Here is a 41946-nt window from a genome sequence, read left to right on the forward strand (position 1 = left end):
ACCCCGACCCCCCCCTCACCCTCACCCACGGCGCCGTGTATGACGTCGGGGCAGGAGCGCGGGCCGGTACGGAATAGTATCGGTGAGACATCTATCAGGAAGGACAACCGTTCATGACCGAATATCCCGCGTATGCAGAACCCCTCGAAATCCGCTGGTCAGACCAGGACCTCATGGGTCACGTCAACAATGCCCGCGTGCTGACCCTGGTTGAGGAGGCGCGCATCATGTGGTTGCAGTCCATCGACAACTGGAGCCGCGAGGTCAACCCGACCGTCGTCGTCCGAACGGAGATCAACTACCGCTCTCCAGTGCACTACGGGCCAGAGCTTGTGGTTGAGCTCGGCGTGGGCCACGTCGGAAGTACGTCCTACACGATCACGTTCCGTGGCATCCAGGACGACGCCGTTGTCTTCGACGGGCTGAACGTTCTGGTGGGCGTCGATCCCGAAAATCTCCGCCCGCGCAAGCTCCACGACCAGGAACGTGACCTCCTGGGCCGCTATGGAACCTTTGACCCTGAACGCCCGACCGACCTGTCCGCCGAACCCGTGACCCACTGACTTGCGACGTGGTGGACATGTCGGGGTACCCGACAAAATTGTGTCCTGAATCACTAGGGCGTAGGGTTTTTCTACAAAATCCAGCGGCAATACCGCCCACCCGATCATGACGAGGACCCCATGCTCGAAGGACTCCGTGCCACCACCGGTGACGACTACCCCCTGAACATGACTTCGCTCTTGCGGCACGCCGCAACGACCTTTCCCGACAACGAGATCGTGTACCGCGATCTCAACGGTTCGTGGAACCGGACGAACTATCGCGAAGAATTCGCCCGGGTCAGCAAGATGGCGGGCGCGCTCTCGCGCCTGGGAGTGGGCGCCGGAGACATGGTCGGGGTTCTCGACTGGAACTCCCGACGCCATCTGGAGCTCTACTTCGCCGTTCCCGGGCTCGCGGCCACGATGTTGCAGCTCAATCTGAGGTTGGCCTCGGAGGATCTCGGGTACGTCATCGAGCATTCGCAGGCGTCGTGGGTCTGCGTCGACGAGTCGTTGCTTCCCGTGGCCGAAGCCCACCGTGATGCCCCGGGGGTCAAGGGGTGGATCGTCCTTTCCGACAAGCCGTCGGATCAAATCGAGACGACTCTGCCGAACGTCGTCTTCCTCGAGGAGCTCATGAAGGACGAGCCGGAGGAGTACCCGTTCGAATGGGTCGAGGAGAAGACCGCGGCCTACGCCGGGTACACCACCGGAACCACGGGCCGACCCAAGGGAATTCTCTATTCCCACCGGGCCATGTACCTGCATTCAATGACGGTCATCTCTTCGGAGAAGCTGAATTACAACGAGACCGTCATGCTCGTGACCCCGATGTTCCACGTGATGTGCTGGGGCTTCCCCCAGGCCGCGGTCGGCGCGGCGGCCAGAATCATCCTTCCCGGGCGCTGGCAGGCGCAGGACATCGGTGTGCTCGCCGAGGCCCTTGCTGAGGAGCACGTGACCCTCGCCAATGGCGCACCGTCGATTCTCACTCCGATGCTCGAGTACTACCGGTCGTTGCCGACCCCGCCGGATCTCACGGGCCTCCGCATCGTCTGTGGGGCCAGCGAGCCTCCGCTGTCGCTCATGCAGGGTTTCAAGGAGCTCACGGGAGGCGAGATCATCCACGCGTACGGCGCCTCGGAGACGTCGCCAATGGCCACGACCAATGGCGACTTCCCGCACACTCTCCCCGAGATGTCGGAGGAGGAAGCCTGGGATCTGAAGAGGTACCAGGGCCTCCCGATGCTCGGCGTCGACATCAAAGTCGCCGACTTGGACGGGAACCCCCAACCCCACGACGGCGAGTCGGCCGGCGAGCTGCTCATTCGCGGCCCGTGGGTGGCGACGTCGTACTACAACAGGCCCGACTCCGCCGACAGTTTCGAGGACGGGTGGTGGCGCTCTGGCGATGCCGGGGTCATCTGCGAAAACGGCTATCTCAAGTTGACGGACCGTCTCAAGGACGTCATCAAGTCGGGTGGCGAGTGGATCTCGTCGATCGACATGGAGAACGCGATCCTCGACAACCCCAGAGTCGCGGAGGCCGCCGTCATCGGCGTTCCCGATCCGAAGTGGGAGGAACGACCGGTCGCCTACGTGGTGCCGAAGGAGGGGCAGGAGGTGACCGAGGACAGCGTGTTGGACTTGCTGGCCCAAAGGTTCGCCAAATGGCAATTGCCGGAGAAGATCATCGTCTCGGCCGAGCTTCCCCGCACCTCCGTGGGCAAGTTGAACAAGCGCCAGATGCGCGAGGATTACACCTCCGAGCAGTCGAACTGAGAGTTTTCCCTCCGGTTTCTGAGGTTCTTGGAGACCTCTGCACAGACGAATCTCAGCCTCGATCCCTAGAGTCGTAACTACCTCATAGGTGCGAGTGATTGACGGAAAGCGGCCCCCGGATTCTTCCGGGGGCCGCTTTTCATGCTCAGGCGCGCTTCGTGTCAGCCGTTCGGGATGGCCCCGGTACGGTTCTCGGCGTCGGCCACCGACTCCCCGCCCAGGGGAACGCCCTTCCGGGCGCCGCCCGCCAGGTCGATCACGAGTCCGACGACGGCCGCCACGAGAGTCGGCAGGAACCAGCCGAGGTCCTGCGCATGGCCAGGCGACCACCCGATCAGCGGAGAAATGACACCTGTGGCCACGTTGAGGGATTCCAGGGTCATCAGAGCGGCCCAGATGCTGGCCACGATCAGCGCACACACGAATGTCCACTGCAGCCGACGCCGGACCAGCGGTTCCAGCAGGGTCAGCAGGATCAGGGTGATGGCCGGCGGGTACAGGAACCCGACGATCGGGGCGGCGATGGCCAGCACCGTTTCGAGTCCCGTCGTGGAGACGGCGAAGGAGATCAGGCAGAAAATCACCAACCACGCCCGGTAGGAAACCCGGGGCACCAACTTGTTGAAGAACTCGGAGGTCGCGCCCAAGAGGCCCACCGCCGTGGACAGGCAGGCAAGCACGACGATCAGGCCGAAAACGATGCCTCCGGGGATGCCCATGGTCTGCTGAGCGGCCGCGGCCAGCAGTGCGGCGCCGTCGGAGTATTCCGAGCCCTTGGGGATGATGTTTCCGACGTAACCGAGACCCAGGTAGATCACTGCCAGGCAGATGCCGGCGACGACGGCCGACAGACCGACGCCGCGCACGAGCTTGGGTCCGGCGGGCAGACCCTTGTACTTCAGGGCAGAGACCACCAGGATGCCGAAGGCCAGGGCCGCAATCGAGTCCATGGTCAGGTAACCATTGACGAAACCTGTCGAGGCGGGATGACCGGCGTAGTCGTCCACGGCCTGCCCCGGGCGATGGTCGATCGTGAAGATGCCGAGGAGGATCAGGAGCACCAGCAGGACCAAAAGGACCGGGGTGAGGTACTTCCCCAGTTTGTCGGCCAGTCCGTTGGGGTTGAGCGACATGAGGAAGGCGACGATGAAGAAGCCTGCCGAGAAGGCGGCTGCCGCCCAGGTGGAATGCCATCCGAGCAATGGAGTGGCGGCCGAGGAGAAGCTCACGGTGGCGGTTCGGGGCAACGCGTAGAAGGCGCCGATGGACAAATAGGCCAGGATCGGGAAGACGAGCCCGAAGATCCGCCCACCTCGCCGGGCGAGATCCTGGACGTCGTTACCGGTAACGGCCACGGCGATGACGGCCAGCACGGGAAGCAGAACGCCCGTGCTGATGAACCCGAGGATCGCGGGCCAGAAGTTTTCGCCCGATTCAACACCCGTGATCGGCGGGATGATCAGATTTCCCGCCCCGAAAAACATGGAGAACAACATCATCGCCGCGATGGCGATGGAGATCCCGTGCCGGGACGTGTGCGGGGCCTTCTGTGCCATAAACGGCCACATTCCTTTGCGCGATTGATGTTTTCAAGGGGGAGTCCACGAACAGCAGCGTCTCTTCAGATGCCAGAGTACTCTAGCGTGGACCCGGGTCCACGAGAATACCCCTGTCGGAGGCCGGATCGTGACCGTGTACCGCCTTTCGAGACAGCCATGCGACGCCTCGTGCCGTCAGGTCTGCCCCGGACTAGGGTGGCTGGTGAGTCGAAACGTCAGGGGAGGTTGCAGTCATGACGCGTCTGGCAGTGGCAGGGGCGACCGGTGCCATGGGAGAGCTCATCGTGCAGGCGGCCGAGGAGGACGGTTTCACCGTGGTTCCTCTCAGCCGGTCCCAGGGCGTTGACCTGTTGTCGGCCGAGGGCCTGGACGCCAAGCTCGAGGGAGTCTCGGCGGTGCTCGACGCGTCCCAAGTCGTCAGCCCCGTCGCGGAGGATCCGGTGACCCCGATTCTGAAGGGGGCGGAAAACCTGGTCGCGGCGAGCCGTTCCGCCGGTGTGAGTCGCCTGGTCATGCTTTCGATCAACGGTGTCCAGGACGAAGGCCTCAGACAGTTCCCGTTCTACGATGCTCGTCGTCGACAGGAAGAGATCGTGGCCGATTCCCGGCTCGCGCACACTATTGTTCGCAGTTCCCAGTGGTTCGAATTCGCCCTCAATCCGGCTGCGGTCGTCGAGGAGGACGACGTCGTGCGGGCGCAGAACTGGCAGATCCAGCCGGCTGCCGCGCTGAGCGTGGCTCGGTACGTGGTGCGGGCGGCGGCGGGCGACCATGGCGACGGCGTCGTCACGGTCTGTGGGCCGGAGCGAATGCGGCTTCCCGAACTGACCGAGGCGGTTTTGCGTCACCGGGGCGATGAACGACCCGTGACCATCGAGGCAGCACCTTTGCCCGGCATGGACAATGGGAGCCTCCTTGCCCCGGCCGACGCAGACCTTGTGGGACCAGGCCTCGAGGAATGGCTCCGCGACCAAGGCCAAAGGGCCCGATAGCTCCCGTTGTGAGGGGTTTGTGAGACGATTGCCGACCTTTGGGAAGGCTCTCTGAAGCCCACGTTCAGGTCTGCTCCCTATATTGGTGAGTACCTCATAGGTGCGAGTGATTGACGAGAAACGGCCCCCGGTTCGACGACCGGGGGCCGTTTTTCATGAGCGGGCCCCTGGTTGGGGCCAGAACGGATGCCCGGAGGTCAGCCGAAGAACCCTCCTCCGCGGCGCCTGCCGCCCCGGCGCGAGGTGCCGAACAAGCCTCGGACCAGTTCCCTGCCGACCTGCGATGCGACATTCGTCCCGACGCGCATCATGGCGTCATTGCGCTTGCGCCGGTCCTTGTCCTCGTTCTTGTCTTTCCCGGCCTCTGCCTTGGCCTTGCCCTCTGATTCTCTGTCTTTCGTGTCCTGGGGCTTCGCTGATTCCTCCGAAGCCTGCTTCTCCTTCTGTTCTTCCTGCTCGTTGAGCTTTTCGAAGGCCGAATAGGAATCGACGGTCTCGGCATACTTCGGAGCGAGTTCGCTGTTGTCCGTGATGCTCTGGACCGTTTCCGGGGCCGCGGGCGCCATGCGCGACTGCGGCGCGTACATCCGGGTCCAGGCGACCGGCGATGGAGCTCCCGTGTCGGTCATGACCGTGACCACGGCCTCCCCGATTCCCGCGGAGGTCAGCAACGACTCGAGATCGTAGTCCGACTTGGGAAAGGTCGAGACCGTGGCCTTGAGGGCCTTGGCGTCTTCCGGGGTGAAAGCACGCAGAGCATGCTGGACCCTGTTGGCGAGCTGGCCGAGAACATCTCCCGGGACGTCCTTGGGAGTCTGGGTGATGAAGAAGATTCCCACACCCTTGGAGCGGATCAGGCGAACGGTCTGAGTAATGGACTCGAGGAACGCTTTGGAGGCACCGTTGAACAGCAGGTGTGCCTCGTCGAGGAAGAACACGAGCTTTGGCTTGTCGACGTCGCCGACTTCCGGAAGCTCTTCGAAGAGGTCCGCCAGGAGCCACATGAGGAACGTTGAAAAAAGCTGGGGCTTGGACTGCAACTCGGAGAGTTCCAGCGCAGAAATGACGCCGCGCCCGTCCTCGGCCGTGCGCAGCAGTTCCTCCGTCTCGAACTGCGGTTCGCCGAAGAACTTGTCCATCCCATCGGCTTCCAGACCGACGATCTTCCGGAGGATGACCCCGGCCGTGGCCTTCGAAAGACCACCCAGGTCCGCGAGAGCTTCTTTGCCCTCGTCAGACGTGAGGAATTGGATCACGGCCCGGAGGTCGGCGAGGTTGTACAGCTCGAGCTCGTGCTGGTCGGCGTAGTGGAAGACGAGTTGCAGGCTCGATTCCTGGGTCTCATTGAGATCCATCACCCGGGACAGCAGGATCGGGCCGAAGGAGTGGATGGTCGCCCGAATCGGGACGCCCGTCCCCTCGCCCCCGAGGGAGTAGAACTCGGTCGGGAAAGACGTTGCTTCCCATTTCTGTCCGATGGCCGCATTCCGGGCCTCCAGCTTCTCGCCGCTCTCGCCCTTCTCGGCCAGGCCGGACAGATCGCCCTTGACGTCCGCCAGGAAAACCGGGACGCCGTTCGAGGAGAGTTGCTCGGCCATGGATTGGAGGGTCTTGGTCTTGCCCGTACCAGTGGCACCGGCGACGAGACCGTGCCGATTCATCATCGACAGGGGAAGACTGACCGGGACGTCAGGCTGGGGCTCACCCTCGCTCATGGCGACGCCGAGGTCCACCGTTTCCCCCGAGAATTTGTATCCGTCCGCAATTTTCTTGAGCTGTTCGTCAGTAGCCATGTCCTATACGTTACCCATCACAGGCCCTCCAGGAGGGGCATCGAAAGAAATTGTGGATATCGGATCGAGCTGCACCGGCTCCCTCCCACCCCGCCGTGACCAGTGGCGACGTCACGACCCGAGCCAGTTAGGCTGTGGGGACGGGCGCTCGTCGCCCCGCACCGACCGCCCGACCGGCAACCGACCGAGTTCAGGAGACAGCCGTGAAAAACATGTCCGACGTATTCCTGGTCTGCCTGTGCGTGCTGGGCATCGCATTCGTCGCGGAGCTCGTCATGATGACCGTGGGCGGCCTCAACCCGTGGATTCTCGTCATCATCGTGGTCCTTGCCGTACCGGCATCGATCCTGCTGGTCCGGTGGAAGAACCGCAGGGAATGACCCATTCCGCACGCCGTCCGATGCAGATTCCAGGGATCTCGCGCGAATGACGACGCCCTCACACCCCAGCGACACGCGAGGTGATTCCGCGTGATCCCGTGTTCCTCCATGTCGAAGCGCTAGTCGCCGAGAAAGCAGGTGCACGCCGGGAGCAAGGCGGAACGGCGCCAACCCATGTGCGACGCCGTTCCACCTCAGCCTCGGGCCCACGAGTGTCCGTCTCTTCTCTGAGCCGGACGGTGGAATGAGGAGGGACCGTGACCCGAGGCCTCTCCGGCTCGTGGCCGAAGACCCCTGGGCAACCAGCAATAGGTGTTGTCGACCGGTCGCCGTCGCCCGTTGATTTCATCAATGTGCTCACAGGGTATCCGATCCCGCCCACAGCAGACCGCCCCTGAATCACCGCGTCACGCCGCCCTCGGACCCCGCGGAATCGCCCAGCACGGACGGATCATCGAGGCCGTCGCGGTCGCGGAGGACCGTCGAAGGGATCGTATTCGCCAGTCCACCTGCGCAAACCCTCGGGCCCTCAACATGGCACAACGCGAAGGGGACGAGTAACCGGCCCCGACGACGTCGCGCTGTCGAAAGCCCGGCTCCCACCGCCCGAGCGACCCAAGTGTGCAAGATCACTTAAAAAGTGTGCATCCACCCGCTCCCGCGAGTCCTCTTAAGGTACTTTTGACAAGAACTATTCCCCCTAGTCCCTACCGAAGGTCCGCCATGAGCACCACCGAGTCAGCCACCTTGACCCGCACCGAGCGACTCGACCGCCTGCAGGTCTCCTCGAAGCACGTGCGCCTCCTGGGCGGATCGGGGGTCGGATGGGCTCTCGATGCCATGGACGTGGGCCTGATCTCCTTCGTGATGGCCGCCCTCGTGGCCCACTGGGACCTGAGCGCCACGGAATCCTCCTGGCTCGGGTCGATCGGCTTCGCGGGCATGGCCCTCGGAGCGTCACTGGGCGGCCTTCTGGCGGACAAATTCGGGCGTCGCAAGGTCTTCGCACTGACCCTCCTGGTGTACGGCTTGGCCACCGGAGCCTCGGCCCTGTCCGCCGGCTTGGGGATGCTGCTGGCGCTGCGCTTCGTCGTCGGTCTCGGTCTCGGAGCGGAACTGCCCGTCGCCTCGACCCTCATCTCGGAGTTCTCCCCACGATCGATCCGCGGTCGAATGGTTGTTCTCCTCGAAGCGTTCTGGGCCATCGGATGGATCGCGGCCGCCGTGATCGGAACCTTCGTGGTCACGGCGTCGCCGGAGGGTTGGCGGTGGGCGCTCGCTCTCGGTTGCATCCCTGCCGCCTACGCCCTCATCGTGCGCTTCGCATTTCCCGAATCCGTCCGGTATCTGGAGTCCACGGGCCGTCACGGCGAGGCCGAACGTATCGTGACGTCGTTCGAGAAAGCCGCGCCCCTCCGCCCCGTTCATTCGGGCCCAACCACCCCTCTGGGTCAAGGACACCAGGCGGCCGAAGCGGGCGGTACTTCCGAATCGATCTGGTCGGCTCGTTTGCGGCGACGGACCATTGCCCTGTGGACGATATGGTTCTGCATCAATCTGTCCTATTACGGGGCTTTCATCTGGATCCCGTCCCTGCTGCATGCTCAGGGCTTCACCTTGGTGCAGTCCTTCGGATTCACCCTCGTCATGACCATCGCCCAGATCCCGGGATATGCGCTGGCCGCCTACCTGATCGAAGTCTGGGGCCGCCGCGCAACGCTCTCCGCCTTCTTGGCCGGATCGGCCATCGCCGCCGTCTGCTACGGAGCGTCGAGCGCCGAATGGTCGATTGTGGTGTCAGGGTGCTTCCTGTCCCTGTGCAATCTCGGGGCTTGGGGCGCGCTGTACGCCATCGGCCCCGAGCTGTACCCGACGCCGATTCGCGGTACAGGCACGGGTGCGGCCGCGGGATTCGGGCGGATCGCGTCGATCCTTGCCCCTCTCATTGTTCCGCCGCTGATAGCCCTCGGCGGCACGGGAATCCTGTTCGCAGTCTTCGCGGGGGCTTTTGCGATCGCCGGCGTCGCCGCGCTGTGCTTGCCCGAAGCGAAGGGGCGGGCGCTGGCGTAGCGATTCGTTGGCTACGAATGGATGGGCCGGATGCCGGTCGCCCGACGACGCCGGACACCCAACGAAGCGACACGAAGAAGACCGCGTTAACGAGCTGAGCCGGAGCACCGTATCAACGATGCTCCGGCTCAGATCTCACGTGGCGGAGGATGGGGGATTTGAACCCCCGAGGGCGTGAACCCAACACGCGTTCCAGGCGTGCGCCATAGGCCGCTAGGCGAATCCTCCAGGCGTTGCTCCATCCCGTGGTTAACGGGACCTCACGAAAGCGAACGGATTCGAGCTTACACAAGCTTGATCCACGGTGACAACTCACGGGCCCCGAAGGTGGTGCACAACACGGCGCCGCCGTGTGACAGCCTCACATTGGCTGGGCTAAGCTAGTACGAGCCCCTCGCGTGGCGTCATCCTGAAAAACTCCCCCAGGGCCGGAAGGCAGCAAGGGTATTTGGGCTCTGGCGGGTGCGCGAGGGGTCTTTTCGTATCGAAGAACGCCTCCTGGGTTCCTCTCGCTCCGCTGGCTTCCGGTCTTTCCCGAGCACGGCCGTCACCGCGGGTTCGCGCTCACCGAGACCGAGACTCCAGGTTTCTTCCTTCGCCCGCGACGCCGACGACCGATTGCCCAGTCCGGACCTTTTGTCCACAGGAGCGGCCTCACTTCTTAAAGTGTCAGTCGGAACAAGTAGGGTTTCCTATGTGAGCACAGCCCTGTACCGCCGTTATCGACCCGAGACGTTCGAAGACGTCATCGGGCAAGAACACGTGACCAATCCCCTCATGACAGCGTTGCAGAAGAACCGCGTGAATCACGCCTATCTCTTCTCGGGTCCCCGAGGATGCGGCAAGACCACGTCGGCCCGAATTCTGGCGCGCTGCCTCAATTGCGAACAGGGTCCCACGGCGCATCCGTGCGGGACCTGCGAATCCTGCATCGATCTGTCGAGGGACGGGGCAGGATCCCTCGATGTCATCGAGATGGATGCGGCCTCGCACGGCGGCGTCGACCACGCGCGCGATCTGCGCGAACGGGCCACTTTTGCTCCCGTCCGAGATCGCTACAAGATCTTCATCATCGACGAAGCCCACATGGTCACGCGAGAAGGCTTCAATGCGTTGCTCAAGATCGTCGAAGAGCCGCCGGAACACATCAAGTTCATTTTCGCGACCACCGAGCCCAACAAGGTCCTCGGAACCATTCGCTCCCGAACCCACCACTATCCTTTCCGCCTGGTGGCACCGGAGGTTCTCCGCGGATACCTGAATCATCTGTGCGACGAAGAAGGCATCCGTGTGGACCAGGGCGTCCTCCCCCTGGTTGTTCGCGCAGGTGGCGGATCCGTCCGTGATTCGCTGTCCGTTCTCGACCAGTTGATGGCCGGGGCCTCGGCCGAAGGCATTTCCTACGACCTCGCCGTGGCGCTCCTCGGATTCACCCACGCGGAGCTGCTGGACGGCGTCGTGGACGCTTTCGCGGCTGGGGACTCACCCGCCGTCTTCCACGCGGTGGACCGGGTCGTTCAGACGGGGCAGGACCCGCGCCGGTTCGTCGAGGACCTCCTCGAGAGGTTCCGGGATCTGATCATCGTCAAGGCCGTCCCGGACTCCGCGGCCCAGATCTTGCACGGTATGCCGGAGGACCAGATCGATCGCATGCGCGGTCAGGCCAACCAGCTCGGCGCATCGGAGCTGTCCCGGTCCGCGGACATCGCCAATACGGCACTGACCGAGATGACGGGGGCCACGAGCCCCCAGCTTCACCTCGAGCTCCTGTGCGCCAGAATTCTGCTCCCGACCGCGGACGACTCGTCACGCGGGGTCAACGCTCGGGTCGACCGCCTCGAACGCCGCATCAACATGGGATCGGTCGGCGCGGTCCAAGCACCTCTGCAGTCGGACCCGGCTGCGGTCACGACGCCGGAGACCCCAGCCGAACACGTCGCCGCCCAAACGGACGAAAGCAATGCACCCGGCGATGCCTCGCAGGGCGCCCCAGGGCAGTCCGCTCGCGAAGCAGCGCTCTCCCTTGCCCGGAAGAATCGAGACTCCGCACGAAATCCGCAGGCCGCCTCGGATGGTCCCACCCAGCCGGAGGCTGCCCACCCCGAGACATCGGACCATGCCAGGACAGCAGAGGCCCCGGAGCCTGACGGAGACTCCGAGCCGCCGAACGTTGCGCCCGACACCACAACGGCGGACGCCCTCGGAGCCCAGCCGACGGCGACGTCGGAAGGACCCCACGCCGATGCCGAGATGCCTCCGGAACCAGAAGAGACGGAGCCGTCCCCACGTGGCCAAAAGCCGGAGGCCGCGTCCGGTGACGCCGCGGCGTCGCAGCCCTCCCCCGATGCGGGTCAGGTCAATCTCATCGAACGATCATGGGCCGACATCGTCGCTGCGGTCGGGAACTACTCCAAGGTCGGCAAAGCGACCTTCCGCGAATGCCGCCCGACCCGTTTCGACGGCGGAGTCCTGTACGTCGCCTCTTCGGGACCCGGCATCGAGAGCCGGGTGGAGCGATTCGCCTCCGCGCTGAGCAACGCGGTCCGGGACACGCTCGGTCTGGAGTGCACCGTCGCCCTCGACGACGGCTCGCCCGGCCCTGGTGGGAGCGGACCTGGTGGAAACGGCCCTCGCCGGGACGGCTCCGGAAACCAGAATCCTTCAGGCGCCGGCCAGCCCAGCACCTCGTCCGACCCGGGCGGTGCCCCGGACGATTGGCCTGGTGAGGAGGCATGGACCGATGCTGCCCGTCGCGCGCAGTCCTCGCCGTCACCGGTCGATGCCCCGACCACGAATTCAGCCCGACCTGCCGACACTGGCACGGCAGAGGACACCGCAATTCCCGAGGGAGATCGCGGTGGGGAAGAGGCCTGGCAGAAGCACGGCATGCCTCGCTCATTCCAGGATGAGGACCGCGAACCCGACTGGTCGGAGGATTCGTCCGGCGAAACCTTCGATGGGTGGAAAGTCGCCAGAATTCCGGACGACGAGGACGCACCCGAGACGGAGACCCAGGAAGAGCCCGGCGCCGATTTCGGGGATCTTCCGGGGAATACGGCTTCCCACCTGCGCGTTGTGCCAGAGGATGCGGGAGCCGAGCCGGACGGTTCGGATCACGGGGACTCTGGTTCCTCCACGCCGGAACCCGAAGGGGAAACAAAAGATGCCCCCTCGGCGTCACCCGGCGGATCGACGCCGAGCGCCCAGGATGCGGATGACGCGGCACCGATCTCCCCTGCGCAAGCCCCTGCCTCGACCCTGGAAGAGTCCCAGTCTTCCGGTCAGGGACGGGAGCGGCTGTCCTCCCACGACTGGTCCGTCGCGGCCAGACAAGCCGGGGCTCCCGGCGCCCCCTTGGACGGGAAGGACTGCGGCTGGGGCTATTCCGGTCCGAAGGGCGCCGCCAATGCCAGCGAACATCCCTCCATGTGGGGGCAGAGGGCCCCGCACCTCACGGAGGTCACGGGAGGGGCTGCGCAAGCTGCGGATCAGGACGCCGACGCGGTGGAGCCCCAGCAGGCAGGATCGAGCCACGAGAGGTCCCGTCACCTCCACGCCGTGCGCGATGACGAACAGGCCGACGACCAGCAGAACAACGCCCCGGTCGCCCCGGGCGCACCCGAGCCTCCGGATGACGAGTGGGAGAACTTCGTCCCCTCCCCGCACGACGAGGACATCGAGGATTCCTCGGTCTTCGGACAGGCGGCCATCGAAACGATATTGGGCGGTCGTGTTCTCGAAGAACGGCCGCACCACCAGGGGTAGCACTACCGTTTGAAACCACGCGGGCACCGATGCGGCGATGCCCAGGAGGAGCACAGACTCTTGTATCAAGGAGCAGTCCAGGACTTGATCGACGAGCTCGGGCGTCTGCCCGGCGTCGGCCCCAAGTCGGCCCAACGCATTGCTTTCTACATCCTCAATTCGCCGACGGACGAGATGGAGAAACTGGCATCCGCCATCACGACCGTCAAGACCAAGGTGTCCTTCTGCGAGATCTGCGGGAACATCTCCGAGACCCCCAAGTGCTCGATCTGTCGTGACACACGCCGGGACTCCTCACTCATCTGCGTCGTCGAAGAGCCCAAGGATGTCTCCGCCATCGAGCGCACCGGCAGCTTCACCGGTCGGTACCATGTCCTCGGTGGCTCCATCAATCCGATGCAGGGCATCGGCCCGGAGCGTCTCCGCATCCGCGAACTCGTGACCCGCCTGGCCGACGAAGAAGTCCAGGAGATCATTCTCGCCATGGACCCCAATCTCGAGGGCGAGGCCACGGCAACCTACTTGTCGCGCATGCTCACCCCGATCGGCATCACCGTGTCCCGTCTGGCCTCGGGTTTGCCCGTGGGAGGAGACCTCGAATACGCCGACGAAATCACCCTCGGCCGCGCCATGGAGGGGCGCCGGGTGCTCACCCCGGGGCAACGGCACGACGCCGCAGATGATCCGGAGGACGAAACCGCGGATCATGACGGCACCACGGGCGAGAACCGCAGCTCGATCGAGGGCGCGACCGACAACGAAGCAGGAACACCCGAGGGCGCCGCGACGGTGACAGCTCGCTCGGAGGCAGATCATTCACCCGGCGACCGGCCGAACGGCCCCAATAACCCCGAGAGCCCCGATGGGCTTGGCCGCACCGAGGTTCCTGGGTCCGAGAACGGCACCCGAGAAGGACCGATCCAGGCTCCGGCCCAACAACCCGCCCAGCCGGCGGATCCGAACCGCAGGTACCCCACTCCGCGGCGAGGCGAAAAATTCGCCAACCCCTGGGCCGACTGACGACCGCTCCCGGAACGCACGGCGCGCAGTGACTCAGATCCCATATATGACGCGCAGTCCGACCAATACTCCGAAACCGTGTCACATAGTGGAATTCCCGACTCAATTGAGCACCGGACACCCCCAGCGGATAGTGTGATACGCGGTCAGGATTCGCACGAATCCGGCACCGAACGGCCCTCGGGACCGATCATGCACGCACCCAGACTCCTATTATCGAAGGAGACACCATGAGCCTCATCGTTCAGAAATTCGGCGGTTCGTCTGTTTCCGACGCCGAGGGTGTCAAGCGGGTCGCGCAACGCGTGGTCGACACCAAGAACCAGGGCAACGACGTCGTCGTGGTGGTCTCCGCCATGGGTGACACGACCGACGATCTGCTCGACCTCGCACAGCAGGTCACCACCAAGTCCGGCCCCAGCCGAGAGCTGGACATGCTCCTGACGGCCGGCGAACGCATCTCCATGGCCGTGCTGGCCATGGCCATTCACGAACTCGGGGCACCGGCCCAATCCTTCACGGGCTCCCAGGCCGGGATGATCACCGACGGGGTGCACGGTGCCGCGCGGCTCGTCGAGGTCCGCCCGGACCGGATCCGCGACTCCCTGGAGAACGGGAACATCGCCATCGTCGCCGGATTCCAGGGCATGAACCGCCAGACCAGGGACATCACGACCCTCGGCCGCGGCGGATCGGACACCACTGCGGTGGCACTCGCGTCGGCCCTCGACGCCGATTACTGCGAAATCTATTCCGACGTCGACGGCGTGTTCACGGCCGATCCGCGCATCGTGTCCGCGGCCCACAAGCTCAACGAGGTCTCCAGTGAAGAGATGCTCGAAATGGCGGCCAACGGCGCGAAAATCCTCCACCTGCGTTGCGTCGAGTACGCCCGCCGATTCAAAATAAAGCTTCACGTCCGTTCTTCGTTCAGCGACCTCGAAGGTACGTGGGTCATCCCCACGGAATCGGATGGAGACGCCCCCGACCTGACGAAGGAGATCCCCTTGGAACAGCCCCTCATCTCCGGTGTGGCCCATGACCGCACCCAGGCGAAGGTCACCATCGTGGACGTCCCGGACGTGCCCGGTTACGCCTCCAAGATCTTCGGCTCCCTCAACGACGCCAAGATCAACCTGGACATGATCGTCCAGAACGTCTCCACACGGTCCGAATCCCGCACGGACATCTCGTTCACCCTCCCCCAGGACCAGGGCGACGCCGCCATCGAGGTCCTCAAGGGCGTCCAGGCCGAAATCGGATTCGCCGACATCGAGTACAACGACGCCATCGGAAAGCTCTCCCTCGTGGGGGCGGGCATGAAGTCCAACCCCGGCGTCTCGTTCCACTTCTTCGATGCCCTGTCCAGCGCGGGCGTGAACATCGACATGATCTCGACCTCCGAGATCCGCATCTCGGTGATCACCAGAGCGGACCTGCTGGACGCCGCCGTGCGCGCGGTCCACACCGCTTTCGACCTCGATGCGGAAGGCGAAGCCACGGTGTACGGAGGCACCGGCCGCTGACCGGTGACTGACGCCCCGCCGACCCAGCCGCTCTCTGCCCGAGGCCCGGTCCACCTCACCGGGCCGGTGTGGCGTGACTTGGCGGAGGAACATCGGGAACGGACCTCCGTCTACACCGAACCCTTCCTGGAACGACGCCACGCAGGGCGCAAGCACCCGGTCGAAGACTTCCTGTTCACGTATTACACCCTCAAACCCGGCCAGCTGCGCCGGTGGCATCCGGGCCCCGGCGTCATCCTGCTCGATGCCACGGAACGCCTCGAGTGGAAGTTCTACCGGCGCCCCACCGACACCGAATTGCAGACATCCGGGCTGTCCGCGGACGACGTCGAGGAACACCGGAACACATCCGCCATCCTCGACCTCGAGGACTTCCTTCGAACCAGGGCGGCCGCGGTGGATTTCACGCGGGACATCCTCGAGCGCACCGCAGCCAAGCCCGGAAATTTCGGCTGCTTCGGAATGCACGAGTGGGCCATGGCCTACCGTTCCGAGGAGAACGACATCCGCCACGAATACCTCGATCTCCGGCTGGGCGCCGAAGGAACAGACACCGTGGTCGAGTCCCACCGGATCCACTGCACACATTTCGATGCGTTCCGCTTCTTCCAGCCTCAAGCCGTCCCGCGCAATGAGCTCCAACCGACTCGGGAAGAACAACGCCACCTGGAGCAGCCGGCGTGCCTGCACGCCAATATGGACGTCTACAAGTGGGCGTACAAGCTGCTGCCCCTCGTCGACTCCGCCCTGCTCATGGACTGCTTCGATCTGGCCTGGCAAATTCGCGAAATGGACATGCGGGCAGCGCCATACGACCTCACGGCGTGGGGCTACGAGCCCATCGCCGTCGAAACGGCGCACGGCAAGAAGCAGTACGCGACACTCCAGAGGGAGTTCGCCGAGCGCTCAAATATTTTGCGTCAAAGACTCCTCAACGTCCTGATTTCGGTGCCCGAACCCAGCAACTGATCCCACCGGCCGATGTCGGCGATCCGGTCCCGACCCCCGGTGCGGCCCGTCACCGCAGTCAGGCGACGTTCCTTGGCCCCTCGGCTCGAGCCTGACGTGCAAATTCACCTCAACACCCCCTCCTTGAAATCTGCATTTTTCGTGGGAACCTGGGACGGCCCCATAATTTTCCTCACATCTACGGGAGTCATACCTGTGAAGATCAGCCGCCGGACCGCCGTCATCTCCGCATCAACGTTCGCAGGTGCCGCAATACTCAGCGCGTGCGGGTCCAAGGATTCCGAACCCGCCAATGATGCTTCACCCTCCGCCTCATCGGGTGCCTCCGATTCGGCCTCGGGGTCCGCGTCGGCGTCGGCGTCTCCGCAGGGTCCTTTGGTCACCTGGGCCGATAACACCATGGTCTCGCACCTGTTCTTCCACTCCCTGGTCGCGGACCCGAAACGAGCCTTCGACGGCGACGACGAGGCCAAGGGCTACCTCGACTACATGGTCACCATCGACGAATTCAAAAAAATCATCCAACAGGTCTACGACCGCAACTACATCCTGATCAGCCCGCACCAGCTCTACACCACCGGCCCCGACGGCAGCATCGAACTGAAACCGTTGGAACTGCCCGAAGGCAAGAAACCACTGGTGATCTCCTTCGACGACCTCTCCTACTACGAATACATGGACGGCGACGGCTTCCCCGACCGGTTGATCGTCAAGGACGGCAAAATCGTCAACGAATACCGCGATGCCGCCGGCAAGAAACAGGTCGGAGCCTATGACCACTTGCCGATCATGGAAGAATTCCTCCAGGACCACCCGGATTTCTCCCACGACGGGGCCAAAGGGGTCATCGCGATGACCGGCTACAACGGGGTCCTGGGGTACCGGACCTCGGATATTTCCTACAAGGACCAGAACAAGAACCTGGACCAGGACAAGAAGGATGCGAAGAAGGTCGCGGATGCGATCAAGAACAACGGGTGGGAATTCGCCTCCCATTCCTGGGGTCATATCAATTTCACGAAGTCCCCGGTCGATCATATTCGGGCCGATAACGAGAAGTGGCAGGCCGAGGTCGCCCCGATCGTGGGCAAGACCGACTTGTTGATCTACCCGTTCGGGGCCGATATTGCCGGGATCGGTGATTACGAGAACGAGAAGTTCCAGTATTTGAAGTCGCAGGGGTTCAACGCGTTTTTCAATGTGGATGCCTCGGTCCCGGCCTGGGGTCAGGCCGGGGGCAAGTATCTGCGTCAGGCTCGGATCAATGTGGACGGGATTTCGTTGAAGCACGCGATCGAGGGGACATCGCAGACGTTGAATGAGTTCTTCGACCCGCACACGGTTCTGGATCCCCAACGCCCCAAATCAATCTCCGGAACCGACGAATAGGCTTCCGAGCACCGATCGGTACGACCCGGACGCGGCCGCCGCTCTCACCGGCTAGACTGGTGAAGCAAGCTCGCGGAGCGTCCGGGTCGTTCACGTCCGGCGTGAGACGGCAACGGAATCCGCGCGCCTGAATACCCCTCAACGCGTACAGGAGCGACGGATGCCCCGAATCATTGTCGACGTCATGCCCAAGCCGGAGATTCTCGATCCGCAGGGCAAGGCAATTGCCCGCGAATTGCCCCACATCGGTCTGAGCAGTTTCACCGAGGTCCGTCAGGGCAAGCGGTTCGAGTTGACCGTCGAGGGAGAGGTCACCGAGCGGCACCTCGAGGAAGCTCGCCGGGCCGGAGAGGAATTGCTGTCCAACCCGGTCATCGAGGACGTCGTCAACGTGTCCGTTGCGGAGGACTGAACGAGCATGGCCGAATCACTGCCCTCGACCGAAGTACCCCTGATCGCGGATCTGACCCCTGACGTCTCCGATGAGCGCCTGGCCGGCGTGCGCGTCGGCGTCGTCACCTTCCCCGGAACTCTGGACGACCGCGACGCCGCCCGCGCGGTCCGCATTGCGGGCGGGACTCCCGTACCGCTCTGGTACAAGGATTCCGACCTCCAGTCAGTGGACGCCGTGATCATTCCCGGCGGGTTCTCCTACGGCGACTACCTCCGTGCCGGCTCCATCGCCGCCAAGGCCCCGATGATGCGCGAAGTCCATCGGGCCGCCACCGCGGACGGCACCTCCGGGTCCGCGCCGCTGCCGGTCCTCGGCATCTGCAACGGGTTCCAGATCCTCACGGAGATGCATCTCCTCCCCGGATCCATGATCAAGAACGACCACCTCAAGTTCGTCTGCACCGACCAGAGGCTGCGCGTGGAGAACACCGAGACCCCATGGACGGCCGAGCTGGATCGAGGCGGCGAAATCGTGGTCCCGCTCAAGAACCAGGACGGCCAGTACGTCGCGGACGCGCGGACGCTGCGCCAGCTGGAAGAAGAGAACCGGGTCGTCTTCCGCTATGTCGGCGGCAATCCGAACGGCTCCCGCCAGGACATCGCGGGGGTGACCAACGAACGAGGCAACGTCGTGGGCCTGATGCCGCACCCCGAACACGCCGTCGAACCCGGCTTCGGCCCGTCCTCCTCCGGCACGGAAGAAGTCGCGATGCGCTACGGCTCGGACGGTTTGCGCCTGTTCACATCCCTCCTGCGCCAGATCGTCGCCGCCTGAGCTCCCGAGCACCGAGCCAAAACAAGGATTCACACTTTCATGAGCGAACAGCAGTTCAACCTGGACACCGTCGATCACGCACGGACCACCCCCGATACCGACCTTCCCTGGGCCGAACTCGGCCTCAAGGAGAACGAGTTCGAAGACATCAAGAAGATCCTCGGACGCCGCCCCACCGCCGCTGAGCTGGCCATGTACTCGGTCATGTGGTCCGAGCATTGTTCCTACAAGTCGTCCAAGGTCCATCTCAAGCAGTTCGGTGCCAAGGTCACCGACGAGATGAAGAAGGACCTCATGGTCGGGATCGGCGAGAACGCCGGTGTGACCGACATCGGCAACGGGTGGGCCGTGACCTTCAAGATCGAGTCCCACAACCACCCTTCCTACGTCGAGCCCTATCAGGGCGCTGCTACGGGCGTGGGCGGCATCGTTCGCGACATCATTTCGATGGGCGCTCGGCCGGTGGCCGTCATGGATCCCCTGCGTTTCGGAGCCATCGACCACCCGGACACGCAGCGGGTCGTCCACGGCGTCGTCGCCGGAGTGGGCGGATACGGCAATTCGTTGGGGCTGCCGAACATCGGCGGCGAAGTCGAGTTCGACGCCTGCTACCAGGCAAATCCGCTGGTCAACGCCTTGGCCGTGGGCGTCATGCGCCACGAGGACATCCGTCTGGCCAACGCGTCGGGCGTCGGGAACAAGGTCATCCTGTTCGGCGCCAGGACCGGTGGGGACGGCATCGGTGGCGCTTCGGTGCTGGCTTCCGAATCCTTCGACGACGCCAAGCCGTCCAAGCGCCCTGCCGTGCAGGTCGGTGACCCGTTTGCGGAGAAGGTCCTCATCGAGTGCTGCCTCGAACTGTTCAAGGACTCCGTGGTCGAGGGAATCCAGGACCTGGGCGCGGCGGGGATCTCGTGTGCGACGTCGGAGCTCGCCTCGAACGGTGACGGCGGAATGCACGTGGATCTCACCAAGGTGCTCCTCCGGGACAGCACCCTGACCCCCGGCGAGATTCTCATGTCGGAATCCCAGGAACGCATGATGGCCGTGGTGACTCCGGCCAACATGGCCCGTTTCGAGGAGATCATGGACAAGTGGGACGTCGAGTACTCGGTCCTCGGCGAAGTCACCGACTCGGGCCGGTTGGTCATCGAGTGGGACGGCGAGATCATCGTCGACGTCGACCCGAAGACCGTGGCTCACGACGGCCCCACGTACGAACGGCCGTACAGCCGGCCGGCCGGGCAGGATGCCACGCAGGCGGACCGGTTCTCCGAGTCCGCAGCCGGCAGGGACCGTCCTGCGGGAGCCGAGCTCGGCAAGGCCGTCGTCGAGCTCATGGCCTCACCGAACCTGTGTTCCAAGGAGTGGGTCACCGACCAGTACGACCGGTACGTGCAGGGCAATACTGCGCTCTCCCAGCCCGACGACGCCGGCGTGGTCCGCGTGGACGAGGAGACCGGGTTGGGCGTCGCCCTGGCGACCGACGCCAATCCCCGCTACGCCTACCTCGACCCGTATGAAGGCGCCAAGGCGTCCCTGGCCGAGGCCTACCGGAATGTCGCCACGGCGGGCGCGCGGCCCGTCGCCGTCTCGGACTGCCTCAACTTCGGTTCACCCGAGGATCCGGACGTGATGTGGCAGTTCGCGGAAGCGGTCCGCGGCCTCGCCGATGGTTGCATGGAGCTCGGCGTGCCGGTGACCGGCGGCAATGTCTCGCTGTACAACCAGACCGGAGGCCAGGCCATCAATCCGACCCCGGTCGTCGCGATGATGGGTGTGATGGATGATGTGACCCGGAGGACGCCGTCGGGCTGGGCCCCGACCGAGGACGGCAACGCGATCTACCTGCTCGGGACCACGGCGGACGAACTGGACGGTTCGGAATGGGCCCGGCTCAAGGGGCATCTGGGTGGCCGCCCACCGCGGGTGGATCTGGCCCAGGAAAAATTGTTGGGAGACATGCTCGTCAACATGTCCCGGGACGGCATGATCGACGCCGCGCACGACCTGTCCCAGGGCGGCCTCGCGGCCGCCCTGGCGGACGCGTGCCTGCGCTTCGGCGTCGGTGCACGCATCGGTTTGGGAGAAGTCGCCGAGCGCGACGGCGTCGACGAGTTCACCCTGCTGTTCTCGGAATCCCAGGGACGCGCGGTCTGCTCGGTCCCGCGCACCGAAGAAGTTCGTTTCAAGGACATGTGCACCGCACGCGGCTATGCCTTTGCCCGCATCGGTGTGGTCGACGCCGTCAATGACGCTCTGGATCTCCAGGGCGTCGCCAGCGTGCCGCTCGCGGAGCTGAGAGAGGCGTGGTCAGGAACCTTGCCGAAGTACTTCGGCTGATCCTCCAACGCACCGGGGCGGGCCCGGACCACGATCGTGGTCCGGGCCCGCCCCGGTTTCACGACGCCGTCAGAAGCCCTCCCGTGGGGTCACAACGTCTTGACCAGAATCGATGCGATCACGATCGATCCGGCGCTGACGCTGGTGAATCCGCCGATCAGCATGGGCGGAAGGATCCTGTCCTGGACCGACTTTCGCATTTCGGGGTCGTCCGAGGATGTCCGGGCGACTTCGGTGGTGATCAGGTAGTCCCCGGGGAAGCCGAACATCGCGGTCAACGCCACCGGCATGCCGAGGCGCAGGTCCCACCCCAGGAGCTTCGTCGCGACCGCACCACCGATCAGGATCCCCACCATGCCGACACCCAGGATCAGCACAACCGCTCCCAGCGAGGTCACGATCTGCGAGAAGGACGCGCCCATGAGCGGCACCGCGACCACGACGATGATTGCCACCATGCCCAGAGAGAAGCCGCTGGCCTTCTCGAGAGACGCACGGGGAAGGACCCCGGTCCAGACACACGCGATGCCAAGGGCCAGACCCCAGATGCTGTAGGAGACCCCCGTCAGTCCTTGCAGATACATGGCCAGCCCTCCGCCCGCGACGACCATGAAGAGAAGAACCAGCTGGTTGTCTCGGATGGACGCCGGCAGTTTGACCAGGACTCTGCGATCCGCCTCCGCCTGCGCTTCGGGAGAAAGCTGAATCGCCCCGGTATCAGGGTCTCGTTCGACCCGAACCTCGCCGCTGTCGATCAGGCGGCGCGCGTGACTCTTGAGGAAGAGAGCCGTCAGGGGCATCGCCGGGAGAGCCTGCAGCATCAGCACGAGCGTCGGGATGGTGGCCAAGGTCGTCAGACCCGCCGAAGTGAGGCCCTCGGTGGTCAGGAGGGTCGAGACGATCCCTCCGACCAACGGTCCCGTACCGGCCACAGCGGTCCCGTATCCGAAGACCAGCCCCACGACCAGCAGGATCAGGAGAGTCGCGCAGGCCATGCCGGCCACCGAGATGACGATGGGCCGCCACTGCTTCTTCAACGAAGCGATCGGCAGCAGCGTGCCCATGTGAACCATGATGGCCGGCTGCATGATGGTCGCCATGCCGACGAACATCGAGGCCTTGGCGATGGACGCCGGGAACACACCGGTCTGGGTCAGCGCCGCCATCGCGAGCATGGCCACCAGGAGCGACGGTATTCGTGCGCGCGTCAGGGACGAGACCAACTCGCCCAGTGCAATGCAGGCCAGGAGGACGACTGCCGCGTACATGGTGTCCATGGATTGTCCGTTCTGTTGCGAGCGATGGAAGGCCTCGGACGTCGAGCGACCCGCAGTGAGTGTAATTTGTATCACTTTCACAGGCGTAGCCCGACCCTAACACCCGATCTCGGCAACCAGAACCAGGAAACCCGAAGTAGAGGCTGGTCTACTCCGACTTCGGGGAACACGCCCGTAAACTGGATACCGCACGCCGCGAACCCCCGAGGAGATCGATGCCAAGTCGCACCAAGGACGCCCCGCCCCGGCTTGCGCGCGCCGATGATGCAGACCTCGCCCGAAAAGGGTTGTCGGCCGAGGACGTCCGGGAACGCACCCAGCGCGGCCTGACGAACGTCCAGCCGAACACGACCTCCCGCAGCGTGTGGGCCATCGTCCGGACCCACTTGTTCACGCTCTTCAACCTCGTCCTGGGCGCATGCGCCGTCGTCATCATCCTCCTCGGTCGCTGGCTCGACCTCCTCTTCTCCCTCGCGGCCCTCGCCAACATCATCATCGGGTTCGTCCAGGAATTCTCGGCCAAGCGGCAGCTGGACAAAATTGCCCTGCTCCGCCGGGACCCGGCCCGGGTGCTTCGCGACGGGGCCGCATCATCCATCCCGCTCGAGGAGATCGTGCTCGACGACGTCCTTCTCCTCTCGCGCGGCGACCAGGTTCCGGCCGACGCCGAGGTCCTGGCCGCCGACGGGCTGGACCTCGACGAATCGCTGCTGACCGGTGAAAACGACCCCGTGGTCAAGAGACCCGGCGACAAGGTGTATTCCGCATCCTCCGTGGTCGGCGGCTCGGGCAGAGTCCGCGTGACGGCCGTCGGTGACAAGTCCCACGCATCCCGGTTGGCCAAGGAAGCCCGTCAGTTTGCCCCGATCAGTTCCGAGCTGAGGGCCGCGACGGAACGGGTGGTCAAGTGGATCTCGATCGCGCTGGTTCCGATCATCCTGGTCGTGCTCAACGGCCAGATGCAGGCCGTCGGAGGATGGCATCGAGCGTTCTCGAGCGGGGACTGGAAGGACGCCCTCGTCGTCGCAGTCTCCTCGGTCGCGTCGATGGTCCCCCAGGGGCTGGCCCTCATGACGACGATTTCCTTCGCCGTGGCGGCCGTCAAACTCGCACGCGATGAGGTCCTCATCCAGGAGCAACCCGCGGTAGAGGTGCTCGCCAGGGTGGACACCGTGTGCTTCGACAAGACGGGCACCCTCACGGAAGGCGGGGTGACGTTCGCGCGAGCCCACGGGCTGGGGTCCCACGAGGGTCTCGACGACGACGCCCAGGAGGCCCTGGCCTGGTTCGGGCACGACGAGAACGCGAACCCGACCGCCGCTGCCCTGGCCCACGATTTCCGGAGGCGCCCCCAGGAGCAACCGAGCGGCGTGCTCGGATTCTCATCGGCCAACAGGTTCTCGGGCGTCGAATTCCCTGGCACCGGCGCCTGGGTCCTGGGGGCTCCCGAGGTGCTCCTCCGGGACCCCGACAATCTCGACCGGGCGAGCGCCCTGGCCTCCGAAGGGTTCCGAACCATGGTCCTCGCCAAGGCCGATGCCTTGGCCCGGGACGACGACGCCCGCCCCATCCAGAAGCTGCCCGACGCCTGGGCCCCTGTGGCACTCCTGACGTTCCGCGAGCACGTGCGCGGCGACGCCGAAGAAACCCTGCGCTACTTCACGGACCAGGGAATCGACCTCAAAGTCTTCTCCGGCGACAGCCCCGCAACGGTGGCCGCCGCTGCCCGCCTCGCCGGCATGGACGCCGAGAACGGTGCCGTGGATGCGTCCCGGCTGCCCGACGACGGCCCGGAACTCGTCGACGCGGCACTGACCCACAACGTTTTCGGCAGGGTCTCCCCGTACCAGAAGAAGAATATGGTCTCCGGGCTCCAGGAGCGCGGCCGGGTCGTCGCCATGACCGGTGACGGCATCAACGACGCCCTGGCTCTCAAGCACGCCGATCTCGGAATCGCCATGGGCAACGCGGCACCGGCGACGAAAGCCGTCTCCCGCCTGGTGCTCTTGGACGGGAAATTCTCGCGGCTGCCGTCGGTCCTCGCTGAGGGCCGGAAAATCATTGCGAACATCGAGCGGGTCACCAACCTGTTCCTGACGAAAACGAGCTTCGCCGTGATGATGGGCGTGGTCCTGGGGCTCCTCGCATGGACGTTCCCGTTCCTGCCGAGGCAGTATTCCACGGCCGACCTGCTGATCATCGGTGGCCCGTCCTTCGTCCTGACCATGCTTCCCAACAACCGCCGGTACGTCGGTGGGTTCCTGCGCAGGGCGTTGCACTTTGCGTTGCCGAGCGCCGTCGTCGTGACCCTGTGCATCGTCGCGGTGAATTTCTACGCCAAGCACCTGGATCCCAGCGGCCTCCAGGTGCAGCAGCAGATCCAGACGGCGAACTTCATCGTCCTGGTCCTGGTCGGCCTGTGGATCCTGTGCGTGGGGTCCCGGCCGTTGAGCCTTGCTCGGGGCGGATTGCTCCTGGCGATGTATGCCGCCCTGATCCTCGTGCTGGTCATCCCGTGGTCCCTGATGTACCACGAGTTCCAGGTCCCGGAGGCGAACCTCCTCTGGGCTTCTTTGATCACCGCCGTGGCGGGCAGCGCGCTCATCGAGGGCAACTACTGGGTGCACCGGTCCTGGATGCGCAGACACCAGTCGGAGGCCTTCCGGGCGGGCGTCGCCTCCGGCGAGGTCTGATCCCCCCTGGCCGAGGTGGCAGTCTTGTGCACGATTCGGGCCCCAATCTGCACAAGATTGCCACTTCGCGGTTGTGGAGACACCGGGCAGCAGCGGCCCAGACACTGCAGGTCATGGCCGGTCCCGCAGATCATGACTGGTCCCGCAGGTCATGACCTGCCGACATTTCCCATGCAATACATCCTTGCGCAGGTTATGACCAGCCGGTAGTGTCTTTCTCGGCTCGGCGCACAACGTCGAGACCTCAGGGTTGTTACTGGAACAACAGGCAAGACCTGAGTCGCATCACCGGGCACCGTCCCGGTGTCTTCACCATGAGGACTGACCCGAACATTCACTGTTGGGACTGTGCCTCGTGACCCCGTCGTACACGACGGCGCGGTCATGGTGGTGGCGTGCGGCTCGGGTCTTTTTTGTGTCTCAAGACGATCGGCAGCCCCTGTCGATCGATGCATCAAGGAGTCATCCGTGGACTACAAGAAGACGGCGAAATCCGTTCTGGACGGGCTGGGCGGCGCCGACAACGTCGACTATTTCACCCACTGCGCGACCCGCCTCAGGGTCACCATCGGCGACAGAACCAAGGTCGACAAGTCTCAGATCGAGAAGACCGACGGCGTCCTCTCGGTCATCGAGCAGGCAGGCCAGACCCAGGTCGTCATCGGAAACGAGGTCTCGGAGGTCTACACCGAGATGACCAGGCTTCCCGGCATGGACCGGGAGTCCGGCTCGTCGTCGAGCGGGTCGAAGAACACGGAGGGTTCGGGCGAGAAGAAGGCCGGAATCATCACCCGCATGTTCGATGTCCTTTCGGACTCGTTCCGCCCGGTCCTGTGGGCTCTCCTGGGCTCCTCGATGATCCTGACGCTGATCGTGCTGCTCCAGCAGCTGGGCGTGTTCGGCCACTACACCAATTTCGCGGGGCAGAACGTGACCGTGGACCTGGTCAATGGCCCCAAGGTGGGCGACGACGCCGCCAATGAGGCCCTCATGAACACGTGGCGTTCACAGTTCCCGTTCTGGTTCATCATCCTCGGCGCAGCGATGTCGGTCCTGAATTTCATGCCGGTCTTCATCGGGGCGACGGCCGCGAAGCGACTGGGTGCCAACATGTGGGTCGGGGCCGCGATCCCGGCGGCCCTCATGACGGATGCGTTCCGCGGCCTGTCCACGATGGCGGGCGACGCCGGACATATCACGCTGTTCCACATCGGCGACTGGGGCATTCCCCTCTACCTCTTCAATTACACGGGCCAGGTCTTCCCGCCCCTGTTCGCCGTCGCGGTCCTGGCGCCGCTGGAACGATTGCTGAAGAAAATCATTCCGAGCATGCTGCACATGGTCTTCGTTCCCATGATCTCGATCCTGATCATGGTTCCCCTCACCGCGCTGATCATCGGTCCGATCGGCGTCAATCTCGGGTTGGGCATTTCGAACGTGTTCCAGTGGCTCAATGACATCAATCCGGCGATCGTGGGGGTCGTCGTCGCCGGGTCGTACCTGTTCATGGTTCCGCTCGGTCTGCACTGGCCCCTCAACGCCGTGATGATTTCGAACCTCTCGACGCTCGGGTACGACTTCATCCAGTCCCCCATGGCCGCCTACAACTTCGCGGTGTTCGGGGTCGTCACGGGCGTGGCCATTCGTGCGGCACGCGACAAGGAACTTCGACAGGTCGCCACGGGCGCCGCGGTTTCGGGGCTCCTCGGCGGGATCTCGGAACCTTCGCTCTACGGCGTCGTGCTCCGGTACAAGCGCGTCTTTCCGCTGATCCTGGTGCCCGCGATGATCGCGGGCGGCCTGATCTCGTGGCTCGGCGTGCGCTCCTACGCCTTCGCTTTCACGTCCTTGCTCTCGATCCCGGCCATGCAGCCGATTCCGCTCTTCGCCATCGGCCTGGCCATCGCGTTCTTCGGCGGTCTGGGCGGCGTCCTGGTCTTCGGGTTCCGTTCTCGCGAGCAGCGGGAGGCCGACTTGGCCAAGCAGAGCGTCGCGACCGACGAAGTCCCCACCGGGGAGAGGGTCCGTGCGGCCACGGACGAACCGGAAGCCCCGAGGCCGACTCCGGCCGCCGTTTCTTCCGGCCCGGCCGCGGCAACGAAAGCGACCGGCGAGGGCGTCGCCACTGAACCCTGGGCGGAAGGCCGGGGATCGGAAGCGGCGGCCAGAGGGTCGGACTCGCCCCAGGACGACGACGCCGCGACCGTCGGTGCTCCGCTCGAGGGCGACGTCGTGGCCCTGTCGGAGGTGCCCGACCCGATCTTCGCGGGCGGGAAGCTGGGCCAGGGCGTGGCCATCACGCCGTCGGCACATACCGTGGTCGCACCCGAGGCCGGAACGATCATTGCCGCCCCCGCCTCGGGCCACGCTCTCGGCCTCCGGCTGGACTCGGGGGTCGATCTGTTGATCCACGTCGGCATCGACACCGTTGCACTGGACGGACGAGGGTTCACGCCGGAGGTTGCCAAGGGCGATCGTGTCGAAGCGGGCCAGAAGCTCCTGACCTTCGACCCGGACGTCATCACGGAGGCCGGGTGCCCGCTGATCACGCCGGTCGTGGTCACGAACACCCCCAAATTCGCCGACGTCGTCGGCCTGCCCGACGGCCGGGCGGGGCTGGGTACGCCGATCATCCGGGTCACCAGGTCCTGACCCCTGCGACGGTGAGCCGCTGTGCGATTCGGAGGCGTTGACCCGATTCAGTGGCGCCTGCCTCTCCTATGTGGGGGTTGGACCCCCTCGAAAGAGGGGTAGATGCCACGCAATCGGGCAACGCCCTCCCCACGCGGACCCGGCGCGCCTCCGCCGCCCGCGAGGTGGCAACGCCGTGCGCCTCCGCCGCCGAGGTGGCAATTTTGGGACGAAATCGGGCGGAATCAGTCCCAAAATTGCCACCTCGCGGGCGGAGGCGCACCGCGTCGACCCGACGACGCGCTTCATGCCCTCAGGAGGCGGTCTCTTCGAGGAGTTGCCGCTGCTCGGGCGAGATGCGCACGATCCGGCTCGTGGGCTCGTTGAAGAATGCCAGCACGGTGGAGGCGTCCACGCACCGCACGCCGCTCTGGGGATCGTAGATGCGGTATTCGATGGTCAGGCTCGCGGCGGTGATCTTCTCGACCCAGACCTCGACCTTGGCGGGCTGCCGACTGTAGGACAGCGGGGCGCGGTACTTGATGTGATTCTCCGCGACCAGCGCTTGGGTGCCGCTGGGCAACTGGGTGAACAGCGGGATCGGGGCATCCGTGAGCTCGGCGCCGGGTGCCGCGGGAGGGGGACCGAACGCGGCCACGCGGGCTTCCTCCATGATCCGGGCCATCTCGACGTTGTTGATGTGACGATAGGCGTCCATATCGCCCCAGCGAAGAGGCACTTCCACAGTCAGAATTCGCGAACTCATATCACTAGCCTATCGATATCCCGGGCGACGACGCCGCGCCCCGTTCGTAGGCTCCGGGCGGCGTCGTCTCCCCTCCGGGCGCCCCGCCCGCGCGAGAGCCCTGGCCGGTACCGCTAGACGCTCGTCGCGACCTCGGCTTCGTCGAATGCGTCCATGTCACTGCCGACGAACCGGCGGACGAACAAGTAGTAGACGGCCGTCAGGAACGCGTAGAAGCACAGGGCCACGAAGCCCGGGAGCCGCATGTCCGGACTCGAGAGCACGGCAGCAAAGATCGCGACCAGCCCGAGGATTCCGAGTACCGCCGTCGGCGTCCCGCCCAGCAGCCGGAACTCGGAGGAGGCACCGTTCTTCCGTCGGTAGCTAATGTAGGAGCCGAGAATCAGTATCCACACCACCAGGATGAAGGTGGTGATCACGGACATCATGATCAGGAAGACGTTCTCGGTGACGAGGGCCAGCACGATCACCACCAGGATCCCGACGCAGGACATCGCGAGCGACCGTGCCGGGCTGCCGAGCTTCGTCGTCCGCTGGAGAGCACGGGGCGCCATGCCCTGGTAGGACAGCGAATGGATCAGCCGCGTCCCGGCGTAGACATTGGCGTTGGCCGCCGACAGCGCGGCGATGAGAACGATGAAATTGATGACGGCGGCGGCCGCCGGGATCCCGACCTCCGAGAACACCATGACGAACGGGCTCGAGGACAAGTCCCCGGTGCCGGCGGCCGCGGACCAGGGCATGAGCGCCATGACCACGAAGAGCGCCAGCACGTAGAACGTCGCGAGTCTCCAGATCGTTGCCTTCCCCGCGCTGCGGACCGACCGTACGGGGTCTTTCGCCTCCGCGGCCGAGATGGAGATCAATTCGATGCCGCCGAACGAGAACATGACCACGGCCATTCCGAGCCAGATCGAGCTCGGTCCGTTGGGGATGAAACCGTTCTCGGTCAGGTGACGCGTCCCCTCGGCAGGGTGACTCGGCAACCCGAAGAAGACAATGATCAAACCGATGACGATGAAGGCGACGACCGCAATGACCTTGATGCCGGAAAGGAAGAATTCGACCAATCCGAAGGACTTCACGCTGTACGCATTCAGGAAGACGATGACGAGCGCGAACACCAGGATCCCGACCCAGAGCGGCAGTTCGGGCCACCAGAATTTGAGGTACGTCGCCACGGCCACGAGTTCGGCGCCGGCCACGCACACCGTGGTCGCCCAATAGGCCCACCGGGTGATGAAGCCCGCGAAGGGCCCGAGAAAACGACCGGCCATCGTGCCGAAGCCACCCCGGACCGGATATTTGACCGCCATCTCCCCTGCGGCACAAGCGATGATGGCCGCGATCAACGAACCGATCGCGTAGCAAATGATCACCGCAGGGCCGGCGACGCCGATGGCCGCACCCGACCCCAGGAACAGGCCCGTGCCCAACGCCGAGCCGAGGGCGATCATCGTCATTTGTTCGTGGGACAACGAGCGCGCGAGAGCTCCGTCCTTCGTAGTCTTGTCCATAGAGCGGCCGAGGCCCTTCCTCCGTGATGCGAGCAACTGTTCAGCCATTATCTCGCGAATTCACGCGGTCACGCCACACGAGCGGTTCAGTGCCGCGCCCACGCGTGCAACACGACCCTGCCGACCGGCCCAGATGGTTGTGCCGACGAGGCGACTCATCGGCCCGCTGGCCCCTCACCCCCGTGAGCATCTCTGTCTAGAGGTCCTCCAACACCCTGTCCGCGAGCGCGCGAGCGGATTGCGGATTCTGCCCGGTGTACAGATTCCCATCAGTGACCACGAAGGGGCGAAGAGGCAGCTTGCCTTTCTCATAGAGAATGCCGGCGTCTTCGAGTGCGTCCTGCAAGTACCAGGCAGCCTTCCACCCGAAGGTATTCAGACGCTCCTCGACGTTGGAGAGGCCCGTCATGTGTCGACCCGCGAATGCATTGGTCCCGTCGGCCCTCCGCGCGGCAAGCACGGCAGCGGGGGCGTGGCAGAGGAGAGCCAACGGGCGTCCTGCCCCGAGCCGTCGCTCGAGCAGCGCGCCGGAATCGGCGTCGAAGGCCAGATCCTCCATGGGGCCGTGACCGCCCGGGTAAAAGACCAGGTCGAAGTCGGCCTCGTTCACATCGGCCAGAGCCAGGGGGTGGTCCAGGCTCCCCTGGATTCCCTCGAGATACGAACGCATGTCACGACGGCGTCGAGGCAGTCCACCGGCCACGCCGAGGCTCAACTCGTCCAGGGTCGGGGCGACGCCGCCCGGCGTCGCGATCACGGTCTCCCAGCCGGCTTCGGAGAAGATCCTATGCGGTTCGGCCAGCTCTTCGGCCCAGTATCCCGTGGGATGCTCCGTTCCGTCCTTGAGCGTCCACGTCGACGCGGCGGTCACGACGAACAGTATTCGGTTCACGAAAGGCCCCTTTCTCGAGACGACCCGATGGGGCCAGGTGTCTCGTCCCATCCTTGGCCGACATAAGTTTACGTTGTAAACTTTAGGCCGAGGTGACCCGATGTCAACAGCCGAAACCACGAAAAAACATCACCACGGCGATCTGCGCCGCGCCCTGATCGATTCCGGTATCGAGATCCTGGAAGAAGGCGCTCCCTTCTCTCTCCGCGCCGTCGCGCGCCGTGTCGGCGTGTCCCAGACGGCCCCGTACCGACATTTCAGGGACAAGATGCACCTCGAAGCGGCCATGGCCGCCGAGGGGTTCCGCGATCTCCGGGAGCGGCTCGAAAGCGTCGTCGCCGAATCCGGCGAGTCCGCAACGCCGCTGGAGGAGTTGGCGGTCGTCTACGTCAGGCGCGCCGTCGACTGCCCGGCCCTCTACGGCCTGATGTTCGCCCAACCCTGCGGTGAGGACGACGAACGCCTCCACGCCTCCGCATCGGTCTTCGATGTGCTCGAGCGGGTCGCGCACGCCGGATATCCCGACCGAGACTCCCACGCTCTGGCGAACGCGGGTTGGGCACTCGCGCATGGCTTGGTCTCACTGCACCTCGCGGGCAAGTACGGCGACGTTTCCCAGCGCGGGCTCGAGTCCCGCGTTCGAGAAAGCTTTGCCGCGATCCTTGGGGCAGAAGCGTCCCCCGACACGCCAGTGACCCCCTGAGCCCCACTTCGCCTCATTGCACCTGAAACGACCACAACCACAGGAGAGAACACCGTGCAGACCATTCTCGGGGCAGGCGGCCCCATCGCAGAAGAACTTGCCAGGCAGCTTCATCAACACTTCACCCAGGACATCCGGCTGGTGAGCCGGCATCCTGACAAGGTCAACCCGACCGATGAGCTGTTCCCGGCCGATCTGACCGACCCAGAGGCGACCGACCGCGCGGTCGAAGGAAGCGACGTCGTGTACCTGACGGTCGGGTTGCCCATGGACTCCGCGCTGTGGGAGCAAAAATTTCCGACGATGATGCGGAACACGATCGAGGCCGTGAAGCGTCACGGCGCGCGTTTGGTCTTCTTCGACAACACGTACATGTACCCCGGGACCCCGACGCCCCAGACGGAGTCCATCCCCTTTCGCCCGAACGGACGGAAAGGTCGCGTGCGAGCCGAGCTGGCAACCATGCTTCTTCGCGAAATGGATGCCGGAACCGTGACCGCTCTCATCGGGCGAGCTCCGGAATTCTACGGCCCGGGAAAGACCAAGAGCCTGACGAATTCCCTGGTCTTCGACCGTATTCGAACGGGGAAACTCCCCTTGGTGCCGGTCAGCTCCTCGACCCACCGGTCCCTGATCTGGACACCGGATGCGAGCCGTGCGCTGGCCCTGCTCGGGAATACCCCGGACGCCTACGGGCAGACCTGGCACCTCCCGATCGACCAGAACCGCCTCACCTATCGTGAGCTCATTCGGATCGCCGCGGAATCGACCGGGCGGCGCGCCGCATTCGCGGTCCTGCCCCGCTGGGCCTTCGCGGTGGGTCGTCGCTTCTCCGCGGCGATGGCCGAGACCCAGGAGCTCCTTCCCAGGTACCGCGACGACAACCTCTTCGTGACCTCGAAATTCGCCGAACGATTCCCCGACTTCGAGGTGACCTCTTACCGGAAAGGGGTCCGCCACCTGGTGCAGGAGGAAGTTCAGGACAGGGGTTGACGGTGACAACATCCCGTTGCCATATTGAAAATTCGGGCTCTCGCACCACCTCGCGGAGAGCCAGGAAAGGATAGTCATGAGCACCATCCCGGATCCCATCGACCCAGTTCTCGAACCTGAGGCCGTGGAGCTGTGCGAAGCGACCGATCCCCATCCCAGAATCTACGAAGTCCCGCCGGAACAGGGCCGCGAGATCCTTCGCGACCTCCAGAGCGGAGAAGGAGTTGAACGCCCCGACGTCGACGAGGAATGGGTCGAGGTCGACGCCGGCCAGTGGGGCACCGTGCCGACCCGCATCATCAGACCCAAGGACACGCGGGGCGAGCTTCCCGTGGTCTTCTACATTCACGGCGCCGGTTGGGTCTTCGGGGACGAGAAGACTCACGACCGCCTGTTCCGGGAATTGGTGGTGGGGGCCAACGCCGCCGGAGTGTTCCCCGTCTACGACCGCGCTCCCGAGAAGGGATACCCCACGCAGGTCGAACAGAACTACGCGGTGGGCCAGTGGGTGGCCGAGCACGGGCACGAATACGGCCTCGACACCAGCCGCATCGCGGTGACCGGCGAGTCCGTGGGCGGTTGCATGAGCGCCGTCTTCACCCAAATGAACAAGGACCGCGGCGGGTTGGACATCGCGGGCCAGGTTCTCCTGTATCCGGTGGCCGACGCCGACTTCACCACTCCCTCCTACGAACAGTTCGCGGACGGCTACTACCTGACCCGGGACGGCATGAAGTGGTTCTGGGACCAGTACACCACCGACCCGGAACAGCGGCGCGAGAAGTATGCTTCCCCGCTCCGGACGCCCGACGACGACCTCAAGGGCCTTCCGCCGACGCTCGTCATCACGGACGAGGCCGACGTCCTGCGCGACGAAGGCGAAAAATACGCCAACAAGCTGCGCGACAACGGCGTGGAGGTGACCAGTGTCCGCATCGCGGCCATGGTCCATGACTTCCTGCTGCTGGACAGTCTCCGAAATACGAAGGGAGCGAACGTCGCCCGCCACCTCGCCGTCGATGCGCTGCGCAAGGCGCTGGGCACGGCATGATCCCGGCCGGACACCCTTGACCGGCCGGGTTCCCGGCCGGGGTCCTGGCAGGGTCGCATCCGCACGAAGAGCGACCCTGGCGGTGTTTGCGGCCAACGGATTCGCTTTCGCCACGTGGATGTCACGCATCCCGGACATCCGGGACCACCTGGGACTGTCTCCTGGGCAGCTGAGTGTCCTTCTGCTGGCCATTTCGATCGGGTCCCTGGTCGGCCTTCCCCTGGCCGGTCGGTTGCTCGAACGGTGGGGACCCCTCCTCGGCACGCGACTGGCCATCCTGGCGGCCGCCGTCGGCCTGGTCGGGGCCTCCGCGATGGTCGGGGTTGCGCCGTCATTCGTGTGGATCGCACCCTTCCTCGCCGTCTTCGGTTTGGGAAACGGCGTGTGGGACGTGTCCCAGAATCTCGAGGGGGCGACGGTCGAGCAGCGCATGGGGCGCGCCATCATGCCCTGGTTCCATGCAGCCTTCAGCGGTGGGACGGTCCTCGGCTCTCTCACGGGCGCCGGAGCGATCGTCATCGGTGTCCCGGTGCAGCTGCACATTCCCGTGGTCGTTCTGATCGCCGGCGGAACGGCGTGGTTGGCCAGTTCCGGGTTCTTGCCCTCCCCCTCCGAGCCCCGCACCGGCCAGATGCCTCCGACGAGCTCCGTGGCACGGACATCCGCGTGGCTCGAGCCGCGGACCTGGCTCGTCGGCGTCATGGTGATGGCCGCGTCCTTCACGGAGGGCACAGCCAACGACTGGATGGCCGTCGCCTTCGTGAGCGGCCACCACGTCCCCTCGAGCATGGGCGTGCTCGGGGTCAGCATTTTTCTGACCGCGATGACTCTGACACGAGTCCTCGGCACCAAGGCCCTGGACCGGTACGGGCGAGTCGTCCTGCTCAGCGGGTTGTTCGCGACGGCGACCATCGGTTGCCTCATGGTCGTCTTCGGCAACCTGGTGGTCGCATACGCCGGCGCTGCCGTGTGGGGCATCGGCGCAAGTTTGGGCTTCCCCGTCGGAATGTCCGCCGCCTCGGACGAGCCGATGCGCGCCGCCGCACGCTTGTCGGTCGTCTCGACCCTGGGTTACACCGCTTTCCTCGGCGGACCCCCGCTCCTGGGTTTCCTGGGCGACCACGTCGGGCCGCTGAACGCTCTGCTCGCCGTCGGCGTGGCTGCCCTTCTGGCCATCGCCGTCGTCCCCGCCGCCCGACCGCGACGAGAAGACCCCCGATGAAGCCGCAAGATATCGCCAGGTTTCCGGCCCGGAGACAGGCATGCCGCGGCGAGGTGTGATGAACTGGTGCCATGAGTGCTTCTTCGAGCTGCATGTCCTCGTCACCCGTGCCGGAATCGCACGCGTGGGTTCGAACGAGCGCCCACACGGCATTCCTGACCGTCGACAACCCCAGCGCCATGACCCTGGAAGGGACCAATACTTACGTCATCGGCGACCTGGGCGAGTCCTTCCCGCCCGAACCAGGGGCACCCAAGCCGCGTGCCGTCGTCGTCGATCCGGGGCCCGCCGACCAGGGCCATGCCGAAGCGATTGCGGCGGCGGTCGACGTCGCTCTCATCGTCGTGACGCACTGGCACCAGGACCACGTCGGAAACGTTCCTGCGCTCCACGACCTGACCGGGGCCCCCGTCCGCGCCTGGGACCGGGAACTGTGCATCGGGGCCGGTCGACTCCAGGACGAGGAAGTCCTCAAAGACGTTTCCGTGGAAATCAGCGTCTGGCACTCGCCCGGGCACACCGCGGATTCGATCTGCCTGAGCATTTTCGACGACGGCATGATCCTCACCGGCGACACCATCCTCGGCCGCGGGACCACCATGCTCGATTACCCGGACGGCGACCTGGAGGACTACCTGGACACACTGCGCGTGTTCAAGGACGAACCCGGTTTCACGGTCCTCCCCGCCCACGGGCCCCACGGCGAATTCCTCGAGGAAGCCTGCGAGCGCCTCCTGGACCATAGGCTCAACCGCATCCATGATCTCCGCAGGCGCCTCAAGGCGTCCGACGACGACCTGGGCCCCTCGGCCTCGAGCCTGGCGGAGGACATCTACGCCGACGTCCCGGAAGAGGTGCGCGGGCCCGCGGTCAAGACGCTCAAGGCGCAGCTCGCCTATCTCATGGACATCGGCGAGATCGCCGGATTCACCGACTGACGGCGCCGGGGTACGTGGGTTCGTGCCTCTTGAACCACCCGATGGTCGGGTACGTGATCGGCAGCAGGACGACCTCGATCAGGCACTTGTAGAAGTAGCCGACCACCACATAGTTGGCGAAGTCGCCGAACTGCTGGATGCCGAGGATCGGCGCCGCGATCGTGCAGAAGATCAGGGTGTCGGCGAACTCGCCCACGAGGGTCGAACCGATGAGCCTGACCCACATGAACCGCTCGCGGGTCCATTTCTTGATGAGGGCCATGATCCATGCGTTGAGGAGCTGGCCGACGAGGAATCCGAGCAACGATCCGCCGATGATCCTGGGGACCGGACCGAGAACCGTTTCGAAGGCCGTCTGGTTCTCGTAGAAGTCCGCCGAGGGCAGCATGATCGTGATCCAGAAGCTCAGGGAAGCGAAGGCCCCGGCGCAGAAACTGGAGATGATGGCTCGGCGTGCGGCTTTGAACCCGTAGACCTCGGTCACGACGTCGCCCAGAACGTACGCGAGCGGAAAGAGGAAGAATCCTCCGTCGGTCAGAATCGGTCCGAAGGCGACGCCTTTGGTGGCACCGATGTTCGAGAGGATCAGGAGCACACAGTAGAGCGCCAGGAGTAGGTCGAAGTATGTTTTCGGACGCCTCGCGTACGTCGGCCCGTTCGGCGCACCGGGTGTCAGGTCATGGCCGGGTGCGCCGGGGGTTCCGGGCCCTGTGGGGGTGGAGTGCATTGTGGTCACCAATCTGTATTGACGCGGCTTCGCCTCAACGAGGGAACCCGTGGTTCGACTGTTCCGATGCGGCGCTGAGCGCCGTCAGGGCCCGTCTGCCACCCGAGCCGTGAAAATCTTACCCGGCGGTTGGATAATGAAGGTATGACTACAACTTCTCAGACTCCCGTTGCCATGACCATTGCAGGTTCCGAGGCCACGGGCGGTGCGGGCGCCTTGGCAGACATCAAGACGTTCCAGGCGCTCGGGGTCTACGGGTGCCTTTCGCTGACGTGCATCGTTTCCTTCGATCCGAAGAACGATTGGGGCCACCGTGTCCTCCCGATCGACCAGCAGACGCTGGCGGACCAGCTCGAGGTCAACACGACCGCGTACGACCTGGACGCGGTCAAAATCGGGATGCTCGGTTCTCCCGACACGATCGAGACCGTGTCCGCAACGCTGCGCCAACAGAGCCCGAAGAACATCGTGCTGGACCCGGTGCTGATCTGCAAGGGTCAGGAACCGGGTGCCGCTCTGGACACGGACAAGGCTCTGACCTCGAAGATTCTTCCGCTGGCGGATTTCGTGACGCCCAATCACTTCGAGTCTCTCTCCCTGTCTGGGATGGATCAGATCGACGACGTCGCCGATCTCGAAGAGGCCGCGCGGCGGATTCACGAGCGATCGGGGGCGGCGGTGCTGGCCAAGGGCGGGGTCCGCATCGCGGGGCCGGACGCCGTCGACGTCTTCCATGACGGCGAGACCACGGAAATTCTTTCCTCCCCCAAGATCGGTGAGGTCGCTGTGGCCGGGGCGGGTTGCTCTCTGGCCGCCGCCGTCACGGCCGAACTCGCCAAGGGGGCGACGCCGCTCCAGGCAGCCCGCAACGCCAAGGCATTCGTGACCCGAGGTATCGAGGCCCGCATCAGCTCCCATGCACCTTTCGACACGCTGAAGCAGGTCAACGAGGCGTCCTGATGCAAACGAGCCGCCGGCCCGACCGCTCGTCAGAGCGATGGGGTCCGGCGGCTCGTTCCGTTCACGGCGTCCTACCGTTCAGAACGCTCAGGGTCAGGAGGCCACGGAGCGCAACCTGGCGCCTTCGTCCCTCAGACGATCCGCATAGGCGGCGACCGGGCGGCCGTCGACGTCGAACTGCGCACCGAGACCGAGCTGGATGAACGAGGTCGTGTGCCGGATCCGCTCGTTGCGGGCCTCGTCCTCCTCGTTCTTGCCCCGGTCCGCGGCCGAGCTGAGCGAGCCGTGCACCAATTGCGCGAGTTCGGTGATGTCCGACGGCGGCAGGTAGCCCTGGTCGATGCACGCGGTCAGTATCCTCGCGAGCACCGCCTGGAGCTCTCCCACGTGGTCGCCCAGCTTCGCGAAGGCCTCGGGGGAAAGGACGGACCGCATCGCTGGTCCGGGCGGGAGATGCCTGCGGGACATGTCCTCGATCTGCATGCGCACGTAGACGGCGAGCTGGTCCACGGGATTCGTGACGCTGGTCAGCTCCGTGCGGAGATCGTTGATGAATCGCTCGGTCTCGTCCAACGCGTAAGCGACCAGCAGCTCACCCATATCGGCGAAATAGTTGTACACGGCCGTCCGACCGATCCCTGCGTTCTTGGCAACGTGGGTCATGGTCAGCCCGGTCAGGCCGCGAGTATAAAGGAGCTCACCGAAAGACTTCAGGATCGCATTCTGGGTGTTCTCCCGCTGCGCGGCGTTGGAGGGTGCGGAGATACGAGGCATATCGACAGTATAGGCCCGGATGTCACCAAATCACGACCCCGAAGGCAAGGTCACAGTGACCTGCCAGTCGGCACTCAGCTTCCGTCGCCCCCTACTCTCCTGAAGCCCCCGACCCGTCATCCAGATCGAGGATACGCGCGTACATCACGGGCCGGTGCTGCAAGGCGGAACGCAGTGCGCGGTGCACTCCTTCTTCGAGGTACAGCCGCCCTTCCCACTTGACGACGTGCGGAAAGATGTCGTCGTAGAAGGTGGCTTCCTCGCCGAAAAGGGTCGCCAGATCGAGCATGCGTTGCGTCGTCGTCAGCTGGTCCAGCCGAACCTGACACGGGGCGAGCGTCGCCCACTCTCGTCGACCCTTGAACGAATGCTCAGGATACGGCCGAGTCTCGCCCACCGCCTTGAAGATCATGGGTCCATGGTAATAGCCGATAGTGTGCGATGCGTTACTTTTTTTGCTCGACCCGCCGAAGTCGTTCCTTGTCGTGCCGGGATTTGCACCCTGCGCGCCATATGCACCCGGCGGAATATCCGAATGGTATCGGCCCCTCACGCTCCGGCTGGAACGCGTAAATTGTAATTACGGACTTGCCTCAGGACCTTCGTGCTCGACGCCCCCCTGAAGGCTTTCGGCACAGCAAAGACGCCGCCCGTTCGCCATCTCCAAGGATCGCGAGCGGGCGGCGTCATGCGTCACCACGCAGGGACCGAACCCGATCTCGGGCTCGGGGCCCAGCTACTTCCGGTTGATCTGCATCATGGAACCGGTCTCAGGGAGAGGGAATTCGCCGGTTCGCGGACGCGCCTCTTCCTCCGACTGCTCGGCTCCCGCAGCACGGTGGCGAGGACCGGAGGTCTCCGACTCCTGCCCTTCCGCGGTCTCCGACGTCTGGGCAACTGAAGTCTCCGACTCCTGGGCGTCCGAGGCGGCCTGCTCGGAGGTCGACGGCTCGGTGTCGCCCGCGTCGTCGGCGCCCTCTTCGGAGATCTCACTCGTATGGCCCGAGTCCGCGACGCTGGTGGCCAGCGCCTTTTCGCGGATGAACAGCAGGACCAGCGCGGCGAGGATGCCCAACGGTGCGATCCACAGGAAGATCGGAACCAGAGCGTCGTTGTACGCGCCGATCACGACGTCCTTGATCGGGGCGGGCAGCTTCTCCACGAGGCCGGGGGTCAGCGAATTGGACCCGCCGCTGCCGGTGGCCGCCATCGCCTGAGGCGGCATGCGGTCCTGCAGGAAGTCCTTGAGGCGGGAGGTGAACAGGCCGCCGACCAGGGCGGACCCCATGGTCGCGCCGACCTGGCGGAAGAAGTTGTTCGCCGCCGTCGCCGTTCCGACCATGCTGATCGGGAAGGAGTTCTGGACGATCAGGGTCAGCAGCTGCATCGACATACCCAGACCCAGACCGATGACCGCCAGGCAGATGCAGATGATGTAAGCCGGGGTATCGACCTCCAGGTGGGAGAGGAGGAACAGCCCGAGGGCGAGCAGTACAGAACCCACGACGGTGAAGATCTTGTACCGACCGATCCGGGCCACAACGAATCCGACCGTGATCGACGTGATGAGCAGCATGCCCATCATCGGGATCATGAGCAGTCCCGCCTGGGTCGCGTCGACCCCGAGGACCATCTGCATGTAGGTCGGCATGTAACCGACGGCACCGAACATGCCGATGCCCATGCACAGGTTGGCAATCGTGGCCAGGTTGAAGTTGCGATCCTTGAACAGGGCCAGCGGCATGACCGGTTCGGTCACCTTGGCTTCGATCGGGATGAAGATGGCCACGCAGATGACAACCGCGATCAGCAGGCCAATGATGGTCGGCGAATCCCAGTCGTACTGGTTGCCGCCCCAGGTCATCGCAAGCACGAGGCATGCGGTCGCCGCACCGAGGAAGGCCATGCCGAAGATGTCGATCTTTCGACGTTCGGCGTCGTCTTCCTTGTTGGTGTGGGGAATGAGGAAGATCGCTGCCAAGAGCGCAAGAACGGCGAGCGGAATGTTCATCCAGAAGGCCCAGCGCCAGCCGGGCCCTTCGGTCAGCCAACCGCCGAGCAGCGGACCGGCGACCGAGGAGAACGCGAAGACGCCCATCAGGGCGCCCATGTACTTTCCGCGCTCACGGGCGGGAATCACGTCCGCGATCACGGACTGGGACAGAATCATGAGTCCGCCACCGCCGAGCCCCTGGAGGCCACGGGCGATGATGAGGGTCGTCATGTCCTGGGCGACGGCGCCCGTCACGGACCCCGCAGCGAAGGCGATGATCGCGAAGATCAACAAGGGCTTGCGACCCCAGAGGTCGCCCAGCTTGCCGTAGGCCGGCATCATGATGGTCGAAACCATGATGAACGCGGTGATGACCCAGCTCATGTGCTCGACGCCGTTCAGCTCACCGACGATGGTCGGCAGCGACGGCGAGAGAACCGTCTGGTTCAGCGAGGACATCAACATGATGATCATCAGGCCGATGAACAGCAGAAGGACATTGGTGTTGGGGGTGGGGCGACCGAATCCGCCCTTCTGGGCCGAGTGAGCAGATGAAATCTCCCCGGTTGCGGGCGAGGCCGGATCGGTCTGCGCCGCTCCGGTGCCGCTCTTGCCACCCCCGACGGCGTGACGCGGTGTGTAGGTGGTGCTCAACGAGGCTCCTTGATCATGGTGGAGAACAGTGTGACGGTGCGATTGATGGATGCGGCAAACTCATCCCGGGAGGCTCGGGCGCCGTAGTCGACGTAACGGAGAACAGCGGTGGCCATCAGGACGATCGCTCGAATGCGCTCTTCCTGCTCGGGTTCCGGCTCGCTGTTCTCGTCTTCACGAAGCACGAAACGGCCGGATTCCTGGTACACGGCCCAGTCCATGGCGAGCAGGAAGTCCTTGAGCTCCTGCTCGCACCGAAGCATGTGGATCTTCATGCGTTGCCGCATGTGGTCCCGATCCTCGGTGAGCTCGTTCATGATCCCCTTGATGTCGCTCGCGAACGAGTCGTACAGGACCCTGGCGAGGAGCCGGGCCGCCTGCGCGAGCAGTCCGCCCGACTCGTCCTCCTGGACCTGAGCCAACATGTCTTCGGTCATCTGAGGGGGACGCAGCCCCATGACGGCGTCTTCCTTGGTCGCGAAGTAGTTGAAGAACGTTCGCGGCGAGACACCGGCTTTCTCCGCGATGAGTTCCGCGGTGGTCTGCCTGATTCCGCGTTCCGACGCGAGTTCACGCGCGGCCGCGTGGATCGAGTCCCACGTCCGCGCCCGACGTCGTTCGCGAAGGGATGGTTCTGTGGTTTGCACCCATGCATCTTATGCAGTTCTGCAAAAGATGCACAACTGCACTTTTTGTGGCTTTGGTCTCTAAGGATAGCCTAACTATGTAAATGGGCGCGGTGGGCGGTCTTTCGCGCAAGCGGCCGGGGGGTCGGAGGGGGTTCAGTGACGAGG

Annotated in this window: 32 protein-coding genes, 1 tRNA gene and 1 other RNA gene; 22 read left to right on the forward strand and 12 right to left on the reverse strand. The window is 64.7% G+C overall.

The features are described from left to right. The first annotated feature begins 113 nt into the window (after positions 1-113). A complete protein-coding gene (locus EWU68_RS11085) occupies positions 114-563 on the forward strand; it encodes an acyl-CoA thioesterase (protein WP_129316195.1) in 450 nt (149 codons plus the stop codon). A gap of 120 nt (positions 564-683) precedes the next feature. Next, on the forward strand, positions 684-2327 hold the full coding sequence (locus EWU68_RS11090) for a long-chain-fatty-acid--CoA ligase (RefSeq protein WP_129316196.1): 1644 nt from the start codon (positions 684-686) through the stop codon (positions 2325-2327). Between the two features lie 161 nt (positions 2328-2488). Here the strand turns inward: EWU68_RS11090 and brnQ are convergent, their stop codons facing one another. Continuing rightward, positions 2489-3883: a branched-chain amino acid transport system II carrier protein gene (gene brnQ, locus EWU68_RS11095; RefSeq protein WP_129316197.1), complete on the reverse strand. Its 1395-nt coding sequence runs from the start codon at positions 3881-3883 to the stop codon at positions 2489-2491. A 236-nt stretch (positions 3884-4119) separates the two neighbouring features. On the opposite strand from brnQ, the gene EWU68_RS11100 reads away from it, so the two are divergent. Further along, on the forward strand, positions 4120-4878 hold the full coding sequence (locus EWU68_RS11100) for an SDR family oxidoreductase (protein ID WP_129316198.1): 759 nt from the start codon (positions 4120-4122) through the stop codon (positions 4876-4878). Between the two features lie 197 nt (positions 4879-5075). On the opposite strand, the gene EWU68_RS11105 is transcribed toward EWU68_RS11100, so the two are convergent. Further along, complete coding sequence (locus EWU68_RS11105; RefSeq protein ID WP_129316199.1) at positions 5076-6671, reverse strand: helicase HerA-like domain-containing protein; 1596 nt, start codon at positions 6669-6671, stop codon at positions 5076-5078. A 203-nt stretch (positions 6672-6874) separates the two neighbouring features. Here EWU68_RS11105 and EWU68_RS13070 point away from each other — a divergent pair, with 203 nt between their 5' ends. Beyond that, on the forward strand, positions 6875-7051 hold the full coding sequence (locus tag EWU68_RS13070) for a hypothetical protein (RefSeq protein WP_156265472.1): 177 nt from the start codon (positions 6875-6877) through the stop codon (positions 7049-7051). Between the two features lie 723 nt (positions 7052-7774). Further along, positions 7775-9121 (forward strand): MFS transporter, encoded by a 1347-nt coding sequence (locus EWU68_RS11110; protein ID WP_129316200.1) that lies wholly within the window; start codon positions 7775-7777, stop codon positions 9119-9121. 140 nt (positions 9122-9261) lie between these two features. Here the strand turns inward: EWU68_RS11110 and EWU68_RS11115 are convergent. Beyond that, positions 9262-9349, reverse strand: a tRNA-Ser gene (locus tag EWU68_RS11115). Between the two features lie 156 nt (positions 9350-9505). On the opposite strand from EWU68_RS11115, the gene ffs reads away from it, so the two are divergent. The 9 genes from ffs (at position 9506) to purL (ending at position 21361) form a co-directional block, all read left to right on the forward strand. Next, positions 9506-9605: signal recognition particle sRNA small type (gene ffs, locus EWU68_RS11120), an RNA gene on the forward strand. A 212-nt stretch (positions 9606-9817) separates the two neighbouring features. Next, positions 9818-12886, forward strand: coding sequence for a DNA polymerase III subunit gamma and tau (locus tag EWU68_RS11125; RefSeq protein WP_129316201.1), 3069 nt, complete (start codon positions 9818-9820; stop codon positions 12884-12886). 60 nt (positions 12887-12946) lie between these two features. Next, positions 12947-13906 carry a recombination mediator RecR gene (recR, locus tag EWU68_RS11130; protein WP_129316202.1) on the forward strand — a complete coding sequence of 320 codons (960 nt, stop codon included), beginning with the start codon at positions 12947-12949 and terminating at the stop codon, positions 13904-13906. Positions 13907-14136: 230 nt separating this feature from the next. Then, positions 14137-15432 (forward strand): aspartate kinase, encoded by a 1296-nt coding sequence (locus tag EWU68_RS11135; RefSeq protein ID WP_129316203.1) that lies wholly within the window; start codon positions 14137-14139, stop codon positions 15430-15432. Between the two features lie 3 nt (positions 15433-15435). Further along, positions 15436-16401, forward strand: coding sequence for a 3-methyladenine DNA glycosylase (locus EWU68_RS11140; RefSeq protein ID WP_420852882.1), 966 nt, complete (start codon positions 15436-15438; stop codon positions 16399-16401). A 195-nt stretch (positions 16402-16596) separates the two neighbouring features. Further along, the gene (locus EWU68_RS11145; protein ID WP_129316204.1) at positions 16597-17790 is read left to right on the forward strand and encodes a polysaccharide deacetylase family protein; all 1194 of its coding nucleotides are present in this window, start codon (positions 16597-16599) and stop codon (positions 17788-17790) included. A 160-nt stretch (positions 17791-17950) separates the two neighbouring features. Beyond that, on the forward strand, positions 17951-18202 hold the full coding sequence (gene purS / locus EWU68_RS11150) for a phosphoribosylformylglycinamidine synthase subunit PurS (protein WP_129316205.1): 252 nt from the start codon (positions 17951-17953) through the stop codon (positions 18200-18202). A 6-nt stretch (positions 18203-18208) separates the two neighbouring features. Next, positions 18209-19018 (forward strand): phosphoribosylformylglycinamidine synthase subunit PurQ, encoded by an 810-nt coding sequence (gene purQ, locus EWU68_RS11155; protein ID WP_129316206.1) that lies wholly within the window; start codon positions 18209-18211, stop codon positions 19016-19018. A 39-nt stretch (positions 19019-19057) separates the two neighbouring features. Beyond that, positions 19058-21361, forward strand: a complete 2304-nt coding sequence (gene purL, locus EWU68_RS11160; protein ID WP_129316207.1) for a phosphoribosylformylglycinamidine synthase subunit PurL — start codon at positions 19058-19060, stop codon at positions 21359-21361. Between the two features lie 89 nt (positions 21362-21450). Here the strand turns inward: purL and EWU68_RS11165 are convergent, their stop codons facing one another. Then, on the reverse strand, positions 21451-22638 hold the full coding sequence (locus EWU68_RS11165; protein ID WP_129316208.1) for a hypothetical protein: 1188 nt from the start codon (positions 22636-22638) through the stop codon (positions 21451-21453). Positions 22639-22853: 215 nt separating this feature from the next. Between EWU68_RS11165 and EWU68_RS11170 the strand changes: the two genes are divergently transcribed. Both EWU68_RS11170 and EWU68_RS11175 read left to right on the forward strand, forming a co-directional pair. Continuing rightward, positions 22854-25331, forward strand: coding sequence for an HAD-IC family P-type ATPase (locus EWU68_RS11170; protein WP_129316209.1), 2478 nt, complete (start codon positions 22854-22856; stop codon positions 25329-25331). Between the two features lie 468 nt (positions 25332-25799). After that, complete coding sequence (locus EWU68_RS11175) at positions 25800-27983, forward strand: glucose PTS transporter subunit IIA (protein WP_129316210.1); 2184 nt, start codon at positions 25800-25802, stop codon at positions 27981-27983. Positions 27984-28275: 292 nt separating this feature from the next. On the opposite strand, the gene EWU68_RS11180 is transcribed toward EWU68_RS11175, so the two are convergent. From EWU68_RS11180 to EWU68_RS11190, 3 genes are all read right to left on the reverse strand, one after another. Further along, positions 28276-28728 carry an acyl-CoA thioesterase gene (locus EWU68_RS11180; RefSeq protein ID WP_129316211.1) on the reverse strand — a complete coding sequence of 151 codons (453 nt, stop codon included), beginning with the start codon at positions 28726-28728 and terminating at the stop codon, positions 28276-28278. A gap of 113 nt (positions 28729-28841) precedes the next feature. Next, positions 28842-30245, reverse strand: a complete 1404-nt coding sequence (locus EWU68_RS11185; protein WP_238692435.1) for an amino acid permease — start codon at positions 30243-30245, stop codon at positions 28842-28844. A gap of 196 nt (positions 30246-30441) precedes the next feature. Then, on the reverse strand, positions 30442-31137 hold the full coding sequence (locus EWU68_RS11190) for a type 1 glutamine amidotransferase domain-containing protein (protein ID WP_129316212.1): 696 nt from the start codon (positions 31135-31137) through the stop codon (positions 30442-30444). 100 nt (positions 31138-31237) lie between these two features. Here EWU68_RS11190 and EWU68_RS11195 point away from each other — a divergent pair, with 100 nt between their 5' ends. The 5 genes from EWU68_RS11195 to EWU68_RS11215 all read left to right on the forward strand — a co-directional run bounded on the left by EWU68_RS11195 (position 31238) and on the right by EWU68_RS11215 (position 36044). Then, positions 31238-31840 carry a TetR/AcrR family transcriptional regulator gene (locus EWU68_RS11195; protein ID WP_129316213.1) on the forward strand — a complete coding sequence of 201 codons (603 nt, stop codon included), beginning with the start codon at positions 31238-31240 and terminating at the stop codon, positions 31838-31840. 54 nt (positions 31841-31894) lie between these two features. Further along, positions 31895-32833, forward strand: coding sequence for an NAD-dependent epimerase/dehydratase family protein (locus tag EWU68_RS11200; RefSeq protein ID WP_129316214.1), 939 nt, complete (start codon positions 31895-31897; stop codon positions 32831-32833). Positions 32834-32909: 76 nt separating this feature from the next. After that, positions 32910-33884 carry an alpha/beta hydrolase gene (locus EWU68_RS11205; protein ID WP_129316215.1) on the forward strand — a complete coding sequence of 325 codons (975 nt, stop codon included), beginning with the start codon at positions 32910-32912 and terminating at the stop codon, positions 33882-33884. A gap of 82 nt (positions 33885-33966) precedes the next feature. Then, positions 33967-35106, forward strand: coding sequence for an MFS transporter (locus EWU68_RS11210; RefSeq protein ID WP_238692436.1), 1140 nt, complete (start codon positions 33967-33969; stop codon positions 35104-35106). A gap of 71 nt (positions 35107-35177) precedes the next feature. After that, on the forward strand, positions 35178-36044 hold the full coding sequence (locus EWU68_RS11215; RefSeq protein ID WP_129316217.1) for an MBL fold metallo-hydrolase: 867 nt from the start codon (positions 35178-35180) through the stop codon (positions 36042-36044). Here the strand turns inward: EWU68_RS11215 and EWU68_RS11220 are convergent. Further along, on the reverse strand, positions 36034-36771 hold the full coding sequence (locus EWU68_RS11220; RefSeq protein ID WP_129316218.1) for a queuosine precursor transporter: 738 nt from the start codon (positions 36769-36771) through the stop codon (positions 36034-36036). The two genes, EWU68_RS11215 and EWU68_RS11220, sit on opposite strands and share 11 nt — an antisense overlap. Before the next feature lie 144 nt (positions 36772-36915). On the opposite strand from EWU68_RS11220, the gene EWU68_RS11225 reads away from it, so the two are divergent. Then, entirely contained in the window at positions 36916-37731 is an 816-nt protein-coding gene (locus EWU68_RS11225) for a hydroxymethylpyrimidine/phosphomethylpyrimidine kinase (RefSeq protein WP_129316219.1), read from the forward strand. Between the two features lie 93 nt (positions 37732-37824). Here the strand turns inward: EWU68_RS11225 and EWU68_RS11230 are convergent, their stop codons facing one another. From EWU68_RS11230 to EWU68_RS11245, 4 genes are all read right to left on the reverse strand, one after another. Further along, positions 37825-38505, reverse strand: a complete 681-nt coding sequence (locus EWU68_RS11230) for a TetR/AcrR family transcriptional regulator (protein ID WP_129316220.1) — start codon at positions 38503-38505, stop codon at positions 37825-37827. A 91-nt stretch (positions 38506-38596) separates the two neighbouring features. After that, a complete protein-coding gene (locus EWU68_RS11235; RefSeq protein ID WP_129316221.1) occupies positions 38597-38917 on the reverse strand; it encodes a type II toxin-antitoxin system VapB family antitoxin in 321 nt (106 codons plus the stop codon). Between the two features lie 324 nt (positions 38918-39241). Next, positions 39242-41056, reverse strand: coding sequence for an MDR family MFS transporter (locus EWU68_RS11240; RefSeq protein ID WP_420852883.1), 1815 nt, complete (start codon positions 41054-41056; stop codon positions 39242-39244). 92 nt (positions 41057-41148) lie between these two features. Further along, complete coding sequence (locus EWU68_RS11245) at positions 41149-41799, reverse strand: TetR/AcrR family transcriptional regulator (RefSeq protein ID WP_129316222.1); 651 nt, start codon at positions 41797-41799, stop codon at positions 41149-41151. Between the last annotated feature and the right edge of the window lie 147 nt (positions 41800-41946).

Origin of the sequence: Rothia koreensis (assembly GCF_004136575.1) — a bacterium.
GTDB classification, from domain to species: domain Bacteria; phylum Actinomycetota; class Actinomycetes; order Actinomycetales; family Micrococcaceae; genus Rothia; species Rothia koreensis.

Excerpts from the sequence above, each read along its gene's own strand:
- purQ (WP_129316206.1), top strand. The coding sequence starts at position 18,209 with ATGGCCGAATCACTGCCCTCGACCGAAGTACCCCTGATCGCGGATCTG.
- EWU68_RS11180 (WP_129316211.1), bottom strand. The coding sequence starts at position 28,728 with ATGAGTTCGCGAATTCTGACTGTGGAAGTGCCTCTTCGCTGGGGCGAT.
- EWU68_RS11230 (WP_129316220.1), bottom strand. The coding sequence starts at position 38,505 with ATGCCTCGTATCTCCGCACCCTCCAACGCCGCGCAGCGGGAGAACACC.
- EWU68_RS11135 (WP_129316203.1), top strand. The coding sequence starts at position 14,137 with ATGAGCCTCATCGTTCAGAAATTCGGCGGTTCGTCTGTTTCCGACGCC.
- purS (WP_129316205.1), top strand. The coding sequence starts at position 17,951 with ATGCCCCGAATCATTGTCGACGTCATGCCCAAGCCGGAGATTCTCGAT.
- EWU68_RS11235 (WP_129316221.1), bottom strand. The coding sequence starts at position 38,917 with ATGATCTTCAAGGCGGTGGGCGAGACTCGGCCGTATCCTGAGCATTCG.
- EWU68_RS11085 (WP_129316195.1), top strand. The coding sequence starts at position 114 with ATGACCGAATATCCCGCGTATGCAGAACCCCTCGAAATCCGCTGGTCA.
- purL (WP_129316207.1), top strand. The coding sequence starts at position 19,058 with ATGAGCGAACAGCAGTTCAACCTGGACACCGTCGATCACGCACGGACC.
- EWU68_RS11195 (WP_129316213.1), top strand. The coding sequence starts at position 31,238 with ATGTCAACAGCCGAAACCACGAAAAAACATCACCACGGCGATCTGCGC.
- EWU68_RS11100 (WP_129316198.1), top strand. The coding sequence starts at position 4,120 with ATGACGCGTCTGGCAGTGGCAGGGGCGACCGGTGCCATGGGAGAGCTC.
- EWU68_RS11225 (WP_129316219.1), top strand. The coding sequence starts at position 36,916 with ATGACTACAACTTCTCAGACTCCCGTTGCCATGACCATTGCAGGTTCC.
- EWU68_RS11185 (WP_238692435.1), bottom strand. The coding sequence starts at position 30,245 with ATGGACAAGACTACGAAGGACGGAGCTCTCGCGCGCTCGTTGTCCCAC.
- EWU68_RS11215 (WP_129316217.1), top strand. The coding sequence starts at position 35,178 with ATGAGTGCTTCTTCGAGCTGCATGTCCTCGTCACCCGTGCCGGAATCG.
- brnQ (WP_129316197.1), bottom strand. The coding sequence starts at position 3,883 with ATGGCACAGAAGGCCCCGCACACGTCCCGGCACGGGATCTCCATCGCC.
- EWU68_RS11090 (WP_129316196.1), top strand. The coding sequence starts at position 684 with ATGCTCGAAGGACTCCGTGCCACCACCGGTGACGACTACCCCCTGAAC.
- EWU68_RS11105 (WP_129316199.1), bottom strand. The coding sequence starts at position 6,671 with ATGGCTACTGACGAACAGCTCAAGAAAATTGCGGACGGATACAAATTC.
- EWU68_RS11205 (WP_129316215.1), top strand. The coding sequence starts at position 32,910 with ATGAGCACCATCCCGGATCCCATCGACCCAGTTCTCGAACCTGAGGCC.
- EWU68_RS11170 (WP_129316209.1), top strand. The coding sequence starts at position 22,854 with ATGCCAAGTCGCACCAAGGACGCCCCGCCCCGGCTTGCGCGCGCCGAT.
- EWU68_RS11165 (WP_129316208.1), bottom strand. The coding sequence starts at position 22,638 with ATGGACACCATGTACGCGGCAGTCGTCCTCCTGGCCTGCATTGCACTG.
- EWU68_RS11220 (WP_129316218.1), bottom strand. The coding sequence starts at position 36,771 with ATGCACTCCACCCCCACAGGGCCCGGAACCCCCGGCGCACCCGGCCAT.
- EWU68_RS11110 (WP_129316200.1), top strand. The coding sequence starts at position 7,775 with ATGAGCACCACCGAGTCAGCCACCTTGACCCGCACCGAGCGACTCGAC.